General features: G+C 63.4%; 53 protein-coding genes, 2 pseudogenes and 1 riboswitch (1 of these 56 cut by a window edge). Of the genes and pseudogenes, 18 read left to right on the plus strand and 37 right to left on the minus strand.

The annotated features are described in order from the left end of the window. Positions 1-241: 241 nt before the first annotated feature. Positions 242-487, minus strand: a riboswitch (cobalamin riboswitch). A gap of 120 nt (positions 488-607) precedes the next feature. The 31 genes from ACVNHC_RS15445 to dnaK form a co-directional block, all read right to left on the minus strand. Further along, positions 608-1,228 carry a 2,3-bisphosphoglycerate-dependent phosphoglycerate mutase gene (locus ACVNHC_RS15445; RefSeq protein ID WP_457167883.1) on the minus strand — a complete coding sequence of 207 codons (621 nt, stop codon included), beginning with the start codon at positions 1,226-1,228 and terminating at the stop codon, positions 608-610. Positions 1,229-1,259: 31 nt separating this feature from the next. Then, positions 1,260-2,063: a 4-hydroxy-tetrahydrodipicolinate reductase gene (gene dapB, locus ACVNHC_RS15450; protein WP_026355534.1), complete on the minus strand. Its 804-nt coding sequence runs from the start codon at positions 2,061-2,063 to the stop codon at positions 1,260-1,262. A 272-nt stretch (positions 2,064-2,335) separates the two neighbouring features. After that, positions 2,336-4,462 carry a polyribonucleotide nucleotidyltransferase gene (gene pnp, locus ACVNHC_RS15455; protein WP_457167885.1) on the minus strand — a complete coding sequence of 709 codons (2,127 nt, stop codon included), beginning with the start codon at positions 4,460-4,462 and terminating at the stop codon, positions 2,336-2,338. Positions 4,463-4,690: 228 nt separating this feature from the next. Continuing rightward, positions 4,691-4,960, minus strand: coding sequence for a 30S ribosomal protein S15 (gene rpsO / locus ACVNHC_RS15460; protein ID WP_457167887.1), 270 nt, complete (start codon positions 4,958-4,960; stop codon positions 4,691-4,693). A 219-nt stretch (positions 4,961-5,179) separates the two neighbouring features. Next, a complete protein-coding gene (truB, locus tag ACVNHC_RS15465) occupies positions 5,180-6,115 on the minus strand; it encodes a tRNA pseudouridine(55) synthase TruB (protein ID WP_094462740.1) in 936 nt (311 codons plus the stop codon). A gap of 40 nt (positions 6,116-6,155) precedes the next feature. After that, on the minus strand, positions 6,156-6,584 hold the full coding sequence (gene rbfA, locus ACVNHC_RS15470) for a 30S ribosome-binding factor RbfA (RefSeq protein ID WP_122519018.1): 429 nt from the start codon (positions 6,582-6,584) through the stop codon (positions 6,156-6,158). A gap of 154 nt (positions 6,585-6,738) precedes the next feature. Further along, positions 6,739-9,471, minus strand: coding sequence for a translation initiation factor IF-2 (gene infB, locus ACVNHC_RS15475; protein ID WP_457167890.1), 2,733 nt, complete (start codon positions 9,469-9,471; stop codon positions 6,739-6,741). A gap of 8 nt (positions 9,472-9,479) precedes the next feature. After that, a complete protein-coding gene (locus tag ACVNHC_RS15480) occupies positions 9,480-10,142 on the minus strand; it encodes an RNA-binding protein (protein ID WP_082205984.1) in 663 nt (220 codons plus the stop codon). A gap of 140 nt (positions 10,143-10,282) precedes the next feature. Further along, positions 10,283-11,908 (minus strand): transcription termination factor NusA, encoded by a 1,626-nt coding sequence (nusA, locus tag ACVNHC_RS15485; RefSeq protein ID WP_058898246.1) that lies wholly within the window; start codon positions 11,906-11,908, stop codon positions 10,283-10,285. Between the two features lie 68 nt (positions 11,909-11,976). After that, complete coding sequence (gene rimP, locus ACVNHC_RS15490; RefSeq protein ID WP_082205983.1) at positions 11,977-12,648, minus strand: ribosome maturation factor RimP; 672 nt, start codon at positions 12,646-12,648, stop codon at positions 11,977-11,979. 230 nt (positions 12,649-12,878) lie between these two features. Next, positions 12,879-13,565, minus strand: a complete 687-nt coding sequence (gene trmB, locus ACVNHC_RS15495) for a tRNA (guanosine(46)-N7)-methyltransferase TrmB (RefSeq protein ID WP_094462741.1) — start codon at positions 13,563-13,565, stop codon at positions 12,879-12,881. Positions 13,566-13,676: 111 nt separating this feature from the next. Then, the gene (metK, locus tag ACVNHC_RS15500; protein WP_457167893.1) at positions 13,677-14,849 is read right to left on the minus strand and encodes a methionine adenosyltransferase; all 1,173 of its coding nucleotides are present in this window, start codon (positions 14,847-14,849) and stop codon (positions 13,677-13,679) included. 222 nt (positions 14,850-15,071) lie between these two features. Next, positions 15,072-15,479, minus strand: coding sequence for a helix-turn-helix domain-containing protein (locus ACVNHC_RS15505; protein ID WP_019963782.1), 408 nt, complete (start codon positions 15,477-15,479; stop codon positions 15,072-15,074). Between the two features lie 205 nt (positions 15,480-15,684). Beyond that, positions 15,685-17,301: an apolipoprotein N-acyltransferase gene (gene lnt, locus ACVNHC_RS15510; protein WP_094462742.1), complete on the minus strand. Its 1,617-nt coding sequence runs from the start codon at positions 17,299-17,301 to the stop codon at positions 15,685-15,687. A 151-nt stretch (positions 17,302-17,452) separates the two neighbouring features. After that, positions 17,453-18,571, minus strand: a complete 1,119-nt coding sequence (locus ACVNHC_RS15515) for a transporter associated domain-containing protein (RefSeq protein ID WP_374630028.1) — start codon at positions 18,569-18,571, stop codon at positions 17,453-17,455. A gap of 41 nt (positions 18,572-18,612) precedes the next feature. Then, a complete protein-coding gene (gene ybeY / locus ACVNHC_RS15520; protein ID WP_457167896.1) occupies positions 18,613-19,155 on the minus strand; it encodes an rRNA maturation RNase YbeY in 543 nt (180 codons plus the stop codon). Between the two features lie 5 nt (positions 19,156-19,160). Further along, entirely contained in the window at positions 19,161-20,189 is a 1,029-nt protein-coding gene (locus ACVNHC_RS15525) for a PhoH family protein (protein WP_050473467.1), read from the minus strand. Between the two features lie 55 nt (positions 20,190-20,244). Next, a complete protein-coding gene (gene miaB / locus ACVNHC_RS15530) occupies positions 20,245-21,645 on the minus strand; it encodes a tRNA (N6-isopentenyl adenosine(37)-C2)-methylthiotransferase MiaB (RefSeq protein WP_457168256.1) in 1,401 nt (466 codons plus the stop codon). 291 nt (positions 21,646-21,936) lie between these two features. Beyond that, the gene (olsA, locus tag ACVNHC_RS15535) at positions 21,937-22,773 is read right to left on the minus strand and encodes a lyso-ornithine lipid O-acyltransferase (RefSeq protein ID WP_058898249.1); all 837 of its coding nucleotides are present in this window, start codon (positions 22,771-22,773) and stop codon (positions 21,937-21,939) included. Continuing rightward, positions 22,760-23,212, minus strand: coding sequence for a Fur family transcriptional regulator (locus ACVNHC_RS15540; protein WP_050473465.1), 453 nt, complete (start codon positions 23,210-23,212; stop codon positions 22,760-22,762). The genes olsA and ACVNHC_RS15540 overlap by 14 nt, the downstream gene beginning before the upstream one ends. 41 nt (positions 23,213-23,253) lie before the next feature. Next, the gene (gene rimI / locus ACVNHC_RS15545) at positions 23,254-23,742 is read right to left on the minus strand and encodes a ribosomal protein S18-alanine N-acetyltransferase (RefSeq protein ID WP_050473464.1); all 489 of its coding nucleotides are present in this window, start codon (positions 23,740-23,742) and stop codon (positions 23,254-23,256) included. After that, a complete protein-coding gene (tsaB, locus tag ACVNHC_RS15550; RefSeq protein ID WP_186414894.1) occupies positions 23,739-24,419 on the minus strand; it encodes a tRNA (adenosine(37)-N6)-threonylcarbamoyltransferase complex dimerization subunit type 1 TsaB in 681 nt (226 codons plus the stop codon). The genes rimI and tsaB overlap by 4 nt, the downstream gene beginning before the upstream one ends. Positions 24,420-24,565: 146 nt before the next feature. Beyond that, entirely contained in the window at positions 24,566-25,129 is a 564-nt protein-coding gene (locus ACVNHC_RS15555; protein WP_050473461.1) for a NifU family protein, read from the minus strand. Positions 25,130-25,295: 166 nt separating this feature from the next. Then, complete coding sequence (locus tag ACVNHC_RS15560) at positions 25,296-25,790, minus strand: universal stress protein (protein WP_019963771.1); 495 nt, start codon at positions 25,788-25,790, stop codon at positions 25,296-25,298. Between the two features lie 93 nt (positions 25,791-25,883). Beyond that, positions 25,884-27,188, minus strand: a complete 1,305-nt coding sequence (gene hslU, locus ACVNHC_RS15565; protein ID WP_050473459.1) for an ATP-dependent protease ATPase subunit HslU — start codon at positions 27,186-27,188, stop codon at positions 25,884-25,886. Positions 27,189-27,212: 24 nt separating this feature from the next. Beyond that, entirely contained in the window at positions 27,213-28,304 is a 1,092-nt protein-coding gene (locus ACVNHC_RS15570; protein WP_457167901.1) for a hypothetical protein, read from the minus strand. A gap of 27 nt (positions 28,305-28,331) precedes the next feature. Then, positions 28,332-28,892: an ATP-dependent protease subunit HslV gene (hslV, locus tag ACVNHC_RS15575; protein WP_282097451.1), complete on the minus strand. Its 561-nt coding sequence runs from the start codon at positions 28,890-28,892 to the stop codon at positions 28,332-28,334. A 163-nt stretch (positions 28,893-29,055) separates the two neighbouring features. Continuing rightward, the gene (locus ACVNHC_RS15580) at positions 29,056-29,637 is read right to left on the minus strand and encodes an NADPH-dependent FMN reductase (protein WP_055454534.1); all 582 of its coding nucleotides are present in this window, start codon (positions 29,635-29,637) and stop codon (positions 29,056-29,058) included. A 152-nt stretch (positions 29,638-29,789) separates the two neighbouring features. After that, on the minus strand, positions 29,790-30,401 hold the full coding sequence (locus ACVNHC_RS15585; protein ID WP_050473454.1) for a class I SAM-dependent methyltransferase: 612 nt from the start codon (positions 30,399-30,401) through the stop codon (positions 29,790-29,792). A 104-nt stretch (positions 30,402-30,505) separates the two neighbouring features. Further along, the gene (gene dnaJ, locus ACVNHC_RS15590; protein ID WP_050473452.1) at positions 30,506-31,642 is read right to left on the minus strand and encodes a molecular chaperone DnaJ; all 1,137 of its coding nucleotides are present in this window, start codon (positions 31,640-31,642) and stop codon (positions 30,506-30,508) included. Positions 31,643-31,884: 242 nt separating this feature from the next. Beyond that, complete coding sequence (gene dnaK / locus ACVNHC_RS15595; protein ID WP_050473450.1) at positions 31,885-33,789, minus strand: molecular chaperone DnaK; 1,905 nt, start codon at positions 33,787-33,789, stop codon at positions 31,885-31,887. A 352-nt stretch (positions 33,790-34,141) separates the two neighbouring features. Here dnaK and ACVNHC_RS15600 point away from each other — a divergent pair, with 352 nt between their 5' ends. After that, positions 34,142-34,798 carry an alpha-ketoglutarate-dependent dioxygenase AlkB family protein gene (locus tag ACVNHC_RS15600; protein WP_457167905.1) on the plus strand — a complete coding sequence of 219 codons (657 nt, stop codon included), beginning with the start codon at positions 34,142-34,144 and terminating at the stop codon, positions 34,796-34,798. Between the two features lie 4 nt (positions 34,799-34,802). Here ACVNHC_RS15600 and ACVNHC_RS15605 read toward each other — a convergent pair whose 3' ends face one another. From ACVNHC_RS15605 to ACVNHC_RS15615, 3 genes are all read right to left on the minus strand, one after another. Next, on the minus strand, positions 34,803-36,767 hold the full coding sequence (locus ACVNHC_RS15605) for a MacB family efflux pump subunit (RefSeq protein ID WP_457167907.1): 1,965 nt from the start codon (positions 36,765-36,767) through the stop codon (positions 34,803-34,805). A gap of 12 nt (positions 36,768-36,779) precedes the next feature. Beyond that, complete coding sequence (locus tag ACVNHC_RS15610; RefSeq protein ID WP_457167909.1) at positions 36,780-38,003, minus strand: efflux RND transporter periplasmic adaptor subunit; 1,224 nt, start codon at positions 38,001-38,003, stop codon at positions 36,780-36,782. Positions 38,004-38,066: 63 nt separating this feature from the next. Further along, the gene (locus tag ACVNHC_RS15615; protein WP_457167911.1) at positions 38,067-39,584 is read right to left on the minus strand and encodes an efflux transporter outer membrane subunit; all 1,518 of its coding nucleotides are present in this window, start codon (positions 39,582-39,584) and stop codon (positions 38,067-38,069) included. Positions 39,585-39,850: 266 nt separating this feature from the next. Here ACVNHC_RS15615 and ACVNHC_RS15620 point away from each other — a divergent pair, with 266 nt between their 5' ends. From ACVNHC_RS15620 to ACVNHC_RS15695, 16 genes and pseudogenes are all read left to right on the plus strand, one after another. Further along, on the plus strand, positions 39,851-40,426 hold the full coding sequence (locus ACVNHC_RS15620; protein ID WP_160318748.1) for a TetR/AcrR family transcriptional regulator: 576 nt from the start codon (positions 39,851-39,853) through the stop codon (positions 40,424-40,426). Between the two features lie 328 nt (positions 40,427-40,754). Further along, on the plus strand, positions 40,755-41,333 hold the full coding sequence (locus tag ACVNHC_RS15625; protein WP_244274513.1) for an RNA polymerase sigma factor: 579 nt from the start codon (positions 40,755-40,757) through the stop codon (positions 41,331-41,333). A 136-nt stretch (positions 41,334-41,469) separates the two neighbouring features. Then, positions 41,470-41,899: pseudogene (locus tag ACVNHC_RS15630) on the plus strand (flagellin); the annotation flags it as partial. A 47-nt stretch (positions 41,900-41,946) separates the two neighbouring features. Next, positions 41,947-42,699, plus strand: coding sequence for a flagellin (locus tag ACVNHC_RS15635; RefSeq protein ID WP_457168257.1), 753 nt, complete (start codon positions 41,947-41,949; stop codon positions 42,697-42,699). A gap of 98 nt (positions 42,700-42,797) precedes the next feature. Continuing rightward, positions 42,798-44,480 (plus strand): flagellar filament capping protein FliD, encoded by a 1,683-nt coding sequence (gene fliD, locus ACVNHC_RS15640; RefSeq protein ID WP_457167914.1) that lies wholly within the window; start codon positions 42,798-42,800, stop codon positions 44,478-44,480. Positions 44,481-44,483: 3 nt separating this feature from the next. Then, positions 44,484-44,876, plus strand: a complete 393-nt coding sequence (locus ACVNHC_RS15645; RefSeq protein WP_050473437.1) for a flagellar export chaperone FliS — start codon at positions 44,484-44,486, stop codon at positions 44,874-44,876. Positions 44,877-44,994: 118 nt separating this feature from the next. Continuing rightward, complete coding sequence (locus tag ACVNHC_RS15650; RefSeq protein ID WP_186391552.1) at positions 44,995-45,339, plus strand: hypothetical protein; 345 nt, start codon at positions 44,995-44,997, stop codon at positions 45,337-45,339. A gap of 507 nt (positions 45,340-45,846) precedes the next feature. Continuing rightward, positions 45,847-46,065: pseudogene (locus ACVNHC_RS15655) on the plus strand (flagellar hook capping FlgD N-terminal domain-containing protein); the annotation flags it as partial. A 12-nt stretch (positions 46,066-46,077) separates the two neighbouring features. Next, positions 46,078-46,512: a flagellar hook assembly protein FlgD gene (locus ACVNHC_RS15660; RefSeq protein WP_244284592.1), complete on the plus strand. Its 435-nt coding sequence runs from the start codon at positions 46,078-46,080 to the stop codon at positions 46,510-46,512. Between the two features lie 15 nt (positions 46,513-46,527). After that, positions 46,528-47,778, plus strand: a complete 1,251-nt coding sequence (gene flgE / locus ACVNHC_RS15665) for a flagellar hook protein FlgE (protein ID WP_457167916.1) — start codon at positions 46,528-46,530, stop codon at positions 47,776-47,778. Beyond that, positions 47,778-48,053 (plus strand): hypothetical protein, encoded by a 276-nt coding sequence (locus ACVNHC_RS15670; protein WP_457167918.1) that lies wholly within the window; start codon positions 47,778-47,780, stop codon positions 48,051-48,053. Before flgE ends, ACVNHC_RS15670 begins: the two co-directional genes overlap by 1 nt. 16 nt (positions 48,054-48,069) lie before the next feature. Further along, on the plus strand, positions 48,070-48,525 hold the full coding sequence (locus ACVNHC_RS15675) for a hypothetical protein (protein WP_152967546.1): 456 nt from the start codon (positions 48,070-48,072) through the stop codon (positions 48,523-48,525). Between the two features lie 11 nt (positions 48,526-48,536). After that, positions 48,537-49,904, plus strand: coding sequence for a flagellar hook-associated protein FlgK (gene flgK, locus ACVNHC_RS15680; protein WP_058898265.1), 1,368 nt, complete (start codon positions 48,537-48,539; stop codon positions 49,902-49,904). Positions 49,905-50,026: 122 nt separating this feature from the next. After that, on the plus strand, positions 50,027-50,923 hold the full coding sequence (locus tag ACVNHC_RS15685; protein ID WP_050473428.1) for a flagellin: 897 nt from the start codon (positions 50,027-50,029) through the stop codon (positions 50,921-50,923). Positions 50,924-51,011: 88 nt separating this feature from the next. Further along, positions 51,012-51,410, plus strand: a complete 399-nt coding sequence (locus tag ACVNHC_RS15690) for a hypothetical protein (protein WP_457167921.1) — start codon at positions 51,012-51,014, stop codon at positions 51,408-51,410. A gap of 68 nt (positions 51,411-51,478) precedes the next feature. Next, entirely contained in the window at positions 51,479-52,180 is a 702-nt protein-coding gene (locus tag ACVNHC_RS15695; protein ID WP_457167923.1) for a helix-turn-helix domain-containing protein, read from the plus strand. A gap of 139 nt (positions 52,181-52,319) precedes the next feature. Here the strand turns inward: ACVNHC_RS15695 and ACVNHC_RS15700 are convergent, their stop codons facing one another. The 3 genes from ACVNHC_RS15700 to ACVNHC_RS15710 are packed head-to-tail and all read right to left on the minus strand — an operon-like array spanning position 52,320 to position 56,502. Continuing rightward, positions 52,320-53,885 (minus strand): acyl-CoA dehydrogenase family protein, encoded by a 1,566-nt coding sequence (locus ACVNHC_RS15700; protein ID WP_457167925.1) that lies wholly within the window; start codon positions 53,883-53,885, stop codon positions 52,320-52,322. 5 nt (positions 53,886-53,890) lie between these two features. Then, a complete protein-coding gene (locus tag ACVNHC_RS15705) occupies positions 53,891-54,652 on the minus strand; it encodes an SDR family NAD(P)-dependent oxidoreductase (RefSeq protein WP_457167927.1) in 762 nt (253 codons plus the stop codon). Next, positions 54,649-56,502 (minus strand): feruloyl-CoA synthase, encoded by a 1,854-nt coding sequence (locus ACVNHC_RS15710; protein ID WP_457167929.1) that lies wholly within the window; start codon positions 56,500-56,502, stop codon positions 54,649-54,651. Before ACVNHC_RS15710 ends, ACVNHC_RS15705 begins: the two co-directional genes overlap by 4 nt. A 136-nt stretch (positions 56,503-56,638) precedes the next feature. Here ACVNHC_RS15710 and ACVNHC_RS15715 point away from each other — a divergent pair, with 136 nt between their 5' ends. Then, positions 56,639-57,017, plus strand: the start of a protein-coding gene (locus tag ACVNHC_RS15715) for a crotonase/enoyl-CoA hydratase family protein (protein WP_094462758.1). Its footprint extends 416 nt past the window's final position; only the first 379 of its 795 coding nucleotides appear in the window; it begins with the start codon at positions 56,639-56,641; its stop codon lies off the right edge, out of view.

Consider the following 57,017-nt stretch of genomic DNA (forward strand, 5'->3'; position numbering starts at 1 on the left):
CCTTCCTTTGGGCAGATGTCATGTCAAGGCGCCGCAATGCGGGTGCATCACGCCTTGAAATGCTCAAGCTCCGCGCGGACCAGACAGCAGTCCGCTGAAGCGGCTGGAGCCAGCGCAGGACCGGGAAGGCAGGGAAGCGCATGCCCCCCGGAGGAAAGGGCAGCAAAACGTCTTGCAGGCCCGAAGGCCTGAGGCTGGAATACCGTCATTTTGATCCTCCTTGAGCATCCCCGCTCAAGCATCTGGATTTCACATGACGGCAGGTCTCCTGGCTCACAGATCTCAGGCTGGTCATTTGCCTTCCCGCACCAGTTGAGGACTGGCGCAGTGACCCGGCGCTTCCGAGGAAGCGCCGCAAGAATGACCGGCATCTGCTTACAGTTGCGGGGGCAGCCACGGATTTGGCCCCTGATTGGGTCGTCCGTACCGTGTTCCCTTTTAATCCCGGCAGCTCTCACTGCCAGAAACCGTCGCAGAAGTAGTATTTTCCGGAAGGCGAACCGTCAAGCTGCAGCTGTGCGGCGGTGCCAACAAAAAAGGCGCCCTTGCTGGGGCGCCTTTCCGGATGTGCTCTGCGGCAGGCCAGTGGCCGGCGCCGCTCTGAGGATCAGTCTGCCAGATCCTCGACGCTGACCACCTGGCCGTCTTCATCCAGACGGTAGACGACCGGTGCGCCGGTGCCGAGTTCGCGCTTGAGGATCTGTTCCGGCGTCAGCTTTTCCAGTTCCATGATCAGCGCGCGCAGGGAGTTGCCGTGGGCGGCAACGATGACGCGGGTGCCTTCCATGACGCGCGGCAGGATTTCGGCGCGGTAATAGGGCAGAACGCGCTCGGCCGTCATCTTCAGGCTCTCGCCGCCCGGAGGGGGCACGTCGAAGGAGCGGCGCCAGATGTGCACCTGCTCCTCGCCGAACTTCTCGCGGGCTTCATCCTTGTTCATGCCGGTGATGTCGCCATAGTCGCGCTCGTTCAGGGCCTGATCGCGGATCGTCTCCAGACCGTCCTGGCCGAGTTCGGCAAGGATGAGCTTCAGCGTGTGCTGCGCGCGGGTCAGGTCCGAGGTGAAGGCGACGTCGAACTTCAGCTTCATGTCGCGCAGCTTGCCGCCGGCGGCCTTGGCTTCACCGATGCCCTGTTCGGTCAGGTCCGGGTCCCTCCAGCCGGTGAAGAGGTTCTTGAGGTTCCATTCGCTCTGGCCGTGGCGGACGAGCACCAAGAGACGTTCCATGCACCGATCTCCTTGAATTTCTGAAGGTCTGTCAGTCGTTGAGGCCGAGCACGTCGGCCATGGAGTAAAGGCCCGGCTTGCGGTCGCGCGCCCACAGGGCCGCCCTGACTGCACCACGGGCAAAGATCTGGCGGTCTTCCGCCTTGTGGGTCAGTTCGACCCGCTCGCCCTCACCGGCGAGGATGACGGTGTGGTCGCCGACGACAGAACCGCCGCGCAGGGTGGCAAAGCCGATGGTACCGGCCTCACGCGGGCCGGTATGGCCGTCGCGCACCCGCACCGAATGCTCCGCCAGGCCTATGCCGCGCCCTTCGGCTGCAGCCTCGCCCAGCAGCAGCGCTGTGCCGGAGGGGGCATCCACCTTGTGGCGGTGGTGCATCTCGACGATTTCCAGATCGTAATCGGGGCCAAGGGCCGCAGCGGCCTTCTTCACCAGCGCCGCCAGCAGGTTGACACCAAGGCTCATGTTGCCGGACTTGACGAGCCGGGCATGGCGGGCGGCAGCCTCCAGCTTCGGCAGGTCTTCATCCGTCCAGCCGGTGGTGCCGATGACATGCACGATGCGCGCCTGGGCGGCGAGTTCGGCAAAATGCAGGCTGGCCTTGGGAGCGGTGAAATCCAGCACGCCTTCGGCAGCGGCAAAGGCGGTCAGCGGATCATCCGTGATCCTGACGCCGAGGGGCCCGAGACCGGCAAGCTCGCCAGCGTCCTTGCCGAGGGCCGGTGAGCCTTCCCGTTCGATGGCGGCAGCAAGCACGCTGCCTTCCATGGCGGTGATGGCGCGCACAAGGGCCTGGCCCATCCGGCCGGCAGCCCCGACGACGACAAGACGCATCTGGCTCATGTGTGTTCCTGAATTTGTTTCCGGCCCGATATATCAGGCGGGAGGGGCGCGCGAAAGGGCTTGTGGCGGTGAAGCTGTGTGCCCGGGCCACGTGTATTCGTGCCCGGGGTGCCTTGTCCGCATACGCGGGAGGGACGCGAGAGTGCCGCAGGCTGCAAGGGACGCAGCGGCAGCGCAGGTCAAACCTGCCTGGCGCCGCCGGGCAAAAGAAAAGACCCGGGCTTGCGGCCCGGGTCCCATGTCTTTCAGGATGTGAAAGCGGATTATTCCGCTTCCTTTTCCTTCTCGATTTCCTTGCCGGTTGCCTGATCGACAACCTTCATGGACAGGCGGACCTTGCCGCGCTCGTCGAAGCCCATGAGCTTGACCCACACCTTGTCGCCTTCCTTGATCACGTCGGTGACCTTGGCGACCTTCTGCGGGGCGAGCTGGGAGATGTGGACGAGGCCGTCCTTGGCGCCGAAGAAGTTCACGAAGGCGCCGAAATCGACGCACTTCACGACCGTGCCTTCGTAGATCATGCCGATTTCCGGCTCAGCGGCGATGGAGTTGATCCAGTTGATCGCAGCCTTGATCGCCTTGCCGTCAGAGGAAGCCACCTTGACGGTGCCGTCGTCCTCGATGTTGATCTTGGCGCCGGTCTTTTCCACGATCTCGCGGATGACCTTGCCGCCTGAACCGATCACTTCACGGATCTTGTCGACCGGGATCTTCAGCACTTCGATGCGCGGCGCATGTTCGCCGAGTTCCGAACGGGCTTCGGTGAGCGCGTTGGACATTTCGCCGAGGATGTGGATGCGGCCGTCACGGGCCTGGTCCAGAGCGACCTTCATGATCTCTTCGGTGATGCCGTCGATCTTGATGTCCATCTGCAGCGAGGTGACGCCGTTGGAGGTGCCGGCCACCTTGAAGTCCATGTCGCCAAGGTGGTCTTCATCGCCGAGAATGTCGGACAGAACGGCGAACTTGTCGCCTTCCTTGATGAGACCCATGGCGATACCGGCCACCGGAGCCTTCAGCGGAACGCCTGCATCCATCAGCGCCAGCGAGGTGCCGCAGACGGTTGCCATCGAGGACGAGCCGTTGGACTCGGTGATCTCGGAGACGACGCGCAGGGTGTAGGGGAACTCGTGGTGGTTCGGCAGCATCGGGTGGATGGCGCGCCATGCCAGCTTGCCATGGCCGATTTCACGGCGGCCCGGCGAGCCCATGCGGCCCGTCTCGCCCACGGAATAGGGCGGGAAGTTGTAGTGCAGCATGAAGTGCTGCTTGTAGGTGCCTTCCAGCGCGTCAACGAACTGCTCGTCTTCGCCGGTGCCGAGGGTGGCAACGACCATGGCCTGGGTTTCACCACGGGTGAACAGGGCCGAGCCGTGTGCACGCGACAGAATGCCGACTTCCGAGACGATCGGACGGACGGTCTTCAGGTCGCGGCCGTCGATGCGGTGGCCGGTCTCGATGATGGCGCCGCGAACGATCTCGGCTTCCAGCTTCTTGAACAGCTCGCCGACAACGGTGCCAGCCGGAGCTGCGTCGCCGCCGTTGGTGATGACGGCTTCCACGACCTTGGCCTTGGCCGCGTCAACGGCGTTCTTGCGCTCGGTCTTGGAGGTGATCTTGTAGGCGGCGGTCAGATCGGCGGCAGCGATGCCCTTGATCTTGCCATAGAGTTCGGAGTGATCCGGCAGGTTGAGAGCGCGCGGCTCCTTGGCTGCGGTCTCGGCCAGCTTGATGATGGCGTCGATCACGGTCTGGAAACCGCGGTGACCGAACATCACGGCGCCGAGCATGATGTCTTCGTTCAGTTCCTTGGCTTCGGATTCCACCATCAGAACGGCGTCATTGGTGCCGGCGACGACGAGGTCGAGCAGCGAATCGGCCATGGTGTCAACGGCCGGGTTCAGCACGTATTCGCCATTGATATAGCCGACGCGGGCGCCGCCGATCGGGCCCATGAACGGAACGCCCGACAGGGTCAGGGCAGCAGAGGCTGCGACCATGGCGAGGATGTCCGGGGCGTTTTCCATGTCATGCGACAGGACGGTTACGATCACCTGGGTGTCGTTCTTGTAGCCGTCGGCGAAGAGCGGGCGGATCGGGCGGTCGATCAGGCGCGAGGTCAGGGTCTCGTGCTCGGACGGACGGCCTTCACGCTTGAAGTAGCCACCCGGGATCTTGCCGGCCGCGAAGGCCTTTTCCTGGTAGTTGACGGTGAGCGGGAAGAAGTCCTGACCGGGCTTCGGCTCCTTGGCGGACACGACAGTGGCCAGCACCTTAGTCTCGCCATAGGTGGCCATCACGGCGCCGTCAGCCTGACGGGCAACCTTGCCGGTCTCGAGCACGAGCGGGCGGCCTGCCCAGTCGACTTCAACACGATGAATATTGAACATGCAATGTCCTTACATATGCGTCCGCAGCCCCTTGGCATGCGGGCGGTTTCCGGCTGGCCCCGGATGGGCCGGTTACCGGGGACAGATCATGGGCAAGACGGCAAGACGCTTCCCGTGCCCCTTGGCACTTCCGGGAGAGCATCCGGCGATCCTGCCCCATGACTGTCATGAGACTTCCTATAAGCAAACGCGGCGGGCAAATCCACCCACCGCGTTTCCTTGTTATCCTTAGCGACGGATCCCGAGGCGGCCGATCAGCGTGTTGTAACGCCCTTCGTCCTTGCGGTTCAGGTAGTCGAGCAGGGAACGGCGCAGGGCCACCATCTTCAGCAGGCCACGGCGGGAATGGTTGTCCTTGCCGTGTCCCTTGAAGTGTTCGGTCAGGTTGTTGATCCGTTCGGTCAGAACGGCGACCTGCACTTCCGGAGAACCGGTGTCACCTTCCTTGATGCCATATTCCTTGATGAGCTGCGCCTTGCGCTCTGCAGTGATCGACATCGGTATGTCCTTTCATGGGATGAAGCTGGCCGTGCCAGCTATATATTGGTGGCGCGTGGCCACCGTGTGCCGCTCCTGCCGTTCAGCCAGGGCCGGGATGTCGTCCAGCAAAGGTCGGGCAGAAGGGATCGGTGCCATCATTGGCCCGATTGCGCGGGAATATGACGGAGACGGCCTGCAAATTCCAGAAGAATCTTGAAAGGCCGCACCCCGCCGTTCCTAAAGGTGAAGAATGCGCGAAGGCTGGAACCGGCCCTTGTCAATGAAGCCGAGCGCCACCGGCGTGCCGCCATGGCTGGCGAAGGCCAGATCGCAGGACAGCGGCGCATTGCGCCCGCGCAGCAGCACCGCCATGCCCTGGCGGATGCGGGCGGCATCGTCGCTGCTGACCGGCACTTCCGGCAGGTCCTCCAGCGCCTCGCGCACGGGCAGCAGGAAGTCCATCAGGGCCTCCACATTGCCTTCCGCCTCTTCGGCAGCTTCGTTCAGCTCCTCCAGCGTCACCATGTCCGCTTCGCCAAAAGGCCCGACCAGCAGGCGGCGCAGCTCGGTGACATGGCCGCAGGTGCCAAGACGGCGGCCAAGGTCGCGCGCCAGAGCCCGCACATAGGTGCCCTTGCCGCATTCTGCCTCGAAGACGGCGCGGTCCGCGTCCGGCATGTCCACCAGCGTCAGGCGGTGGACGTCGATGGGCCGGGCTTCCAGCTCCACGTCCTCGCCGTCGCGGGCAAGATCATAGGCGCGCTCGCCGTCCACCTTGATGGCCGAGAATTTCGGCGGCACCTGCAGGATGGTGCCGGTGAATTCCGGCAGCACGGCGCCGATGGCGGCTGCATCCGGCCGCACATCCGAGGTGGCGATGACCTCGCCCTCGGTGTCGTCCGTGTTGGTTTCCGCGCCCCAGGTGACTTCAAAGCGGTAGATCTTGCGCCCGTTCATCACCATGGGCACGGTCTTGGTCGCTTCGCCAAAGGCAATCGGCAGGCAGCCGGAGGCACGCGGGTCCAGCGTGCCGGCATGGCCCACCTTTTCCGGATGCAGGATGCGCTTCAGGCGCGACAGGGCGTCATTGGAGGTCAGGCCATAGGGCTTGTCGAGCACCAGCCAGCCGTCAATGGCGTTGCGCGGGCGGCGCTGCTTCTGCGGACGGGACATGTTTGTTTCCTGAAATTCCGGATGGACCAAAGGGCGCGGTTCAATCCTCGCGCTCTTCACCGTCTTCGTCATCGCCGTCTGCAATGTCGCGCTTCACATCGGGTGTATGCAGCAGCGCGCCAATGCGGTCGTCATCGTCAAAGCGGGTGTCGAGGATGAAGCGCAGGTCCGGCATGAATTTCATGGTCATGCGGCGGGACACCTGGCCGCGGAAGTACTTGGCACTGCGGTTCAGCGCCTTCACCACCTTGTCGCCGTTCTGGCCGCCCAGCGGCATGATCAGGCAGGTGGCCAGACGCAGATCCGGCGTCATCCGCACTTCCGGGATGGTGATGATCACCCCGTCCAAGTCCGGGTCGGACAGCTGGCCGCGGGTAAGGATTTCCGACAGTTCCTTGCGCACGATTTCGCCGACGCGAAGCTGGCGCTGCGAGGGCATGCCGGCGCCCTCTCCTGATGTTCTGGCCATTGGGTCATCCACTCAAACAGGCCCACCGGGGACGGCCGGTGCCCTGCGAAAACAAACCGCCGGCGCAAAGGAAGCTCCTCGCGCCGGCGTGCAATCCTGCCAGCATTTCATCTGGCTCGATGCCCGGCGGATGCCGCCGGGCCTGGCGCTTGCCTTACAGCGTGCGGGCGATCTGCTCGACGCGGAAGCACTCGATGACATCGCCGACGCGCATGTCCTGGAAGTTGACGAAGTTCATGCCGCATTCCTGACCGGATTCGACAGACTTGACGTCATCCTTGAAGCGCTTGAGCGTGCCCAGCTTGCCTTCGTGCACCACGACGTTGTCGCGGATGAGGCGGACTTCGGCGCCGCGCTCGACGATACCTTCCGTGACAAGGCAGCCTGCCACCTTGCCCACCTTGGTGATGTCGAAGATCTCGCGGATCTCGGCATAACCGATGAAGGTTTCGCGCCGCTCGGGAGCCAGCATGCCGGACATCGCCGCCTTCACGTCATCCACGAGGTCGTAGATGATGTTGTAGTAGCGGATCTCGATGCCTTCACGCTCGGCCGCTTCACGGGCCTGCTTGTTGGCGCGCACGTTGAAGGCGATGATCGAGGCATTCGAGGCGGTCGCCAGCGTGACGTCGCTCTCGGTGATGCCGCCAACGCCGGACAGGAGGATGCGGGCGCCGACTTCGTCGTTGCCGAGCTTCTCCAGCGCATGGGCGATGGCTTCCGCCGAACCCTGCACGTCCGCCTTGACCACCAGCGGGAAGTCCTTGCGGCCGCCGCTCTGCAGACGGCTCATCATCTGCTCCAGCGAGCCGCGCGAACCGGCCTTCAGCACGGACAGCTTCTCGCGCTTCTGACGCTGGCGGTAGTCCACGATCTCGCGGGCACGGGCCTCGTTCTCGACCACGGCGACCTGGTCACCGGCGTCCGGCGTGCCCTGGAAGCCGAGGATTTCGACCGGCTTGGAGGGACCTGCCTCCTTCACCTGGTTGCCGTCCTCGTCCAGCATCGCGCGGACCTTGCCCCACTCGCCGCCGGCGACAAGAATGTCACCAACGCGCAGGGTGCCCTTCTGCACCAGAACGGTTGCCACCGGACCACGGCCCTTGTCGAGCTGGGCTTCGATGACGAGACCTTCGGCGGTGCGCTCCGGGTTGGCGCGCAGTTCCAGAACTTCCGACTGCAGCAGGATCATTTCCAGCAGGCGGTCGAGGTTCAGGCCGGTCTTGGCCGAAACTTCCACGTCGATGGTGTCACCGCCCATGGATTCCACGACGATCTCGTCATGGAGCAGTTCGGTGCGCACGCGGTTCGGGTCAGCGGCCGGCTTGTCGATCTTGTTGATGGCAACGATGATCGGAACACCGGCAGCCTTGGCATGCGAAATCGCTTCCTTGGTCTGCGGCATGACGCCGTCATCGGCAGCCACCACCAGCACGACGATATCGGTCGCCTTGGCGCCGCGGGCACGCATCTGCGTGAAGGCGGCGTGGCCCGGCGTATCGATGAAGGTGATCTTCTGACCATTCTTCTCGACCTGATAGGCGCCGATGTGCTGGGTGATGCCACCGGCTTCGCCCGTCACCACCTTGGAATTGCGGATCGCATCCAGCAGCGAGGTCTTGCCGTGGTCAACGTGACCCATGATCGTGACGACCGGCGGACGCGAGATCAGGGTGCCTTCCTCGTCGGCTGCGGAGAACAGGCCGTCCTCCACGTCCGCTTCGGAGACGCGCTTGACCGTGTGGCCCAGCTCGGAAGCGATCAGCTCAGCCGTGTCCGCGTCGATCACATCGTTGATCTTCAGCATCTGGCCCTGCTTCATCAGCAGCTTGATCACGTCCACGGAACGCTCGGCCATACGGTTGGCGAGTTCCTGGATGGTGATGACTTCCGGCAGGATGACTTCACGCGAGATCTTCTCGCGCACAGCCTGCATGCCGCCACGCTTTTCCTTTTCACGGCGGCGGCGCAGGGAGGCAAGCGAGCGCGAACGCTGCTCGTCCGACCCGCCGGTCGCGGCAGAAATGGTCAGCTTGGAACGGCGGCGGTCATCGCCGGTGCTGCGCTTGGCAACCGGAGCTGCCGGAGCCTTCGGGCGCTTGACGGTTCTGAGGCCGTTCTTGCGCTCTTCCTCGGCTTCTTCCTCGGCAGTGCGGCCGACGGCCGGGCGCGGACGCTCGGGGGCAGCCGTTGCTTCGGGCTTGCGCGCGGCAGGGGCTTCAGCACGGGCAGCGGGAGCTGCAGCCGCCGGCTTCACCGGCTCAGGCTGAACTTCCGGCTCGGCAGCGCGGCGCTCGGCCTCTTCGGCCTCGCGGCGTGCGCGCTCTTCTTCCTCGACCTTGCGGCGGGCTTCTTCCTCAACGCGGCGGACCGCCTCTTCCGCGGCCCGGCGGATGGCTTCCTCTTCGGCGCGCTTGCGCTCCTCGATCTCGCGCTGCTGCGCAAGCTTGAGGGCGGCGGCACGGGCGGCTGCCTCTTCCTGGGTCAGGGAGCGGAGCACGGCACCGCCACCGGGGCGCTGCTGCTGGCCGCGGTTCTGCTGCTGCGGCCCACGGCGCTGCTGCTGATTGCGGTCGCCGCCCTGGTTCTGATTCTGGGGTTGCTGCTGGCGCTGGGGCGCCGGGGACTGGGCCTGTGCGGGGGCAGGAGCTGCCTCACGCGGACGCTCGGCCGGCGCAGATGCTGCTGCCGGGGCCTCGCCCTCGGGGCGCCCTTCCTGGCCGGGAACCACCACCCGGCGTTTCTTCTTTTCCACGACGACAGCCTTCGACCGGCCATGGGAGAAGCTCTGGCGAACAGTTCCCTGTTCGACGCCGCCCCGCTTGAGGCCGAGGGTCTTCCGCTCGACGTTGATCGTCTTGTCGCCTGGATTCTTCGTATCGTTCATATTTGCCTTCAGTCCTGCGCTACCGCACTGTCCGCGCCACAGCGTTCATACGTGACGGAACCTGCCCGGAAAGCCTCCAGTTGACGCACACGTTCAAGGAAGCCTTCGCTCGCCCGGCCAGCGAGCAGTGCAGCATGTATCACATTAGTGCGACCCAATGCCAAATCCAATTGAGTCGAATCGAACAAACGGACGACCGGACGGCCGCTTGCCAGCTCTGTCTGGCTCGCAGCGGCTGCCGCGAGCTTTCGAATCCCGTCCCCGGATGCATCCGAGGCATGAATGAGGGCGATCACCGGATCGCGCCGCAACGCGGCCTCGACCTTGGAAAACCCGGTCACCAGTTCCCCGGCCTTGCGGCACAGGGACAGTGCGGACAGCGCGCCCTTGACGAGCAGCGTATCGATAAGATCCGCCAGTCCGGGCTCCGCCTTCACCTCTGCCTTGAAGGCCTTGGCAAAGACACGCTTTTTCACGGCCGTCTCGACGGCCTCACGCTTTGCCGTGACCCAGACCCCGCGCCCTGGCAGCTGGCGCTTGAGGTCCGGCACGACCTGACCTTCCGGGTCCAGAACGAAGCGCATCAGCTCCGAAACCGGCAAGACCGCCCGCGAGAGCGCACATTGCCGTTCCAGCGGCTCGTTCTTCCTCGGCACCCGGTGGGCCTCCATTCCTTCCGCCCGCCTGCGCCTCACACAAGGCCGCAGGCAGGTTCTGGTTCCCGTTCATCCCGCAAGGCGGGCGCCGGCGCTGTGCCCCTGCCCGTCCTGCGGATGCGCTTCCCGGCGAAACCGCCCCGGAAGCCTTTTCGTCAGGCGGTCTCGCCGGCGTCTTCTTCTTCGCCGTCTTCCGCCTCTTCCTCGAAGGTGCCCATGTGGGCCGCAAGCTCTTCCTCGGTGATCCAGCCTGCCGCAAGGCGTGCAGCCATGACCATGCCCTCAGCATCGGTGCGCGACACCGCGAAGGACGACAGGGCGCCGTCGAAACGCTTGGTCTCGCCGTCCTTGCGCTCGGTCCAGCCCACCAGATCATCGGCGGCGCAACCCGCCAGATCCTCGATCGTCTTGATGCCTTCCTTGCCCAGGGCAACCAGCATCGCGGTGGTCAGGCCATCGATCTGGCGCAGCTCGTCGGCAACACCCAGAGCGCGGCGCTCCTCGTCCTGCTTGGCTTCCAGCTCGGCGAGGTAATCACGGGCACGGGCCTGGATTTCCTCGGCGGTGTCATCATCGAAGCCTTCGATCATCGAGATTTCCTCGAGATCGACATAGGCCACTTCCTCAACCGACGTGAAGCCTTCGGTCGCCAGCAGCTGGCCAACCATCTCGTCCACGTTGAGGCATTCCATGAACAGGGTGGAGCGCTCCTGGAATTCCTTCTGGCGCCGCTCGCTTTCCTCCTGCTCGGTCATGATGTCGATGGCCCAGCCGGTCAGCTGCGAAGCCAGGCGCACGTTCTGGCCGCGGCGGCCAATGGCCAGCGACAGCTGCTCGTCCGGCACCACGACCTCGATGCGCTCGGCATCCTCGTCCACCACGACCTTGGCGACTTCCGCCGGCTGCAGGGCGTTGACGATGAAGGTCGCCTCATCCGGGTTCCACGGAATGATGTCGATCTTCTCGCCCTGAAGCTCGCCCACAACGGCCTGAACACGCGAACCGCGCATGCCGACGCAGGCGCCGACCGGGTCGATGGAGCTGTCCTTGGAAATGACGGCGATCTTGGCACGCGAACCCGGGTCACGGGCCACGGCCTTGATCTCGATGACGCCATCATAGATCTCCGGGACCTCCTGCGCAAAGAGTTTCGCCATGAATTGCGGATGGGTGCGCGACAGAAAGATCTGCGGGCCGCGCTGTTCGCGGCGCACGTCGTAGATATAGGCACGGATGCGGTCACCGGTGCGGAACAGTTCGCGCGGGATCAGCTCGTCACGGCGGACGATGCCTTCACCGCGGCCAAGGTCGACGATGACGTTGCCATATTCGGCGCGCTTGACCGTGCCGTTGACCACTTCGCCGATACGGTCCTTGAACTCGTCGAACTGACGGTCACGCTCGGCCTCGCGCACTTTCTGCACGATCACCTGCTTGGCGGACTGGGCGGCAATGCGGCCGAAGTCGAGCGGCGGCAGCGGCTCGGCGATATAGTCGCCGATCGTGGCTTCCGGGTTGCGCTGCTTGGCATCCTCGAGCGCGATCTCGGTGGAGAAATTCTCCACCGTCTCGACCACCTGGAGCAGGCGCTGCAGACGGATCTCACCGGTCTTCGGATTGATCTCTGCGCGCACTTCCGTCTCGGTGCCGTAACGGGAACGGGCCGCCTTCTGGATGGCGTCCTCCATGGCAGCGATCACGATGCCCCGGTCAATCGTCTTTTCCCGGGCAACCGCATCGGCGATCTGGAGCAGTTCCAGCCGGTTCGCGCTGATAGCCATTCTCGTTCACTCCTCTTGCGCGCCTGTTCTCCGCGCGCTTGTCTCAAAGCGTTGAAAAGGGGCAGGCCTCAGTTGGCCCGGTCTCCGGAGGAGCCGGAGCCGTCCCCGTCATCATCTTCGTCGTCGTCGTTATCGTGCTCGTATTCGAATTCCGTGTCCTCGTCGTCAAGGTCATCGGCATCGATGCCGCGGGCGGCAAGGGCAGCCTTTTCGGCCTTGAGCGCGGCGCGGATCAGGTCGTCGGTCAGCACCAGCCGGGCTTCGCCGATTTCGCCAAGCGGCAGCAGAACCGGGTTCGGCGTGCCTTCCGGCGCGTCGGAAAGACGCAGCACGGCAGCCCCGCCTTCAACGCCGGTGATGACGCCGCGGAAACGCTTGCGGCCATCCTGCGGCACCGACATTTCGACCTTGGCCTCGTGGCCTGACCAGCGGACGAAATCGCTCTCGCGCACCAGCGGGCGGTCGATGCCAGGCGAGGAGACTTCCAGATGATAGGCGCGGTTGATCGGATCGTCCACGTCGAGGGCGGGCGAAACGGCGCGGCTGATCTCCTCGCAGTCATCCACGGTCATCGTGCCGTCGGGCCGCTCGGCCATGATCTGCAGGGTGCAGCCGTTTGCGGCGCTGATCTTCACGCGCACCAGCCGGTAGCCAAGGTCGGCGATCACCGGCTCGACAATGGCCGCAACGCGGGCATCAAGGCCGTCTTCGATGACGATACGGGGCTCTTGCAAACTCAATGCGTGTCTCCTGTCCGGGGGCGGTCCGGCGCCGGGATCTCCCGGCCGTCCATTCCGCCAGCATCACGACCGGCCTAAACAAAAAAGAGCGGGTCCTTCGCGGGGCCCACTCTCATACTGCTCCGATCGAGCCGCTAGAGAAGATGAATGTCGCCTTTATACGCAAGTCTGCCGGAAAAGCAAGGGCAAAGCCCGGATGCCGCCTTCCGGCAGATGCTCCTTCTGCGGGCTCAGCGCCGCAGGAAGGTGAGATAGCGCGGCACGCGGCCTTCCCTGAGGGCCTTGGCCTCATAGCGGGTGCCCGGCCAGCCGGCCCAGGGCTGGCGCCAGTCATCAGCCGTTTCGGCCGTCCATTCAAAGGCTTCGTGGTCACGGATGTGGCGCAGGGTCCAGTCCACATAGGTGTCGATGTCGCTGGCAAAACGGAACTGCGATCCCGGACGCAATGCGCGGGCGTAGCGGTCGAGGTTCTTCGGGCTGATGAACCGGCGCTTCCAGTGGCGCTTCTTGTGCCAGGGGTCCGGATAGAGCTGATAGGCAAGGGACAGGCTTGCCTCCGGCAGCCAGTCAAGGATCTGCACCGCATCGTCGTCATAAAGGCGGACATTCTTCAGCCCGCCATCCACCACCTCGACCAGCGCCTTGCCCATGGAAGTGCTGAAAGGTTCGATACCGATGATGCCGACATCCGGATTCTCGCGGGCCCGGTGCAGCAGATGCTCGCCGCCGCCGAAGCCCACTTCCAGCCAGACTTCGCGCACGGGCGCTTCAAACAGGCTGGCAAGATCCGCAGGCGCGGGAACGGACGGATCCAGCCGCAGGCGCGGCATGTCCGTTTCCATCAGCGTGCTCTGGCGCGGCGTCAGCGGCTTGCCCTTGCGCCGTCCATAGAAGGAACCGTCGTAGAAATCAGTCATGGGTCCATGCGGTCAAACGAATGGCTGGGCGCTTCAGGAAACGCGCCCCCGGATAGGAAACGCCGGCCGCCATCGGGCAGCCGGCGCTCCGGTTCATGAAGACGGGCTGCCTCAGCCGGCAAAGCCCTTGAGCGCGCCCACCAGATCGGTGGCTTCCCAGGAGAAGCCGCCATCGGCTTCCGGCGCACGGCCGAAGTGGCCGTAAGCGGCGGTGCGCTCATAGATCGGGGCATTGAGCTTCAGGTGCTGGCGGATGCCGCGCGGGGTGAGGCTCATGATGTCGCGCAGGCCCTTTTCGAGCCTGGCTTCATCGCAGCGGCCGGTGCCATGCAGGTCGACATAGACCGACAGCGGCTCGGACACGCCGATGGCGTAGGACAGCTGGATGGTGCAGCGGTCGGCAAGGTCGGCGGCCACGACGTTCTTGGCGAGGTAGCGCGCGGCATAGGCGGCCGAACGGTCCACCTTGGTCGGGTCCTTGCCGGAGAAGGCGCCGCCGCCATGGGGCGCTGCACCGCCGTAGGTGTCGACGATGATCTTGCGGCCGGTCAGGCCGCAGTCGCCGTCCGGACCGCCGATGACGAAGGCGCCGGTCGGGTTCACGTGCCATGCGGTCTGCTCGTCGATCCAGCCATCCGGCAGGGCGCTGCGGATGTAGGGCTCGACGATGGCGCGCACATCGCGCGAGGTGAGCGTGGCATCGAGATGCTGGGTCGACAGCACGATGGAGCTGACGCCAACCGGAACGCCGCCCTTGTAGCGGACGGTCACCTGGCTCTTGGCATCAGGCCCCAGCACCGGCTCACGGCCCGACTTGCGGGCTTCGGCGAGCAGGCGGAGAATCTTGTGGGAGTAGTAGATCGGCGCGGGCATCAGCTCCGGCGTCTCGCGGCAGGCATAGCCGAACATGATGCCCTGGTCGCCTGCGCCTTCGTCCTTGTTGTCGCCGGCGTCAACGCCCTGGGCGATATGGGCGGACTGGGCGTGCAGGTACACGGAGATGTCGCAGTTTTCCCAGTGGAAGCCTTCCTGGGCGTAGCCGATATCCTTGACGGCCAGGCGCGCCAGATGGGCCACGTAATCCTTGGTGATGGTCGCAGGACCACGGGTTTCACCGGCAATCACGATGCGGTTCGTGGTTGCAAGGGTCTCGCAGGCAACGCGTGCCTCGGGCATTTCACGCAGGTAAGCGTCAACGACGGCATCGGAAATGCGGTCGCACACCTTGTCGGGATGACCTTCCGAGACGGACTCGGAGGTGAAGAGATAGTCCTGACGGGCCATAGCCGAACGTCCTTCTGGGAAAAATATGAACATGGCGGCGGAATTTCTCCGCCGCCAAGTCAAGTGATGAAGCAGATTGGCCAGCGAGCGTCAAGTTCCCTCGCCGTTGAAGATCATCTGACGCTGCATCCCGGTGAGCCTATATCACCGGAGCGTAATCAAACCCTTATGCTGTCTCAGCATTTTCGAGCTAAGATGTAGCAGCATCTTCAAAGCCTTGTGTCAGGCCTCGTCGCCGGCAAGCGCGCGGACCAGATCGACGATCTTGCGGCGCACCTTGGGGTCCTCGATCCGCACAAAGGCCTTGTTCAGGGACAGGCCTTCGGAGGAGGAGAGGAAGTCGACCACATAGGAGGTCGGCTGCGACTCGCCAAAGCCTTCGAAGTCGTCCGGCGAACCGGGGGCGTCCTCGAAGAAGAAGGCAACCGGCACCTTGAGCACGGTCGAGATGTGCTGCAGGCGCGAGGCACCGATGCGGTTGGTGCCTTTTTCGTATTTCTGGATCTGCTGGAACGTGATGCCGAGGCTCTCACCGAGCTTCTCCTGGCTCATGCCAAGCATCATGCGGCGCAGACGGACGCGGCTGCCGACATGCACGTCGATCGGGTTAGGTGCTTTCTTGCTGGGCATTGCCCTCATCTTTCGGTTCAGCGTGTCCTCCGGCCAGAGGGTGCACGCGGGTTTTCAAGAACACGAAACACACGTTGAGCAGCCATCCTGGCGCTTCGGGTGCGGACCGGACCACCCACTGCCGGTCCTCTGTTTCGCGGTTTCCACTGCTCCTCCGGAAGCTGCGGTTGTACTACACTATGCTGACGGACTCTCTCATTCAATATCAATTATGACGCGAAGGCAGGTTGAGGCTCGCTAAAGTAAAAAATGTAGTAAAAATGATCAGGAGTCCGGCCAGTCCCGCATCGCCATACCGGGCATAAAGCGTTGCCGGCAACGGTGCGGTGAGGTGTGCGTCAATCACGCCGGACCGGTTGAGGGCAAGTGACCCTGTTACCCGGCCATATGGATCGACAAAAGCTGATATACCTGTATTGGCAGATCTGACAAGGGGTAATCCCTGCTCAATGGCCCGGAACCGGGCTTGCGCCAGATGCTGATAGGGTCCTGCCGTATCGCCGAACCAGGCATCATTGGTGACATTGAGCAGCCACTCCGGCCGGTTTCCGGCCTCTGACGCCATTTGCGGAAAGATCGCCTCGTAGCAGATCAGGGGCAGAAAGGGGGGCAGTCCGCCCGTCGCCATGACGCGGGGTGCGTAGCCGGCGGTGAAGGCGCCAGGGGCATTGACCAGCTTGCGGATACCCAGCCGTTCGAGCAGGTCCGACAGGGGGAGATACTCTCCGAAGGGCACGAGCCGGACCTTGTCATAGGCGTCCAGAATCTCGCTGCCGTCGCCAATGACGTAGATGCTGTTGTAATATTTGGTTTCGTCAGGTCCTCTTTCGGCGCGGATTGCGCCTGTAACAAGTGTCTGATGCGGCTCCAGAAGAGAATCTATCTCGGATAAAGCTTCAGGAGAACTTGTCAGAAGAAAAGGAAATGCAGATTCGGGCCAGACAAAGACCGTGCGCGTGGTGCTGGCCATTTCATCATTTCTGGCAGATCGGCTCAACCCAAGATAGCTTCTGAAAATCGAAACTTTATTCTCGGGAAGCCATTTCTCTTTTTGCGCGATATTGGGTTGTATTATGCGGATGACGGCCGGAGGCTGCGCCAGCGCGGCTGGTTCTGCAAGCCTTGCCGTGCCCCAGCCCCACAGCCCGGCGAGCAGGGCCAGGCTCAGGCCCAGCGGCAGCCAGTTGCGGCGTCCGGTATCGGCAAGGGCCGCCGGTGCGGTTGCACAGGCGATGACAAGGGCGCTCAGCCCGTAGATGCCGATGAGGCTGGCGCTCTGGGACAGGGCAAGGCTGCCGGACACACTGTAGCCAAAGCTGTTCCAGGGAAATCCGGTCAGGATATGGCCGCGGAGCCAGTCCGAAATGGCCAGAAGCCCCGCAAGCAGCAGCATGCGGCCCGCATGTTCGGGCCAGAAGCGGGTGGCCAGTGCAATGGCCGCTGCATGAAACAGCGCCAGCCCGGCCGGAAGACCCGCAATGGCAAAGGGCAGCATCCAGGCATATTGCTCGGCTTCCACCAGAAAGGCGCTGCCGATCCACCACAGGCCGGCAAGGAAATAGCCAAAGCCGAAGCACCAGCCAATGGCAAAGCCGGCCCGCATCCGCCGTCCGGGGGGAACGCTGTCCTTTGCGCCCGCCGCACCGTCGATCAGCCACACGAGAGCCGGCAGGGTAACAAAGAGCACGGGGAGAATGTTGAACGGCGGCAGGGCCAGAACCGACGCTGCGCCTGCGGCAAAGGCCAGAAGCCACCGTCTCTTGCCGTGCGCCAGAAGGAAGGGGCTGGCGGCGCGCCGTATCAGGTCTGGCAGGAAGGGCATTGTCATATTTCTCCGCCGCTTACGGCCTGCAGCATGTGGGAGGCGTCAGAGCGCAGGTCAAGCCTCCGGGAGCAGCCTTTGAGCTGGCAAGCCCGCGCGGCGGCCGGGCAACCTGAAGGCATCATGAGCCAGCGTTTCAAAGCCTTGGCATTTACGTGGCTGGAGGCTCCGTGCCTGCTGTCTTATCGTCGCGCTTGGGCCGCCGCCGCTGGTCGCCCGTGCGGACTTCCACCCGGCGCTTGCGCACTCTGAGGCGCTTGATCCGGCGCGGGTCCGCATCCAGCACCTCGAATTCGTAGCCGGTGACTTCCTTGGGCGCGATCAGCTCGCCGCGCACCGGCACCCGGCCAAGCAGGGTGAACAGCAGGCCGCCCAGCGTGTCCACTTCCTCGGCCATTTCCCCGGCGTTGAAGTCGGTGCCCAGCTGTTCGGACAGTTCTTCCAGCGGAATGCGGGGATCTGCAATCCAGACGCCGTCCCCGGCCGGCTGAAGCATTGCCTCTTCGTCCTCGTCGTGCTCGTCCTCGATATCGCCGACGACTGTCTCGACGATATCCTCCAGCGAGACGAGGCCATCCGTCCCGCCATATTCATCGATGACCAGCGCCATCTGCACGCGGCTCGCCTGCATCTTGGCCATCAGGTCGGTTGCCGGCATGGAGGGAGGCACAAACAGAAGCGGCCGCAGCAGCCCGGTTTCGGCGAGCGTCAGCGTCAGATCGACCGAGGTCAGATCGAGGGCGGAATTCTTCGCTGGCAAATCGGTGTCTTTTGCGGCCCCGGCCTCGGACGACGGCGTGGCAAGACGGGCGATGAAGGCCATGAGGTCCTTGATGTGAACCATGCCGCGCGGGTCATCAAGGCTCTCATGATAGATTGGCATGCGGGAGTGGCCATTCTCGCGGAACACCTCCATGAGGCGGCCCAGCGTCACGCTGTCATCCACCGCCTCGATATCCGCGCGGGGGACCATCACGTCATCGACGCGCAGCTCGCGCAGGCGAAGGATGTTGCCGAGCAGCAGCCGCTCTTCCGGCGAAAACGCCGTATCCCCGCCTTCAACCAGTTCGCGGGCCAGTTCATCCTGGAGATTTTCCCGCAGGCTCGACGCGCTGCTGCGCCGCAGCCGTGCCAGGCGCCCGGCAATCCGGGCCAGAGGCCCCGGTTTTCGGGGCCCGGATAGTCGTGGGTCGGCGCCGTCTTCCTGAACCGGCACGGAAGCCGGACTGGCCGCAGGCGTTGCGATACTGCCACTGTCAGAAACTGTCATCTGTCCATTCGTTCGTTGTCCCTGCTGTCACCCTTGCGGGGTCAGGGCTCCTGCGGATCGTCCGCCACAAGCGGCGCATCCGCATAAGGGTCGGCAATGCCCATGCTGGCAAGGATCCGCCGCTCCAGATCTTCCATCTCTTCGGCTTCGGCCTCCATCTGGTGATCATACCCGAAAAGGTGAAGGAGTCCGTGCACTACAAGATGCAAAAAATGATCCTGAAACGAAATAGCCTGCTCTTCAGCCTCCTTCGAGACTGTTTCCAGCGCGAATACGATATCACCAAGCAGAGGGCCGTAAAGCCCGTTCATCTCTTCCCCGCCCGGGAAGGAGAGAACATTCGTGGCCTTGTCCTTGTTCCGCCACTCGGCGTTGAGCTCGCGGATGCGCGCATCATCGACGAAAAGGAGCGACAGTTCGGAGCCGGGCATGGCCTTGAGCTCGCCAATGCGGAAGGCGGATTCCGCAGCGCGCAGGCTCAGGGCCTCCAGTTCGTCTTCTTCCGGCCAGCCATCACATTCGATGCTGAGGTCCAGCAGGAAATCTTCCGGCAGGCCGCTGGCGGCCGCAGAGGCAGGGGCCACAGGGCTTACTCCTGCTGCTGCGCGGCGGCAGCGCGCAGGGCATGCCGGCGCTCCCGCTCCTGCAGCTCTTCGCGGCTGGCGTCGTCATAGGCACGCACGATGCGGGCCACCAGCTCGTGGCGCACCACGTCCACATCGGTGAACTGCACGTGGGCGACGCCCTCGATGTCCGGCAGCAGTTCCAGCGCCTCGCGCAGGCCCGACTTCTGGCCCATGGGCAAGTCGATCTGGCTGGGGTCGCCGGTGACGATCATCTTGGAGTTCTCGCCCAGACGGGTGAGGAACATCTTCATCTGCATCGTCGTGGTGTTCTGCGCCTCATCCAGCAGCACGACGGCATTGGAGAGCGTGCGCCCGCGCATGAAGGCGAGCGGCGCCACTTCGATCATGCCGGACTGCAGGCCGCGATCGACCTTTTCCGGCGGCATCATCTCGTAGAGCGCGTCATAAAGCGGGCGCAGATAGGGATCGACCTTCTCCTTCATGTCACCCGGCAGGAAGCCGAGGCGCTCGCCCGCTTCCACGGCCGGGCGGGAGAGGATCAGCCGCGAGGCATCACCGCGCTCGATCAGGGCAGCGGCATAGGCCACCGCAAGGAAGGTCTTGCCCGTACCGGCAGGGCCGGTGCCGAAAATCAGATCGGCGCGGTCCATGGAGCGGATATAGGCATCCTGTGCTGCCGTGCGGGCGACAACGGTCTTCTTGCGGGTCGAGATCTGCGCGAAGGAGAGGCGCGAGCGCGGCTCCAGCGTCGGCAGTGGCAGCTGGGCATCGGCGGCCACCGCCATGCGCAGCGCGCCTTCCACGTCGGCCGGGTGGATTTCGTGGCCCTGCTGCAGGCGCTGGTAAAGTGATTCGAGGGCGTGGCGTGCCTGCACGCACTGGCGGTGCTTGCCCTTCAGCGTCACCTGATTGCCGCGGGCGATGGCATCGACGCCAAGGCGCTGCTCGATCAGGGCGAGGTTCTGGTCAAACTGGCCGAAAAGGTCACCAATCAGCCTGTTGTCTTCGAACGCAAGGACAATGTGGGTCATGTCAGAGGCGGGGACTGCTCCCCGGTCAGAGGGCTTACGAAGCGTTGTCTGGCTGTCACGCGTCAATGGCCGCCTCCTTGGCAGGGCTCGTGGAACTGAGCTGAGCATCAGTGTGCCCTGCAATCAGCCGTCCGAACAGCGAATTGGAGCCTGTGTCGTAAATTTCCACGGTTTGGATAGTGCCGATCAGATCCTGCGGCCCGTCCACCTGCACCGGCTGCAGCCAGGGGGACTTGCCGGTGATCTGGCCGGGCATGCGCCCAACCTTCTCGAACAGCACGTCCATCCGCATGCCGACGCGGGACCGGTTGAAGGCGCGCTGCTGATCGGCGAGCAGCCCCTGCAGCTCGAGCAGCCGGGTGGTCTTCACGTTCTCCGGCACCTGATCTGCCATGGTTGCCCCCGGCGTGCCGGGGCGCTGGCTGTATTTGAAGGAGAAGCAGGCGGCATATTCCACGCGCCGCACCAGATCCAGCGTGTCCGCAAAGTCCTGATCCGTCTCGCCGGGGAAGCCGACGATGAAATCACCCGAAAGCGCCAGACCCGGCGCCGCCTCGCGGATGCTGTCGATGAGGCGGAAATAGTCGTCGCGCGTGTGCCGGCGGTTCATCGCCGCCAGTATCCGGTCGGAGCCCGACTGCACCGGCAGATGCAGATAGGGCATCAGTTCCTTGAGGTCCCGGTGCGCGGCGATCAGTTCGTCATCCATGTCGCGCGGGTGGCTGGTGGTGTAGCGCAGCCGGTCGAGCCCCGGAATCTCGGAAAGGCGCCGCAGCAGATAGCCAAGGCCGAGGGGCTTTCCGTCCGGGCCATCGCCATGCCAGGCGTTGACGTTCTGGCCCAGCAGCGTCACCTCGCGCACGCCCTGTGCGGCCATCTGTTCCGCTTCGCGCAGGATCTGGGCCAGCGGGCGCGACACTTCCGAGCCGCGCGTATAGGGCACGACGCAGAAGGTGCAGAACTTGTCGCAGCCTTCCTGCACGGTCAGGAAGGCAGAAGGCGCCCGCTTCAGGCCCGGCTTTGCCGCTTCCTTCGACAGGTGCTCGAACTTGTCCTCGATCTCGAATTCGGTCTCGACCACGCTTTCCCCGCGTGAGGCGCGGGCGATCAGATCCGGCAGGCGGTGATAGCTCTGCGGGCCGAAGACCATGTCCACGACGGGCGCGCGGCGGGCGATTTCCTGCCCCTCCGCCTGCGCCACGCAGCCGGCAACGCCCACCATCAGCGGCTTGCCGCCGGGGCCGCGCTCGTCCTTCAGCTTGCGGATGCGGCCAAGCTCGGAATAGACCTTCTCGGCAGCCTTCTCGCGGATGTGGCAGGTGTTGAGGATCACCAGATCCGCGTCATCCATGCTGTCCGTGGTGCGGTAGCCCTGCGGGCCCAGCACATCGGCCATGCGGTCGCTGTCATAGACATTCATCTGGCAGCCATAGGTGCGCACGAAGACCTTCTTCATGCCGTCCTGATCACTGCCTTCCGCCCGCCGGCTGACCACAGCGTCGTCAGAGCCTTCGCCGCCCGCCGTCTGGCTGCCATTGGTGTGGGAATGGGCCGGGCTGGCCGGATGCAGTTCACTGGAACGCTGGGTCATGAGCTCCTCACGGCGCCCGGACGGTCAATGCCATCACGCGGGCTCGCGCAGATCAGATATACAGGGGCCATGTGACGGTTTGCCGTCACAGGAGAGGCCGCCCTCGATTTCCGCCAGCTTTAGCCGCTTTTACCGCCGTTGAGAATAGGCGAGGCGTCATTGTGTTGCTTCGCTGGCCGGAACTTCAGCCTCACCGGCCTCCGGATCCAGCGGCTCGCGGCCCGTCAGCCCGGTAATGGTCATGCGCTCCACATCGGCGTGAAGGCGCGCGGTCAGGGCCTTGCGGTCGGTTCCGGGGCTCACTTCAACCGGCTCGCCCCAGGTCAGCTCCACATCGATGGCGCCATTGCAGAACACGCCCCACAGGTGGCCGCCCAGCTCCATGTCGCCATACCAGGCAATGCGCGCACGGGTGCGCCGGTCCAGCGGAATGCCGTGCTGGCGGGCATAGACGATGGACAGCGGCTGCACCTCAACCGGCGCGCCATTTTCCAGCGCCTTTGTGGCTGCGCCCAGAAGGGCCGAGCGGAAAGGCAGAACCCGGTTGCCGTCGTTGGATGTGCCTTCGGCAAACAGCACCATGGCATCGCCGCTGGCCATGCGTCCGGCAATCTGGCTGGCGACAGCCCCCGTCTCGGTCCGGCGGGTGCGGTTGACGAAAACCGTGCGCTGAAGCTTGGCGAAAAGCCCGAGGATGGGCCAGCCCTCGACCTCCGACTTGGCAATGAAGGACAGCGGCATCACGGCGCCCAGAACGGTGATGTCCACCCAGGACGCATGATTGGCGACGATCAGCAGCGGCCGGTGGGTGGCGGGCTTGCCCTTCTGCGTGATGCGGATGCCGACAAGCCTTGTGGCAATGCGGTGCCACAGATACGGCAGCTGCCGCTGCACCGGATGACCGGCTTTCATCGCCAGCCACTGCAGCGGAATGAGGATCAGGGAGACGATTGTCAGCAGAAAGATGACGCAGACCGCCTTACTCTGCTGCATCGCCGCCCTCCGGAGCCTTGGGCGCCAGCGGCACGCAGTAAAGCTCCAGCCGGTGGTCCACCAGCCGGTAGCCGAGCCGCTTGGCAATCAACTCCTGCAGCGCTTCGATCTCTTCGCTGCGGAACTCGATCACCGTGCCGTTGCGCAGGTCGATCAGATGATCGTGATGCTCGTCCGGCACGGTCTCATAGCGTGAGCGCCCGTCGCGGAAATCGTGCCGTTCGATGATGCCGGCATCCTCGAACAGCTTCACGGTACGGTAGACGGTGGAGATGGAAATGCGGGCATCGAGCGCGGAAGCACGGCGGTAGAGTTCCTCCACATCCGGATGGTCCGTCGCCTCCTCGATGACGGAGGCGATGATGCGGCGCTGCTCCGTCATGCGCATGCCTTTGGCGATGCACTGATCGGCAAGCGAGTTTTGCCGGTCACCGGACATGCCTGACCCCTTCCTTCCGCGTTGAACCCTGTCTTGAGCGATTAGCCAAGATCGGCGCGCATGACAAGCGCAGTCCCGTCTTTCTCGCTCTGCCGGTAATAGCCCTTGCGCTCGCCCACCTGCTGGAACCGGAGGCTCCGGTAAAGATGCAGCGCGGCTTCATTGGCGGCGTCCACCTCCAGAAAGACGCTGGCGCAGCGCTCGCCATAAAGGCGGAACATCGCTTCCTGCATCAGCCTGCGGGCAACGCCGCGCCCGCGCTGGCGCGGATCGACGGCCAGCGTCAGCACCTCCGCTTCATCGGCCACCTGGCGCATGATGACGAAACCGACGGGCGCACGCGTGCCATAGGGGCTGGCGCGGCGGGCAAGCAGCATCAGAACACCGTCCTGCGAACGCAGGCGCGCCAGTTCGTCTTCATCCCAGCCATGGGCAAAGGATTTGGCGTGGATATCCGCAAGGCGCGGCAGATCCTCGTCTTCGACGGGCTCAATCACGGGCGGGGCAGACCAGAACCACCAGAAACTCATATCCGCTCGATCCTCCCTTTGAGCTGCGGCTTGGCATCCGGCGGGCGCAGGTAAAGCGGCACCGGCGGCAGGCCGCTGGCCTGTGCCGCCGCCCCGAGCCGCGCCACCGTAGCGATGTCCGGCACGCTGGCCGCGCCATGCACCTTCACCCCGGCAAGGCCGCAGGCATCCGCCAAAGCAGGTGCTGCCGAACCGGTCAGCACCATGTCCGGCGTGATGCGGCCCGCCAGATCGTGCCGCAAGGCCACCTCCGGCTCGCCTGCCGGATGGCCCGTTTCATCGTAAAAGGCTGCGTAGATTTCGTCTTCGCGGGCTTCCAGCACGGCCAGAACGGGCCGGCCTTCCGCCTCTGCCCGGGCCTCGGCGGCAAGGCCGTCGAGGACGGAAATGCCGATGGCCGGGATCTGCCGCACCAGCGCAAAGCCGCGGGCAACGGACAGGCCGACCCGCAGCCCGGTAAAGCTGCCGGGACCGCAGGTGACGGCGATCCGGTCAATATCCGCAAAGGTGACGCCCGCTTCGCCCATCACCGCCTCGATCATCGGCATCAAGGCTTCCGCATGGCCCCGGCCGATGGCCTCGCTGCGGGACACCAGCGTTTCGCCGCCGTCTGTCAGCGTCAGCACGGCAACCGCGCAATTGGCCTGGGCCGTATCGATGGCAAGCAGTCGGGTCATCGCCTGTCCCGGCCTCCGCAAGGCTTACTGGAGCGGCACCGGACTGGGGTGCGGCTTAAAGAAAATCCGGATGCAGCGGCTGCTGCATCCGGATTGCTGTAGTGGCCCGAACCCCGCTTGTCGAGAGCAGCTTTCGGTGAACCGGCTTACAGAGCGCGGACTTCCTCGACCTCGGGCACGAAATGCCGCAGCAGGTTCTGGATGCCGTGCTTCAGTGTCGCGGTGGAGGAGGGGCAGCCGGCACAGGCGCCGCGCATGGACAGGTAGACGATCCCTTCCTTGAAGCCCTTGAAGGTGATGTCGCCGCCGTCCTGTGCCACAGCCGGGCGCACGCGGGTCTCGATCAGGTCCTTGATCACGGTGACGGTCTCTTCGTCGGCGGCGTCGAAGAACTCCTCGCCGTCCACGCCGTCATCCGTATTGCCGCCCATCTGCATCACGGGCTGGCCGGACATGAACTGCTCCATGATCGCGCCCAGGATGGCCGGCTTCATGTGCTGCCAGTCGGTGTCGTCCTTGGTCACGGTGATGAAGTCATGGCCGAAGAACACGGCCGATACGCCCGGCACGTCGAACAGGCGCTGCGCCAGCGGCGAGGCGGCAGCGTCATGGGCCGAGCGGAAATCATGCGTGCCTTCCGGCAGCACGACGCGGCCGGGCAGGAACTTCAGGGTCGAGGGATTCGGGGTTGCCTCGGTCTGGATGAACATGGGTCTGATCCTCAGTCGATCGTCGGGGCAAGGTCTCTTCGACTGGCGGTAACGGCTTGCCGGACGCGCCCCAGATTGGAATCTTTATAAACTACTTAGGTGCGTTTGACCACAGGTCAAGCACATCCGCGCGCGTCCGGCAGAAGAATTGGCGCTTCGTCCGCCCTCATGCAAGGGCGGCGATCTCGTCATCACCCAGATTGCCCGGCACGATGGTGACGGGGATCGGGAAATTGCCGGCTGCCTTGCCGGCAATGGAGGTGACCAGCGGTCCGGGGCCTTCCGAACTCATGCCGGCCGCCAGCACCAGAATGGCGATGTCGTCATCGGATTCGATCAGCTTGACGATCTCGTCGGACTTGTTCCCCTCGCGGATGACCAGTTCCGGCTCGGTGCGGGCCACAGCCCGGGCCCGGCCAGCGGCCCTGGCGAGGGTTTTCTCCGCCTCTTCCTGCGCTTCGGCGCGCATGATGTCCTCGACGCCCAGCCAGTGCTGGAAATCGCCGGGGGCAATGACGAAGAGCAGGGTGACCACGCCGCCCGTGCGGGCGGCGCGTTTTGCGGCGTAAATGATGGCACGGTCGCATTCCGGTGTGTCGTCCACGACCACCAGAAATTTGCGCCTGTGCCCTTCTTCAAAGCTTTTGCGGATCGCTACCATGGCCGCATGCTGCCATCTGGCCCGTCCGCCTGCAAGCGCGGCAAATGGCCGTGCCTGTGCATGACGCAAAAGTTGTGATGCATCGCTGCGGCCTCAGAGGATGAAGCGGGACAGATCGACATTCTTCGCCAGCTCGCCGATGTTGCTGCGCACGAAGTCCGCCGTGATCTCCACCTTGCTGCCGGACTGGTCCGGTGCGGTGTAGGACACCTCGTCCAGAATGCGCTCCATCACGGTCTGCAGGCGCCGGGCGCCGATGTTTTCGACGCTGGAATTGAGATCGACGGCGATGGTGGCGATCTCGTCAATCGCGTCATCGGCGAAGCTCAATTCCACCCCTTCGGTGCCCAGAAGCGCCACATATTGCTTGATGAGGCTGGCTTCCGGCTCGGTCAGAATGGCGCGGAAGTCCTCCTGCGTCAGCGCCTTCAGCTCGACGCGGATCGGCAGGCGGCCCTGCAGCTCCGGCAGAAGATCGGAAGGCTTGGCCACGTGGAAGGCACCGGAGGCGATGAAGAGGATGTGGTCGGTCTTTACCGGGCCGTGCTTGGTGGACACGACCGTGCCCTCGATCAGCGGCAGCAGGTCGCGCTGCACGCCCTCGCGCGACACATCCCCGCCGGTGCGGCCATCGCGGGCACAGATCTTGTCGATCTCGTCGAGGAAGACGATGCCGGAATTCTCCACGAGGCTGATGGCCTCGCGCACGACCTTTTCCTCGTCCAGCAGCTTGTCGGACTCCTCGGTGATGAGGATGTCGTGCGATTCCTTCACCGTCACGCGGCGCGGCTTGGTCTGGCCGCCAAGCGCCTTGCCGAGAATATCGGAGATGTTCATCACGCCGACGCTGGCGCCGGGCATGCCGGGCAGCTCGAAGCTGGGCATCTGCGGCTGGGCGCGGACCTGGATCTCGATTTCCTTGTCATCAAGATCGCCCTCGCGCAGCTTCTTGCGGAAGCTGTCACGGGTGGCCGGGCTGGCACTGCTGCCGACGAGCGCATCCAGCACCCGCTCTTCCGCCAGCACATGGGCCTTGGCCTTCACTTCCTCGCGGCGCAGCTCGCGTACCAGCGTGATGCCGGCCTCCACGAGGTCACGGACGATCTGCTCCACATCGCGGCCGACATAGCCGACCTCGGTGAACTTGGTCGCTTCCACCTTGACGAAGGGCGCATTGGCGAGGCGGGCGAGACGGCGGGCAATCTCGGTCTTGCCGACGCCCGTGGGCCCGATCATGAGAATGTTCTTCGGCAGAACCTCCTCGCGCATCGGGCTTTCCAGCTGCTGGCGGCGCCAGCGGTTGCGCAGGGCGATGGCCACGGCGCGCTTGGCATCCTTCTGCCCGACGATATAGCGGTCGAGCTCGGAGACGATTTCCCGGGGTGAAAAATTGGTCATCGTGTCAGCTTTCAGTCATCAGGATCATTGGGCGGCAGGCACGTAACGCATCAGGCGCGTGCCGGTGAAAGGCGCAACCAGCCGCCGCCGCACGGGCACCCAGGCGGAGCCCAGCAGCAGGATGAAGCTGCCCAGCACCAGCAGCGTGATGGACGTGCCGGCCATGTTGGAAACTTCCGCGCTCCACAGCAGCATGCTGACGGCCACACCAAAGTAGCCGAGGCCCGAGACGAGGATCGCCCGCCGGTCGACCAGCACGGCGACAAAGGCCAGCATCAGCACCAGCGACAGCATCACCACCGCCTGCAGGATGTCGCCTGCGCCCGAACTGTCCAGGCCGGACAGCAGGAGGAGCTGTGTCGAATGCACCAGCAGGGGAGCTGCCAGAAAATGCAGCCAGAAGGCCTTGTCGCTGTTGGCCGTGCGCCGTGTCAGGTCACGGCTGTCAAAGCGCATGGCGGCAGTGAAGGCGGCAAGACCGGCGCCGAGGCTGATCCACGGCAGATAGTTGCCGACGAAGGTCTCATCAATGGCATGTACCGTTGCCAGCAGGCTGCAGATCACCCCTGCACAGATGACCGACACGCCCACCGGGACGCGGAAGCGCCAGTAATGCAGCGCGGCGATGGCCGTTGCAGCCACTGTCAGCAGCACGAGCGCGGAACCGGGGAGTGCATCCAGCGCGGTCTGGAACTTCTGTGATGCATCCGAAGATGATCCTCCCGCAAACTGCGCCGCAACGAAAATCACCGCCAGCAGGGTTGCAGGCAGGAACAGGATCGACAGGATGAAGGAGGGCAGAGCAAGGCGCATGCGCCGGGCGAAAACCTCTGACAGCCCCCAGATGGCCAGTGCCTGAACGGAGAAGTTCAGGCCCCAGTTGCGGGAGAAGGTCAAAAAGAAAAACAGGCCGAACAGCAGGGTCAGCAGGCCGATGGAGATGAAGATGTCATGGAAGCCGCGCACGAAGCGCAGTTCCTCTGCATCCACACTTGAGATGGAGGGCTGGCGCAATCCCTCCAGATAGGTGGAGAGCGCTTCGAGCTGCGGCGGCGAGAGGATGCCGGCGCGCACCGCGCCCTGCAGATCCTCCCGTGTGAAGGCCTCGTTGGTCATCTGTGGGTATCCGGTGAAGGGGAGGGATCAGCTGGTGCTGCCGAGGCTTTCGATCGTCAGATTGCCGTTGGTGTAGACGCAGATGTCTGCCGCGATGGCCATGGCCTTGCGGGCGATGGTCTCTGCATCAAAGTCCGTTTCCACCAGCGCACGGGCGGCGGCGAGTGCGTAGTTGCCGCCCGATCCGATGCCCATGACGCCGCCTTCCGGCTCCAGCACGTCGCCCGTGCCGGTCAGCACCAGCGACACATCCTTGTCGGCCACCAGCATCATGGCTTCGAGGCGGCGCAGATAGCGGTCGGTGCGCCAGTCCTTGGCCAGTTCCACGCAGGCGCGCATCAGCTGGCCTGGATACTGTTCCAGCTTGGCTTCCAGCCGCTCGAACAGGGTGAAGGCGTCCGCCGTCGCCCCGGCAAAACCGCCGATGACGGTGCCCTTGGCCAGAGGGCGCACCTTGCGCGCGGTGTTCTTGATGACGGTCTGGCCCAGCGAGACCTGCCCGTCACCGGCAATCACCACCTTGCCGCCCTTGCGCACCATGAGAATGGTGGTGCCGTGCCAGGTGCCCATGCCGTGTTCTGAACTCATGCCTTGTCCGATCCTGCAGATGATTGGCTTGCATCGCCAAAAGAAAGGCGGCCGCAGGGCCGCCAGCGTTGTCTTCTATTTAGGAGGGAAAACCCCATCCGCCAAGCGGCAGGCTTTCACGGACCTGACCGGCCGGTGAAAAGCGCGTGGCGGCGAAGCCGGGTCAGACGAGGGCGCGGGTTTCGCGGATCAGCCGCTGCACGGCGGCATCCAGGGCGCGCGATGCCTTTTCGTTGACGAGATTGCCTTGCGGATCAAAGGCAGAGCCTGCATCCGGCACCATGGCCATCTCGGGCAGAACCAGCGCACCAAGGCCCACTTCCAGAACGGTGCGCGTGCCCATGAGCCCGCGAATGCCGCCCAGTGCGCTGGGCGAGGCGGCGCCGAGGCAAAACACCCTGTTCTTGAAGGCAGCGCCCGGCACGTCTCCCGGATCGCCCACACGGCTGATCCAGTCCAGTGTGTTCTTCAGAAGCGGCGTGATCCCGGCATTATATTCCGGGCAGGCGATGAAGATGCCGTGCTGCTCCTGCATCAGGCGCTTGAGCTTGCGGGCGGCTTCCGGCGGGCCTTTTTCCTGTTCCAGATCGCCGTCATAAAGCGGCATCTGGTAGTCGGCGAGCGAGATGCGCGTCACTTCCGCATCGGCCAGGGCCAGCCGTTTGGCGGCAAGGCCTGCAAGGCGCGTGTTGAGCGAGCCGCCCCTGATGGAGCCTGAAAAAACCAGAATCTTCGGATGGCGCATACTGTCTCCTCATGGTGCCGCACCGCAGCCGGACACCCCCGGGAAGAAGGGGCATGATCAGTCGGCGACAGAAATTTCGCGCAGCCTGCCATCGCAGGGACCCGCAGCGCAAGCACAAAGGCAGGCTGTTCACCAGCTGCCGGCGAGCCTGATTACGGCTTGCGGTAGACCCAGACGCGGGCCGGCGGCAGGTTGGCAAAAATCCAGCCGGTCTTGTCGAGGTTGAGAACGCCCGGCTCCGGCTTCACCGGCGGTACCATGGCGTAAGAAAACTGGATATAGGGCGCGCCCGGCTCGCACAGATCGAGCGCATCCAGGATCAGCGCCTTTCTCTTTTCCACCGGCTGGGTGAACAGCGGCAGGCCGGAGACAATGCCGGCGAACATGCCATTCTGTACAGGCATAGCCGTTTCCAGCGTCTCGCGCAGCGCATAGGCATCGCCCTGAATGGTCGTCATGCGGGGAAACCGGTCGCGCAGCATGCGGCAGAATTCGCTGGTGTATTCCAGCGCGGTCAGCTGCGGCTGGGTTATGCCGCGGTCAAAGATGGCCTGTGTCACCACGCCGGTTCCGGGGCCAAGCTCCAGATAGCGCCCATCGGGCCGGACCGGCACGAGGGAGGCGATCCGGCGGGCCAGTTCGGGACCGGACGGAGAGATGGCACCAAGCGTCAGAGGGCTGTCGAGCCAGTTCCGGAAGAAGCGGAATTCGTCCTTGAGCTTTTTCTTCAAGGGCTTAGCGTCGAGCGTCCTGAATGCCGCCATAATGTCCTCCGGTCAGATTGGTAAAAACATCTAGCCGGGCAACAGTGGCCATTTCAAGGCCCCTGGCGGCAGTCAGCCTCCGGGGCCCTGACTGAAAGCGGCGGTCAATTGCCCAGGTTGTCGAGGAAATCCTTGACGCGGGCAAAGAAACCGGTGCTCTCCGGATTGTTCTCACCAGAGCTTTCTTTTTCGAATTCGGCCAGCAATTCGCGCTGGCGTTTGGTCAGGTTCGTCGGCGTTTCCACCGTGACCTGAATATACATGTCACCATGCTGCGTGGTGCGCATCACCGGCATGCCCTTGCCCTTGAGGCGGAACTGGCGGCCGTTCTGCGTCCCCTCCGGCACCTTGACCCGTGTCGTGCCACCCTCGACGGTGGGCACGTCGAACTGGCCGCCAAGGGCAGCCGTCGTCATGGAAATGGGCACGCGGCAATAAAGATCCGCCCCGTCGCGCTGGAAGAACTCATGCGGCCTCAGCGACAGGAAGATATAGAGATCGCCCGACGGCCCACCGCGCAGGCCCGCTTCGCCCTCGCCGGCAAGACGGATGCGCGTGCCATCCTCGATGCCGGCCGGGATGTTGACCGAGAGGGTGCGCTCCTGCGTCACCCGGCCAACGCCGGAGCAATGCGGGCAGGGATCGGAGATGACCTGGCCGCGCCCCTGACAGCTCGGGCAGGTGCGCTCCAGCGTGAAGAAGCCCTGTGCCGCCCGCACGCGCCCCGAACCGCCGCAAGTGCGGCAGGTGGTGGGGCTGGAGCCGGGCTTGGCGCCGGAGCCGCTGCAGGGCTGGCACGTGACGGAGGTCGGCACCTCGATCTCCACGGTCTTGCCCGTGAAGGCCTCTTCCAGCGTGATTTCCAGATTGTAGCGCAGGTCCGCGCCGCGTTCGCGCCCGCCGGACGAGCGGCGCCCGCCGCCCATGCCGAAGAATTCCTCAAAGATGTCGGACATGGTGGAGGCGAAGTCGCCGCCGCCGCCAAATCCGGCACCGCCGCCGCCAAATCCGCCATTCTCAAAGGCGGCATGGCCATAACGGTCATAGGCAGCCCGCTTCTGGCCGTCCTTCAGGATGTCGTAAGCTTCGTTGACTTCCTTGAAGCTGGCCTCGGCCGAGGCATCGCCCGGATTGCGGTCCGGATGAAACTGCATCGCAAGCTTCCGGTAGGCACTTTTCAGCACCTTCTCGTCCGCATCGCGCGCAACACCGAGGATTTCATAAAAGTCGCGCTTCGCCATGAATTGCTGCCCGCTGGGTATCTGCCTGAGGGGGCCTGCCATCCGCCTCTGTCCGGCCATCCGTCAGGCCTCAGACAGGTTCTCCGCCACGCGTCATGCGCATCATCGGGGAAAAACGGTGCAGGCATCACGCCCTGCATCGCAACCGCCAGCGGCCTGCCGGACAGGTCCGGTCGCCGCCAGCTGCCGCTGGAAAGCCGGCACGGCGCGGATCCATAAGGAAACTGCGCCGTGCCAGTGACTTACTTCTTGTCGTCCTTGACTTCCTCGAAGTCGGCGTCGACCACGTCGTCGTCCTGCGCGGAGGAAGCACCGGCGTCTTCGCCGCCTTCGGCTTCCGCCTGCGAGGCCTTGTACATGGCTTCACCCAGCTTCATGGAAACCTCGGCCAAAGCCTGGGTCTTGGACTGAATGTCCGCCACGTCTTCCGTGGTCAGAGCCGTCTTCAGGGCGGCAATCGCGCTTTCGATCGAAGCCTTGTCGTCCGCAGAGACCTTGTCGCCGTAGTCCTTGAGGGACTTCTCGGTGGAATGCATCAGGGATTCACCCTGGTTGCGGGCTTCCACCAGCTCGCGGCGCTTCTTGTCTTCGTCCGCATGGGCTTCGGCGTCCTTGACCATCTTCTCGATGTCGGCGTCGCTGAGGCCGCCGGAGGCCTGGATGCGGATCTGCTGCTCCTTGCCGGTGCCCTTGTCCTTGGCCGACACGTTGACGATGCCGTTGGCGTCGATGTCGAAGGCAACCTCGATCTGCGGCACGCCGCGCGGGGCGGGCGGCAGGCCGACGAGATCGAACTGGCCGAGCATCTTGTTGTCGGCCGCCATCTCGCGCTCGCCCTGGAACACCCGGATCGTCACTGCGGTCTGGTTGTCCTCGGCGGTGGAGAAGGTCTGGCTCTTCTTCGTCGGGATCGTGGTGTTGCGGTCGATCAGACGGGTGAACACGCCGCCGAGCGTCTCGATGCCGAGCGACAGCGGGGTCACGTCGAGCAGCAGCACGTCCTTGACGTCGCCCTGCAGCACGCCGGCCTGGATGGCAGCGCCCATGGCCACCACTTCGTCCGGATTCACGCCCTTGTGCGGCTCCTTGCCGAAGAAGGTCTTCACGACTTCCTGGATCTTCGGCATGCGGGTCATGCCGCCGACGAGAACCACTTCATCGATCTGACCGGCAACGAGGCCGGCATCCTTCAGGGCTGCCTTGCACGGCTCGATCGTGCGCTGGACCAGATCCTCGACGAGGCTCTCGAACTTGGCGCGCGTCAGCTTCATGGTCAGGTGCTTGGGACCGGACGCATCTGCCGTGATGAAGGGCAGGTTGATTTCGGTCTGCGACGAGGACGACAGCTCGATCTTGGCCTTTTCCGCAGCTTCCTTGAGGCGCTGCAGGGCCAGCTTGTCGTTCTTCAGGTCGATGCCCTGATCCTTCTTGAACTCGGCCGCGAGGTAATCGACCAGACGCATGTCGAAGTCTTCACCGCCGAGGAACGTGTCACCGTTCGTCGACTTCACTTCGAAGACGCCGTCGCCGATTTCCAGAACCGACACGTCGAAGGTGCCGCCGCCAAGGTCATAGACAGCGATGGTCTTGCCATCGTTCTTGTCGAGGCCATAGGCGAGCGCGGCCGCGGTCGGCTCGTTGATGATGCGCAGGACTTCGAGACCGGCGATCTTGCCCGCATCCTTGGTGGCCTGACGCTGGGCGTCGTTGAAATAGGCCGGAACGGTGATGACTGCCTGGGTCACGGTCTCGCCGAGATAGCTCTCGGCGGTTTCCTTCATCTTCTGCAGGATGAAGGCGGAAATCTGGGAGGGCGAGTATTTCTGCCCGTTGGCCGAAACCCACGCATCGCCATTGTCCGCCTTGACGATGTCATAGGGCACGAGGCCCTTGTCCTTCGCCACGGTCGGATCATCGAAGCGGCGGCCGATGAGGCGCTTCACTGCGAAGAGCGTGTTGGTGGGGTTGGTGACGGCCTGGCGCTTGGCCGGCTGGCCGACGAGGCGCTCATTGTCGTCCGAGAAGGCGACCATGGAGGGCGTGGTACGTGCGCCTTCCGAGTTCTCGATCACCTTTGCATCCTTGCCGTCCATGACGGCGACGCACGAATTCGTCGTGCCGAGGTCGATACCGATGACCTTTGCCATTTCTTCCTCTCTTTCTAGCAAACCGGAAAAACCCGTATCGGCGTCAATCCGGCTCCCTTTCACAATCAGTGATGCCGGCGCGCTTAAGGCCTGATGCTCCGCCATGGGAGCACTGGCCCAAGCCCCTTTTGATCCCTGAGGCCCTGATCACGAGTTTTGACCCTTGGCCTTGTCCGGGGCTGTCAGCAGGTTGTTCCGCCTGTCAGCACTGAGCTTGACCGCTATATAGGCGGGAGACAGGCTTGCTGCAAGGCGTCTGCCTGCCTGATCTTGCTGTGCAAAAGCCCTTATCAGCGCAAGGATCGCTACATGCCTTGCGGACTTGCGTTCTTTGGCTGCCGGAGACTGTGGAATGACTTTGGACAACGCTGCACCGGAAAGTGCCCGCAAGCGGCAAAGCCCGCTGCCGGAGGGGGTGCGTTTCCTGCCCGGCCATCTGGATCTATCCGCACAGGCAGATCTGGCGGAGCAACTGCGGGCCATCGTCGCCGAGGCGCCGCTGTTCGGTCCGGTGATGCCGAAAACCGGCAAGCCCTTTTCCGTGCGCATGAGCAATTGCGGCCCTTTGGGCTGGGTGTCGGACATTCGCGGCTACCGCTACCAGCCGCTGCATCCGGTGACGGGAAAGCCCTGGCCGCCCCTGCCGGATGTGCTGAAGGAGCTCTGGCATACGCTGGCCCCGGATGCCCCGGAGCCTGAAGCCTGCCTGATCAATTTCTATGACGAAACGGCCCGGATGGGCCTGCATCAGGACCGGGACGAGGAAACCTTCGAGGCGCCGGTTCTGTCCGTCTCGCTGGGCGATTCGGCCCTCTTCCGCATCGGCGGCCCCACCCGCAAGGACCCGACCCGCTCCTTCCGGCTGAATTCGGGCGATGTGCTGCTGCTGGAGGGCCCGTCCCGGCTTGCCTTTCACGGCATCGACCGGCTCTATCCGGGCACCTCCACCCTTCTGAAAAACGGCGGCCGCATCAACCTGACGCTCCGCCGTGTTACGAAGCCGGCTTGATCGCTCACAGCCTGCTCAGCGCCGCCACGGGGTCGAGGCGGGAGGCGTTGCGGGCGGGGAGGAAGCCGAAGACGATGCCGATCAGGGTTGAGATTCCGAAGGCATAGGCAATCGAGGCATTGGAGAAGATCAGCGAAAAGTCGCTGGTGAACAGCGGGAAGAGCGCGCCGAAACTCAGGGCCGTAGCGATGCCCGCCAGCCCGCCGATGATGCAGACGGTGACGGCCTCGATGAGGAACTGCTGCAGGATATCGGACCGCCGCGCCCCGACAGCCATGCGCACGCCGATTTCCGACACGCGCTCGGAGACGGTCACCAGCATGATGTTCATCACCCCGATGCCGCCGACAATCAGCGAGATCACCGCAATGGCGGCGATCAGCAGCGTCAGCGTCGCCGTGGTGCTGGTGATCGACTGGCGGATGTCATCGGTGTTGAGGATGAAAAAGTCCTTCATGCCATGGCGCTGGGTCAGGAAGGCGGTGACCATCTGCTCGGCCAGCTTCATGTCCACGTCGTCTTCTACCCGCACGGTGATGCTGCGCAGGGTGCTGGAGCCGGTCAGGCGCGCCTGCACGGTGGTATAGGGCAGATAGACCGACAGGTTCTGGCTGCCGCCGAAGCCGCCCTGCTGCGCCTGAGCCACGCCGACGATGCGGGCGGGCACGTTGTTGATCAGCAGAACCTTGCCGACAGCTCCGTCCGGTTCATTGGCAAACAGGGTCTTGCGGGTGTTCTCGTCGATGACGGCCACGGCATCGAGACTGTGCTCGCTGCGTGCATCGAAAAACTGGCCCGTGGCAATCTTGGTGCCCTTGGCATCGAAATAGGCGGAATTGACCCCGTTGACGAGGGCGGAGGCCTCCTTCGAGCCATAGCGCAGGGTGACGCTGGTCGAGACGGTCGGGGTCACGGCGCGCAGGTAGGGCTGCCTGGCGAGTTCCTTGGCGTCGGAAATCACCAGCGTCGTCACCTTGCCGGAGCGCGCATCGCCGAAGTCCTTGCCGGGGAAGATTTCCAGCGTGCTGGTGCCGAGGCTGGCGATGTTGGCCAGCACCTTCTCCCGTGTCCCGGCGCCAAGCGCCACGACACTCACCACGGAGGCAATGCCGATGATGATGCCGAGCATGGTCAGGAAGGTGCGCAGCTTGTGGGCCTTCATGGACAGCAGGGCCATCTGGAACGCCTCCCGGAAGCGGTCCGCCCAGGCTGTCAGTCCCCGGACCGAACGGTGCGGCGCCTCCTGCGGGCCGGCGGAAACGGCTGCCGCACCGGCCTGCTTGTCCTGCCTGTAATCGGCAACGATCTCGCCATCGCGGATCTCGATGGTGCGCTCGGCCAGTGCCGCCACATTGGCGTCATGGGTGACGATGATGACCGTCTTCCCCTCGGCATGCAGCTCACGCAGGATGTCCAGGACGTCCTGTCCGCTGCGGGAGTCCAGCGCTCCCGTCGGCTCGTCGGCGAGGATGATGTCGCCGCCGTTCATCAGGGCACGGGCGATGGAGACGCGCTGCTGCTGCCCGCCCGAAAGCTGCGGCGGGCGGTGCTCCATCCGGTCGCCAAGGCCCAGCCGCTCCAGAATATCCGCCGCCCGCTGCCGCCGGTCTGCCGGGGTCAGCCCGGCATAAACGGCAGGCACCTCCACATTGCCAAGCGCCGTCAGCTCGGCCAGCAGATTGTAGCGCTGGAAGATGAAGCCGAATTTTTCACGCCTCAGAGCCGCCAGATCATCGGGCTGAAGATCGGCTGTTTCACGCCCGTCAATGCGATAGCTGCCGCCGCTGGGGGTATCGAGGCAGCCGAGAATGTTCATCAAGGTCGACTTGCCCGAACCGGACTGGCCGATGATGGAGACGAACTCTCCCTTGCGGATCTCAAGGTCGATCCCCTTGAGAACTGCGACCACGCCGTCCCCGGCAGGAAAGGTGCGGGTGAGGCCCTTGAGGCTGATCAGAGGTTCCGGCATGATCTTCTGGCCTCACATTCCCATTGGCGGGCCGCCTGGGGTGAAGGTTGAGACGGCGCTGGCATCCAGCGTGCCCGTCACCACGCGTTCCCCTTCGGCAAGGCCGGATATGATCTCGACAGTGATCTTGTCATTGAGGCCCGTTTTCACCTGCCGCGTCTCAATGGTGCCGGTGCCGCCCATGACCTGAACGCTGTAGCTGCCATCCGCGTTGCGGGCACCCAGCGCGGTTGCCGGGATCACGGGCACGTTTTCCGCCTTGCCCAGCACGATGGTCACTTCTGCCGTCATGTAGGTGCGCAGCAGACCGTCTGGATTGGGTACGTTGAATATGCCGTTGTAATAGATGGCTTCCGTGCTGGTGGAACTGGACGAGGACGATGTGGATGAGCCGCTGACGGAACTGTCGCTGGTGATCGATTCCGGCGCGGGCTCGATGGACTCAAGATGCGCCTGATATTTCGTGTCCGGCGCGCCCAGAACGTTGAAATAGACTTCTGCCCCCGGCTTCACCTTCACCACGTCTGCTTCGGATATCTCGGCCCTGACCGTCATCACGTCCAATTGGCCCATGATGATGATCGTCGGGGCCGACTGCGTGGCATTCACGGTCTGGCCCTGCTGGTTGACGATGGCCAGAACCGTGCCGTCCATCGGCGCGGTGATGCGGGTGTAGCCAAGGTTTGCCTTGGCGGTTTCAACGGCCACCTGCGCCTCGATGATCTGCGCATCCAGCGCCTTGATCTGCGCCTCGATGGTTTTCACCTCCGAATCGGCCGTATCGAAATCCGCCCTGGAGGTGGCATTCTGTGCGAGGAGTTTCTGCTGGCGCTCCAGCGAGATGTTGGCAAGCCTGAGTGATGCCTCCTTCTCCACCCGCTGCGCTTCCACATTGGCCAGAGCTGCCTCCGAGGTGCGCAGGTTGTTGGTCTGGGTCGTGGCGTCGATCTCGGCAACGAGGTCACCGGCCTTCAATTCCTGTCCAAGGGACACCTTCAGCGAGGTGATGCGGCCAGAAGCCTGTGCGCCGACGGCCACAAGCTTCGCCGGCTTCAGAATGCCGGTCGCCAGCACGGTTTCCTCAATGGTGCCCTTGCGTACGGGGGCGGTCATGACCGTGGGCCCGGTATCTGCCTGCATGGAGGTACGGGCGTAGTAGATGCCGCCCGCAGCAGCGGCCAGCACGGCGGCCGTGAGGAGCCAGCGCGCCTTCTTCCTCGGTTTGGTTGCGTTCATCGTGAACACTGCTTTCATCACAGGGCAGGGCTGGAGCGCACATGGTTTGCGCCCGGCGCTGCATCAGTTGTCTTTTGCCAGCTTGCGCAGGTGCGGGCCCGTCCGGACGTCCACGACGGCTGGCGTTGCTGTGTCAACTGCACCGTCCCATCCCCCGCCAAGACTGCGGTTGAGACTGATATAGGCGGTCACGATCGCAAGCTGGCTCGTGATCAGGGTATCTTCGGCGCTGTAGAGCGAACGCTCCGCGTCGAGCACATCCAGGAAGCTGCTGGAACCGCCCTGGTACTGAGACCGGGCAATATCTGCGGCCTGCCGGTAGGCATTGGCCGCCGTGACAAGCTTGCCCGTGCGCTGGCGCTGCCGACTGAGGCTGACCAGTGCGTTTTCGACTTCCTCCAGCGCCTCCAGAACGCCCTTGCGGTAGGCCAGGAAGTTTGCATCGCGCTGGGCTCTGGCGACATCCACGGCGGCGGCCAGCGAACCGCCATTGAACAGGGGCACACTGAGGGTGGGGCCGAAGGACCAGCTGATGGAGGAATTCTTCGCCAGATCTCCGGTCTTGGCTGCTGAGGTGCTGATGTTGCCCGTCAGGCTGATGGCCGGATAGCGCGCAGCTTCCGCAGCGCCAATGGAGGCGGTGGCTTGCGCCAGCTTGCGCTCCAGCACCTTCAGGTCAGGCCGGGAGTTGAGAAGATCTGCGGGTACGCCCACGGGAAGCGGCAGCTTCGGCCGGGGAATAGGGCGGCTCTTGGTCATCACGCTGGCTAGAGAGGCAGGCTCCCCGCCCGTCAGCACACCCAGCCGGTGCAGGGATTCGGCATAGGATATCTGCAGGCTCGGGATATTCGCCTCGGTCGTCGAAGCCTGTCCGGTGGCGTTGGCAACATCCGCTGCCGATACGGCGCCGGCGTCGAACCTGGACTGTGTCAGCCGGACGGTTTCGGTCTGGGAGCTTGCGGTGCGCCGCGCCAGGGCAATGCGGGCCTGGTAGGCGCGGGCCTGCGCGTAATAGGTGGTGATGTCGCCTATGAGCGTAACCATCGTGGCACGCAGATCTTCCTCTGCAGCGTCCAGGCCATAACGCGAGGCTTCTGCAGTCCGGGCATTGGCGCCAAACAGGTCCACCTCCCAGCTGGCATCGACGCCGGCCTGGAAGAGATTGCTCATCTTCGGCGCGTCACCGGAGGAGCGGGAGCGGCTGGCGCTGCCGGAGCCATTGGCAGAGGGCAGAAGCCCGCCCGCATCCTTGGCATATGACGCCCGCGCTTCCCGCACCTTTGCCTTGGCCGTGGCGACATCAAGGTTCTGCCGGATCGCGGTTTCGACCAGCTCGTTCAGAACCGGATCGCCCAGGCGCTCCCACCAGCGCGCCAGTTCGGCCCGCTGGTTCTGATCCTTTCCGGCGGAATTGCTGTAGGCCCCGGACAAGGTCATCTGGGGGCTGGCGTAGTCCGGACCAACGGCACATCCCGCAAGGAGTGCAGAAACACTCAGAAGCAATGGGAGTGATATTTTGCGCCTTTTGTTTCTGTCTGGAAACAAAGAGGAAGATAATTTTAACGAAATCACGGAACGCATGGACAGGACCGCCGTGGTCGAATTAAGAAACGCAATGGTACCTAAATTTTCGACGATGCTTCGTCAATGGGACCAAGTGTCATTATTTGTAACATGGACGGAAAATGGTAAGGATGGGGAATGCTGCGCACCCTGATCTGCTATGCAATGGCAGCGTGACGGGGGAGCTTCCGGAACCTGCATCGCAACACTTGCCTGACGGGCTCCCGCCAGCCGTCCGCAAGCGTGGCCGCCCGCCAGGGGCACCCCGGAATGTGCAGGTGCAGATGATCGTGCGGGCCGCGGTGCCGCTGTTTTCTGCTCAAGGCTACGGCGGCACGACGATGGAGCAGGTCGCCAAGGCTTGCCGCATATCCAAGCGCACCGTCTATGAGCTGTTTCCCTCCAAGGCCAGCCTTTTTGCGGCCGTCGTCACCTCGCACCGTTTCTCGCTGCTTGCCCTGCCCGGCGACTACAGCCATCTGGCGCTGGAACAGGCGCTGGCCGCCATCGTCCGGCTGGACCTCGACGCAGAGAGCGATCTCGACCGGTTCAACTTCATGCACATGATGATGCATGAATTGCCGCGCAATCCGGACCTGAATCCCTTGATGCGCGAGCATGGCGGCCGTGCGGCCCAGGTGCTGCTGGCCAGTTGGCTGGAAGAGCGGGCCGCCGCCGGAGAACTGGCGGTTGAGGATCCGATGCTGACCGCCAAGATCTTCCTCGACATGGTTCTGGGCATCCTCAAGCCGCACGGCGGACAGGCGGAGCCTTTCCGCGACCACGCACTGCGAAAACAGCATCTGGCGCTCTGCATCCGGATTTTTTTGCAAGGTATAGGCCGGAAGGAAACCGCATGAGGGGCAATTCCTGCAGCCCGGCAGGCTTCCGCAAGTCCTTGGCGGGTCACCCATTTTTTGTTCTCGCCGGCATACCCGGCAAAAACTGCCGGGCAAATAGGCAAAAAATTCTCACTAAGTATTTGAAAAAATTGAGCTTTTGTATTTTTTCTGCGCCTGATCGGAAAGCCTGCCCCGTTATAGGCTGGAGCGCAGCATTCCTTGTTCGCGCATGACTGGTGCAGCCGAGGGTATGGGCATGGGCTTCGCAACACTTTCCCGGGCTGGGGTAGGGCCCGGAGATGCTGGACAGACGGCAGTGGCAACAGGCGCGCATGACAGGGATCCTTTGACGCGCCTGCAGGATGCGTCGGATGATGCACTGCTCCATGCCATCGGTCTCGGGAGCGATGAAGCTTTCCGCATTCTTGTGGAACGTCATGTCGACAAGGCTTACGCAGTCGCCATTCGCATCCTGCGCAATCCCACGGATGCCGAAGATGTGGTTCAGGATGCTTTCATGCAGGTCTGGACAAGGCGGGGGGAATGGCAGCCCGGCAAGGCGCGGTTCTCCACCTGGCTGTTCCGCGTTGTCACCAACCGCTGCATCGACCAGCTTCGCCGCCCGCGCACCGAGGCCATGGAAGCTGCGCCCGAGATTGCCGACCGTGCCACGGATCAGGTCCAGGCGATGATGCAGGAGGAAGCCGCATTCCTGTTGAGCGCGGCGATGGGGCAACTGCCCGATCCTCAGCGGATTGCCCTTGTCTTCTCCTATCACGAGAACCTGTCCAACGCCGAGATTGCGGAAATCATGGAAACGTCCGTCTTCGCCGTGGAGTCTCTTCTGAAGCGGGGACGTCAGAAATTGCGCCATCTTTTGCGTAATCGTGCCGGGGAGATCCTTGCCTCGTTTACAAATGATTAACGAAAAACTCTGAAGGCAGGCTCTTTCCTGCGCCTGAAATTGGCAGCTTCATTCGTTGAAATGGGCAGACGCAAGGACATGCGTCCGTACCGCGCCCGAATACTTGGCGTGGATTCAAGGATATCAGGAGTAGTCCATGCCCGTTATCACGACAAACACCGCTGCGAACACCGCTGTTCGCTATCTGAACTCCAACTCGGCCAGCCAGTCTGACTCTCTGGCCAAGCTGGCCAGCGGCTCGCGGATCACCAAGGCCTCCGATGACGCAGCGGGCCTGGCGATCTCCACCAAGATCAAGTCGGACGTTGCCGCTCTCGAGCAGGCCTCGACCAACGCCTCGCACGGCATCTCGATCCTGCAGACGGCTGATGGTGCCGCATCGAACGTCAGCGACATCCTGCAACGTATGAAGGTGCTGGCCTCGCAGTCCGCCTCCGGTACCGTGACCGATACCGAACGCGCCTACATCCAGGCCGAATTCGCCGAACTGCAGGACGAAATCGACGGCATCGCCTCGAGCACCCGTTACAACGGCCAGAGCCTGCTTGACGGCACCAGTGACTTCACCAAGGACATCGCAACGGCAGCAACCGCGGCGACTGCCACCACCACATTGACGGCCAGCATTGCCGGTGATGATGGCGATACGCTGAGTTTTGATCTCAAGGGCACGTCCATCGAGCTGACTGTTGGCGCCACCACCGCCGGCGAAATCACCATCGACGACCTGATCACCGCGATCAATGCTCAGACCAGCAAGACCGGCGTGACAGCTTCGGCGGATGCCGACACCGGCGCTCTGGTCCTGACGGACAAGACGAAGGGTGCAACCAGCACGATCTCCGTCTCGAACGTCACCGCCGGCGGCACAAACACCGGACTGACGGCGGCTGACCTGACGACCCTCGGCCTGACGGATGATGGTTCCGGCACATTTACGGCAACCGGCACCGCCGCAGTCGAAGCAGATACCAGCGGTTCCAAGATCATCGTCGGCTCGGATTCGTCGGACACCATCACGCTGAAGCTCAGCATCCTGACCAGTTCTGCCCTTGAGGTCGACACGCTCGACATCTCGACGCAGACCGGTGCGGAAGCGGCTCTGGACGCGCTGGATGCCGCCATCAACACGGTGTCGAATGCCCGCGCTGAAATGGGTGCGATCATGTCGCGCTTCGAGTTCCGCAGCTCGCAGATTGCCACCAGCATCGAGAACCTGGACGCAGCCCAGTCGGCCATCGCCGATGTGGACATCGCTTCCGAGCAGTCCAAGCTGTCGGCCACCTCCGTGATGGTGCAGGCCGCCGTTGCTGCCGCGTCCCAGGCCAACCAGATGCCGGAAAACCTGCTGAAGCTGCTGCAGTAACCGGCTTCACCTCAGGATGACAGGCAGCCCGCCCTGGAGGCGGGCTGCCTCAGACCCCGGCTTGCCCGCCAGGGGCAGCGCAGCAGAAGGCGGCAGTCATGGCAACGGTCTCAAGCACCACTTCGACCACAACAACCGCGTCGTCCTATACCTATTCGTCATCGACGGATATTGACTGGAGTGCGCTGGTCGAGGTTGCGGTTGCCGCAAAGACGGCTCCGGCTGACGCGATTGACGTGAAGATCGCTGCAAATGAAGTGAAGATTGCGGCCTATGAGGAGATGCAGAGCCTTCTGCAGGCCATCACCTCCGCGGCAGATGCGATGCGCGGCACGACCAATTCGATCGTCACGAAAGATGATGTCTTTTCCCTGCGTGAAGCCTATCTGACGTCGTCGAGCAGCAGTGTCACAGCCTCTTCTGCCGTTGTCGTTACTGCCGAGAATGGGGCGCAGACCGGCACCTATGATCTGCAGATCCTGCAGCTGGCGACCACGCAGAAAGTTGCCAGCAGCGACTTTTCAAGCCGCAGCAGCGATCTGGAGCTTTCAGGCACTTTCTCCATTGGCCTTGAAGGCATGGAAAGCGTCGAGATCACCGTCACCGAGGATATGTCGCTTTCCGAGATTGCGAGTGCAATCAATGCTGAGAGCGCGACGACCGGTGTCCAGGCCTCTGTCGTCAAGGTGACGGAAAGCACATACCGGCTGGTTCTATCCGGAACGGAGACGGGCAAGGAAATCTCGCTGGAAAGCATTTCGGGAGATGATATCGGCCAGGCTCTCGGGCTTACAGACAGTGACGGCGCCTTCGCCAGCGAGATTCAGGCCGCCAAGCAGGCGATTATCTCGCTCGACGGGATCGAGATCACCCGTTCGACAAACACGATTGACGATGTGCTGGATGGCATTTCCTTCACGATCTACCAGACGACGGGGTCTGATGCCACCATCTCGGTGGAGATCGCCAACGATCTGACCTCCATCAAGGACGCGATTGTCGCCCTGGTGGACGCCTACAATGCGTATCGCGAGTGGGCGCTGACCCAGCAGGCTGTGTCCTCCTCAGGCGGCGCCGCAGCCGATGCGACCCTGTTTGGCGACAGCACCCTGCGCAGTGCCAACAATGCCGTTGCCTCCGCACTGTCCACGATGATCGACAGTTCATCCATGGCGCTGCTCGGCCTCAGCTATGACACCTCGAATTATCTCGTCCTCAACGAGACGACGCTCAACTCGGTGCTGCTCAACGATCTGGAAGCTTTGGAAAACATTCTGATGTTCCAGTTCGAGTCGTCTTCGGAAGATCTCGTGCTGCTCAGCCGCAACAGCAGCATGCCCTCCGAACTGACACTGGATATCCAGGTCGACAGCGACGGCAACCTGACCGGCGTCAGCGTCAATGGTGACAGCAGCCTCTTCACGATCTCTGACACGCGTATCAAGGGGGCAGAAGGGACGATCTATGAAGGCATGACGCTGGTTTTTACCGGTTCCACCAGCCAGACCGTCACCATCCAGACTTCGTCTGGCATCGTCGAGAAGCTCTATAATTCAGTCGATCTCTATTCCAATTCATCCAGCGGTCTCGTGTCCGGGCTGATCGATAACCTGACAGAGAAGAACGAGGATTACAGCACCCGGGCGGCTGATATCCGGAGCCGGGCTGAAACCTACAGGACCAATCTGACCAATCGCTACGCCTCCTATCAGGCCGCGATTGAAAAGGCGAATTCCACACTTTTGTATCTTGAGGCCCTCCTCAACTCGGGAGACAACTAAAAAATGTCCTACGCCATGTCGCGCGCCATCTCCGCCTACCGCCAGGCAGCAACTGCGGTTTCTCCCATCGTTGCCGTCGTGATGCTTTACGATGAAGCCCTCAATGCCATCGTTCAGGCGCAGCATTTCCTCGAGCTCAAGGAATATGAAATGGGCCGTGCGCGCGTACAGCGCACTGTCGATATTCTGCGTGGCCTGCGCCAGAACCTTGATCTTGAGCAGGGGGGCACCGTGGGGCAGCAGCTCTGCGACACATATACGCGCAATATCTTCGCGTTGAACGCCACTCTTGGCAAACCCGACGCTGTCGAGCGGCTGCAGAAATTGTTCAACGGCCTTGTCGAACTTCGCAATGCCTTTGCTTCAATTCCCGGAATGCAGCCTCGAGGCTCGTAATTTTTATCTAGATAGAAACACTTCTGCGCAATCCGGCAAAATGCTGCTGCGGCAGCTTTGCTGGACAGTTTCCGCAAACCGCGTTAACGTATCTTCAGTTTTCCCAGAAGGCTGGATCATGACCTCGCCAAGCCAGAAGATGACCGAAGATGCTTTCCGCGATTGCCTTGACCGGTATGGCGAGGACATCCGTGACTGGCCATATCCGGAGGCGGCTGCCGGTCTTCTGGTGGAAAGCGCAGAGGCTCGCGGACGGCTTGAGGAAATGAAGCGCTTGCGGTCGCTGTTTGCGCTCGGTTCCCCCAGCGGAATCAAGGCCCCTGCCGGACTTGCGGCCCGGATCGCGGCAGCTGCAGCGCAGACCTGTTCTGACCGTCCCTCCGTGACGGCCGGGCATGGCAGCGAGAAGGGCAAGACATCCGGACCGGACAGGGTCTCTCCCCGCCAGGTCCGTTTCGCCTGACACAAGCGGTTTGCGTGCCGGCCGGACAGAGGACTGTCCGGGGTAACTTGTCGCTTTCTTTTCCAGATATTTCCAGATGCGTTTGCTGCGCCTTGTGCCAGATCCCGATGCGCTTGTCTCATCGGGATTTGGGCAAGCCCATGCAGTGTGGCCGGAAGAAACCGGAGCGGATGACCGGGCCGGCCGGCGCGCAACGGGCCGGCAGCTGACTTCCCTCCAAGCGGCTTGCAGGTTCTGGCGATTACCTGACGCGCGCCCGGCTGCGATCTTGTGCTGCGGCGTCAGTGCCGCGGCGTATCCGGGATGGCTTGAAACATACTCTTCGAGAGTTTGTATTACCCGGTAAATCTTGCCTATATCAAATATAGGCAAAATATTCCTAGTATTTATTTTCAAATACAGCGCCTGATTTCGATCTCACCTCCGTTTGAGAAGTGATCGGGGACGTTCTATGCATGTTTTCATGCAGGCACCGGTCGATGACGAGAAAAACATCGCGGGGCTGCCATGAGCATCTCAACTCTGAACAGTTATAGCTCTGCCAGTTCGACCACAACGTCGAGCAGCAGCTCCAGTAATTCTCTCGGACTTACGAGTGCCGATTTTCTTAGTCTGATGCTTCAGCAGCTTCAGAACCAGAATCCGCTCGATCCGACGGATACGGACACCTACCTGGACCGGATGGTGTCCTACGCCAGCTTCGACACGCAGACGGCAATCAGCGAGCAGCTGACTTCGTTGTCCGCAAACGTCGCCTCAGTGATTTCAAGCTCCGGTCTCGGCTACCTGGGTCAGACGGTCGAGGCCTATGGCAACACGAACACCCTGACCGACGGGTCGGCGACCTGGGGCTACACACTCGACGAGAGTGCGGAGAGCGTCACGATCTCGATCTACGACGAGAGCGGCACGAAGGTCTGGAGCGGCGAAGGCGGGACCGAAGCGGGTTCGCACAGCTTCACCTGGGACGGCACGACCACGAGCGGCACACAGCTCGAGGATGGCGGTGTCTACACGATCTCCATCACGGCCAAGGACTCCAGCGGCAGCGAGATCGACGGCACGACCACGGTCAAGGGCACGGTTACCGGTGTCGATACGAGCGGCACAAGCTCCGTCCTGAAGATCGGCGGAGCATCCGTTCTCGTCAGCAATGTCATCAGTATTGGTTGAGAGTGAGGTGACGTCATGAGCCTGATGGGTTCCCTGAATTCGGCAATCTCCGCGCTTGCGGCACAGAGCCAGGCGCTATCCAACATCTCCTCGAACCTGGCGAACTCCTCGACCACGGCCTACAAGGCGAGTTCGACGAGTTTCTCGAACCTGATCGCGGGCTCCAGCACCTCGACGAGCGGCGGCGTAACGGCCTCGACACGTGCGTCCGTTTCTGATCAGGGCCTGCTGACAGCGACAGGCAACAGCACGAACCTCGCCATCGACGGGAGCGGCTTCTTCGTCGTCTCCTCGTCGGTCACGGGCGGGCAGACCTACTACACCCGTAACGGTGAGTTCGAAGTCGACCAGAACGGCTATCTGGTCAACAACGGCTATTATCTGATGGGCTGGCAGACGGATGCTGATGGCAACATCATCGGCGGAACCAGTGAAGCCTCGCTCGTTCCGATCGATATCGACGCCATTCAGAGTTCGGTTGGAGCAACCACTGCGGTCGGCATTCAGGCGAACCTGCCTGCGGATGCAGTCACGGGAGACACCTTCTCCACCACGGTCGAAATCTATGACAGCCTGGGCTCCACGCACAACATGAGCGTGACCTGGACAAAGACCGGAGAAAACACCTGGGAGATGGCGTTCGACGATCCGACGCTGAACGGCACCACCAGCGGCACCGTGTCGACGGACGCAATCGAGATTACCTTCAACAGTGATGGCACGCTCGCCTCTACGAACCCGTCCCCGGCCACGCTTTCCGTGACCGGTTGGACGACGGGGGCCGCCGACACCGAGGTCACTCTGGATCTCGGGACCTCCGGTCTCGCCAATGGCCTGACGCAATATGCCTCCGGTTCCAGCGATCCCTACCTCAAGCTCGACAAGATCACGAATGACGGGCTGCCCTATGGTTCGCTGACAGGCGTTTCGATCACCTCGGACGGATCCGTGATTGCGTCCTATGACAATGGTGACGAGCGCACGATCTACAAGATCCCGGTCGCGACCTTCACCAACTCGAACGGGCTGACGCTCAACAGCGACGGCATGTATTCCCGGTCACCGACATCGGGCAACAGCACGTTGCAGATTGCGGGGACGAGTGGAGCGGGGTCCATCAACGGCGGCTATCTTGAAGCGAGCACGACGGATACCAGCACCGAGTTCAGCCGCATGCTGACCGCGCAGCAGGCCTATTCTGCGGCCTCCCAGATCATCTCGACCTCCAACAGCATGTTCGACTCGCTGCTGCAGGCCGTCCGCTGATGACTGACACGCCCGGACAGGATGACGGTCAGCGCCTGTTCGGCCAGCTCCGCCGCCTTCAGGCCGAAGCGGAAGCAGCCGCCGCCGCTCTGGAAGCGGGAGACAGCCACGCAAGGCTGAATGCCCTCGTGCTGCAGGACGAGCTGAAACGTCTGCTCGAGCAGCTCAAAGCGGGCCAGGACGCCGCCGCCAGCGAGTTGTCCCGGCTCACCCAGGCCAGTTCATCGGCATCGGCCTACATGCGCTGCGGCGCGGCCATGGCCAGATCAAGATAATTCTCAGGAGGTTCAGGTGTCAGCTATGAAAGAAGGAATTGCCCCCGAGGCGGCTGTCCGGCGGATGCTGGACCTGACGGAGGAACTGATCAGCCGGACCTCAGCAGAAAATGCAGGGCTTGCCGGGGGACTTCCTGTTTCTCTGGAAGACACCGGTATCAGCAAGCAGGAGCTTGCAGTCGAGTTCGAGCGCTGGTTCCGTGCCGTCAGCACGCAGCAGGTCATCCTGCACGGCGCGTCCGCCGAACTCTCGGCACGGCTCATGCAGCGCATCAGTGATCTGGAGCCTCTCCTGGAGGAAAACACCCGGCTGTTGCAGCGGGCTCTTGCGGTCAGCCGCCGCCGGGTGGATGCGATCATGCGCGCCATCTGCGAAGAGCAGCTGCAGCCCATCGCCTATGGCAGCCGCGGCCGGTATCAGCAGCGCCGTGGAAACATGCCGCTTTCGATCCACCAGCCACGGGAAATCTGACGGAGGCCGCAATGACGACGCTATCCGCAGCAGGCAAGATCGCATCCAGCGCACTGGCCGCAGCCCAGGTGCAGATAGCCGTCACCTCCAGCAACATTGCCAATGCTGACACGGATGGCTACACCCGCAAGACCGTCTCGACCAGCACCACATCAAGTGGCGGGGTCACGGTTTCCGCGGCCAGTTCGGCGGTTGACCGTTTTCTGTTGGCAGACCTGTCCGCAGCAACCTCAGCCGCGGGCGGGGCGTCCGTGACGGCCGACTATATGGACCGTCTGCAATCGGCACTGGGCAACACGTCATCCAGTTCGGATACGGGCACGTCGCTCTCCAATCAGATCTCAAACCTTGAGAGCGCGCTGTCCTCGTTGACGGATACTCCCGAGAGTTCGACGCTGTCTGCGGCTGTGGTGTCATCGCTGGACGAACTGGCCAGCCAGATCCGCAGCCTCAGTTCCAGCGTTCAGGAACTGCGAACATCCGCGGACCAGCAGATCGCGGCGTCCGTCTCCGCCGCAAATGATGCCATAACCACAATCAACGAGCTCAACAAAGCGATTGCCACGGCGAAATCCCAGGGAGCGTCGACTTCCGATCTGGAAGACAAGCGCAATCAGGCGCTGATCGAGCTCTCGCAATATCTGGAGGTGACCAGTTTCACGTCCAGCGACGGGACGCTGAAGGTCTATACCAAGCAGGGCCAGGTCCTTGTGGATGGTTCTGCGCATCTGCTGGAGTTCACGGCCTCCTCGTCCGTGGGGGCAAGTGTTTCCTATGACGGATCGGGCTCCGGTCTGTCGGGGATTTCGGTCGATGGCAAGGACATCACCAGTCAGCTCTCGGAAGGGGCACTTGGCGCGCTGATCACCTTGCGCGACGAGACCCTGACTGATGCCCAGGACATGCTTGACGAACTGGCCGGAGCGCTGATTTCCTCGCTCAACAGCGCCTATCCGGACCTTTTGTCAGGAACGGATGGTTCCACCATTTCGGTCAACGCAAGCCTTCTGGCAGATCCGGGGTCACTGGCGGACAAATCCGGGTCAAGCGAGACGGCGGAAGCCCTGCTGGATGCCCTGACCGGAGGGGGCAGTTTTGGTGCGACCAGCCGCATCGGTGCGGGCGACTATGACTTCACCAGCTATGCCAACCGCATTCTGTCTGTCGTGGTTTCAGATGCGACGACGGCCCAGACGCGCCTGTCGGCAGCGACCGCCACCCTGACGCAAATTTCGGACACGATGTCTTCGCTCTACGGCGTGAACATTGATGAAGAAACGGCACGGGCCTCGGAACTGGAGCAGCTGTATTCCGCGGCCGCCCAGATCCTGACGGTGCTCAAGCAGATGTATGAAGACCTTCTGGCTGCAGTGAAGTGATCACGGTCAGACCGAGGCAATTTTGTCTTATCGAGAGCCGGCCGTGTCAGGGCGAAGTGCAGTAGTTTCGAGGCGTGATGTGTCAGTCTATCAGCGTCTTGGTGTAACAAGGGAGTTTGGTAATGGTCGGACGCGTTGCGACATTCGCACATTCGAGCAAGCTTCTCTCCCTTGCCATGCAGACCCAGTCCCGGCTGGCTGAAAAGCAGGTCCAGGAAGCGTCGGGGCTGATCTCCTCCACCTATGGCGGGCTTGGAGCCGATGCCGGGTCAGTGGTCAATCTTGAGGTTTCCCTGACCCGTGCGCAGAGCTATCTGTCTTCTGCCCAGACGGCCCTGTCCCGCGTGGAAATGATGTATTCAGCCGTTGGCGGCATCAGCGACATTCTGACAAGCATCAGAAGCTCGGTGAACGGCGTCATCACGGAAGATCAGCTCAGCGATCTCCAGGCCCTCGCCGCAAGTTATCTCGAAGATATATCCAGCCTGCTGAACACCCGGTATGAAGGCCGCTATCTCTTTGGCGGAGGCATGACATCGTCGGCTCCCGTCGATACAGGCTCCTATGTGGTGACGGACCTGGACACTGCGGATACCAGCTACTACAGCGGTGACAGCGTCATCCAGAGCGTTCGCATCTCGGCAGACCGTGAGCTTTCCTATGGTGTGACGGGGGACAATGCCGCTTTCGAGGAAACTCTGCGCGTGCTGTCCTATCTGGCCAATGCGGCAGACCTCACTGTTGCCGGTCTGCCCGAGATTTCCGAGGCCCTTGTCTCCGCCCAGGACAAGGTCATCGCTGTCCAGAGCACGCTCTCCATCAAGGCGGCTTCGCTGGAGACGGCCATCGCCCGGGAAGAGGACTACATCACGGCAATCAGCGAGACGATCAACAGCAAGAAATCGGTCGATGTGGTTGCCCTTGCCGCCGAGATTTCCACCATGGAGACCCAGCTGCAGGCGAGCTATTCGATCATTGGCAAGCTTTCGAACTTCTCGCTGCTGGATTACCTGCGCTGATGCGCCGCTGGCCATTGCTGGCCGTCAGCGCGGGGCATGATTGAACGGGTGCCGCTTTGGCATTAGATATGGGGTCTGGAGATCCCTGATGCACCAAGGACGGCAACACACGGCGAACCTGCTGCGCATTCTTTGCGCCATGGGTTTTCTGTTGCTTGGCTTTGCCCATCAGCCGCCTGCCTTTGCCCTTTCCGCCAGCCAGCTGGAGGAACTGGAAGCGTTCCGCCTGCCGGATGGCAGCCTGCCGGTGCTGTGTCTCACCCCCACCGGAAGAGATGGCACGCCGCATCATTCCGGCTCCGAAGGGTGCGAGGCCTGCCGTCTCTCGGCCTCCGTGGTTCTGCCCGCGCCTGCGCTGGGCACCGGCGAGGCCCTGTCCTTCGCACAACAGGGCAGCTGGGTTCTCTATCTGCCGCAGGTGCCTGCCGCTGGCGTGCCGCCGGGCAGCCGCGGCTCCAGGGCACCCCCTGCAAACATCCTGATCTAAACCGGCCGGGCCTTTCCGGCCTGTCCCTGTTCCGCCAGCCCCGCTGGCGCCAGACCGGATGTCTTCAGATGGAAATGCTCTCCCCGCGCCGCGGCACGCAAACTGCCGTTCCGATTGATTTTCTCATTGATCCGCTGATGAGCGAGAATGGCCGGAAGATCGCCACGGTTGCCGCCCGTGCCAGCATCTTCCTGCCCGGCGTTAATCGCAGCGAAACCTTCCGCATCCTTGAGGGCTGCATCGCGCTTTATCAGCGCCTGCCCGATGGGCGGCGGCAGATCCTCGATGTGCTGGGGCCGGGCAAAATGTTCGGGCGCGGCCTCTCGGATGTGCAGCAATGCGGCGCCGAAGCCATGGCGCCAACCAGGCTGGAACTGGTGGCCGCAGGCCAGCGGCGCATGGAGGGCGAGTTGAACGCCGCCATCCGCCTGCTGCTGCGCCGGGCGCAGGCCCATGCCATGCTGCTGGGGCGCAAGACGGCAACGGAAAAGGTCGCCTCGGCGCTGGTGGACCTGTGCCGCCAGTTCGCCAAGGTGGGAGAGGAAGCCGCCGTGCTGCGCTTTCCCATGTACCTGACGCGGCAGGATCTGGCCGACTGGCTGGGGCTGACGCTGGAAACCGTCAGCCGCTGCATCAGCCGCCTGCGCCGCGATGGCTATATTTCGCTGAATGTGCAGGGCGATGTGGCCGTGCATGACCTGCCCGCGCTGAGGGCGCTGGCCATGGGCACTGTTCCGCCGCAAGCCGCGTTCAGCGTTGCGGCGGAGTAATACCAATGCTCGATAAGCTTGACTTGTCGAGCATTGGTCAAGCCCGTGCGGCGCTTGAGCCTTTTCAAGGCGTGATGCGTCAGCATCGAAAGCCTTGGCATAAACGAACTGGAACCCGGCGCCATGCTTCCGGCTGGTATCAGTCCAGCCGGAGCGCCATCCATGTGGTGACGGCTGCCCAGGCGCAGCGCATGTAGTCCTCGGCCCGGTAAAGCGCCGCCTCCGGCTCACCCTGCAGAGCGTTCAGCTCCGCCGCCATGGCGAGGAAGGCAGCAAGGGCAGCTTCAGCCGCTGATGCCTCCGCCGGACGGTCTGCCGAAGCGGCGGCAATGCCTTCGCGCATCAGCCGCTCGAATACGGCAAGGCCCCGGCCCTGATCGCGCCACAGGCGGCGGGTCAGGAAATCGATGGCCTGAATGCCGGTGGTGCCCTCGTAGATGGTCATCACCCGGCTGTCGCGCAGGTGCTGCTCGACCGGCCATTCCTTGGTATAGCCCGCAGCCCCCATCACCTGAATGGCCCGGTTGGACACGTCAAAGCCCGCTTGCGCGCCGAAAGTCTTGATCATCGGCAGCATGAAGGCGCTGAAATCGCGCATGTCTGCCCGCAGCTTTTCATCCGGCGACAGACGGGCAAGGTCCATCCGGGCCGCGCTTTCCAGAATGGCAGCTCGGGTGACCTCCGTCTGACGGCGCAGAAGCGAAAGCTGTCGGCGGACATCGGGATGCTGCGCGATCGGCACGGGCGGCCGGTCTGCCGGTCCACCCTGCTTGCGGTCCTGCGCGTAGGTCTCGGCAATATCGGCGGAGGCGGAGGCAAGGCCGAGGCCCTGGCAGCCGGTCTGCAGGCGCATCAGTTCGATCATGTGGAACAGGGCATGGAGCCCGCGTCCCTCCTCGCCCAGCAGCCAGCCGCGCGCGCCATCAAAGCCTAGGATACAGGTGGGCGAGCCGTGCAGGCCCATCTTCTCCTCGATCCGCTGCACGGTGATGCCGTTGGCCTTGCCGTCCATCCGGTCGGGCACGAGGAAGAGGCTGAGCCCGGCAGTGCCCGCCGTCTTGCCGGTGCGGGCAAGCAGGCAATGGCCGATGCGCGCGGCAAGGTCGTGATCGCCGAAGGAAATCCAGCTCTTGACGCCGTTGACCTGCCACAGGCTATCACTGCCTTGAGCCGCCGTAGTGCGGATGCGGCCCACGTCGGACCCGGCATCAGGCTCGGAAATGCAGATCGTGGCGGTCCATTCACCGGCCAGAAGCTGGGAAATCCATTCCTCCGCCAGCGCCGGTTCGGCAACAGCGGCGAGCAGATGGCAGGCGGCACGGGAGGAGCCGGCCGCCATCATCATGGAGACGCAGCCGCGCTCGAACAGGGGCAGGCAGGCGGCCTGAAGCGTCAGCGGCAGGCCCTGTCCACCATGGGCTTCCGGTAGGTCCATGCCGAGCCATCCGGCCTCCGCATAGCGGCGGTAGGCCTGCGCAAAGCCGGCTGGTGTCTTCACCCGGCCCTCGACGATGCGGCAGCCATGCCGGTCGGAAACCGCGTTCAGCGGGGCAAGTTCGGTGGCAGCGAAGGCGGCAGCCTCCCGCAGGACCGCCTCCACCGTTTCGCTGTCATAATCGGGCAGGAGCGCCTGAACGGCCTGCCAGCCGGGGGTTGCCTGCAACAGTCTGGCGGTGCGGTCCGCCTGCGCGCGAAAGCCTTCCATGGCGGTCAGCGCGGCTGCATGCGCAGGGCACCATCCAGCCGGATGACCTCGCCATTGACGTAAGGATTGGCCACGAGATAGCGCACCGTATCGGCAAACTCCTCCGGCGTGCCCAGACGCGCAGGGCCGGGGATGGCGGCGGCGAGGCTGTCCTGTGCCTCCTGCGGCAGGCCCGCGAGCAAGGGCGTGCGGAACAGGCCCGGCGCGATGGTGTTGACGCGGATGCCGAAACGGGCCAGCTCGCGCGCCGCAGGCAGGGCCATGGAGACGATCCCGCCCTTGGAGGCCGAATACGCGATCTGGCCAATCTGGCCCTCGAAAGCGGCCACCGAGGCGGTGTTGACGATCACGCCCCGGCCCAGCCCCTCAAGCTCCGCCGTTTCGGCGATGCGGGCTGCGGCAAGGCGCATCATGTTGAAGGTGCCGACCAGATTGACGCGGATCACCCGCTCGAAGGCATCGAGCGGCATCGGCCCGTCGCGGCCCAGAAGCCGGGCGGCGGTGCCGATCCCGGCGCAATTGACGAGAATGCGCAGGCCAGTTCCGGCAGTGGCTGCCGTATCGAGCGCGGCGCTGGCGTCGGTTTCGCTGGTCACGTCCCCGGCGACGGCAACGCCGCCAATCTCTGCGGCCACGCGCTCAGCACCCGCTGCGTCCCGGTCGAACACATGCACGATGGCCCCTTCTGCGGCCAGCAGCCGGGCTGTTGCCTCGCCCAGCCCCGAGCCGCCACCGGTGACGAGTGCGCTGGAACCTGAAATCTTCATGCTGCTGCCTCTTCCCTTGCCAGAATGACGTCCGCGCCGCCTGCATAAAGCGCTGCGATCTGCTCGTGCCGGTGACTGCGCAGGGCGCGCTGGTTGAGCGAGCCCTTTTCGGTGATCTCGCCCTTGTCGAGGCGCGGCGGGTCCATCAGCACCGCAAGGCGCATGACGCGGCTGGCCGAGCCCGTCGCCTGCTTCTGGTGCCGGTAGAGCCGGGCAGCGAGCGCTGCCTGCACCGCCGGGTGCGTCTGAACGGCGGCTTCATCAAGGGCGTCGCCGCCGTCGATCAGCTTGCGTGCCGCAGGCAGGGAGAGCAGCACCAGGGCGCCGAGTTCTGCCTCGTTCTCGCCGGTGATCACCGCATCGCGGATCAAGCCGGCGAACTGATCGACCAGTTGCGCCCGCAAGGGGCCGACAGCCACCCAGGTGCCGGTCTGCAGCTTGAAGTTCTCGGCAATGCGCCCGTCGAAGAAGAAGCCACGGGTGGGATCGCCTTCCTCGGCGAACTTCAGCGCGTCACCGATGCGATAGAAACCTTCCTCGTCAAAGGCCGCTGCCGTCAGCTCGGGGTTGCGCCAGTAGCCGGGGGTGACGTTCGGGCCCTTCAGCCGCAACTCGTATTTGTCCTCCACCGGGATCAGCTTCATGGTGATGCCCTGCGCCGGGATGCCGACATTGCCGGCCTTTTCCTCCTGCGTGGTGCAGAAGAGCGAGAAGGGGCTTGTTTCCGTGGCGCCAAGGCCGGTGCTCAGCAGCACGCTATGGCCGAGAATGCCTTGCGAGATTTCGCGCAAGGAATCCCATGTGTGCTGCGCCATTCCGGCGCCCGCATACATCATCAGCTTCAGGTTCTTGAAGAAGTTCCGCGCCAGCTCCGGATCGGCCTCGAAGGCATGCACCAGCATCTCGTAACCGGCGGGCACATTGAAATACCAGGTCGGGGAGACGTCCTTGAGATTGCGCAGCGTCTCGCCGATGTGCTGGGGCGAGGGGCGGCCGTTGTCGATGTAGAAGGTGCCGCCGTTGTAGAGCGCCATATTGAAGATCTTGCTGCCCGCCGCCACGTGGTTCCACGGCGCCCAGTCAACGATGACCGGCGGCTCGTCCTTCAGGAACTGGTAGCAGTCGCGGATCATCTCCTGATTGGAGCACAGCATCCGCTGGGTCTGGATCACCGCCTTGGGCGAGCCTGTCGTGCCGGAGGTGAAGAGGAACTTCGCCACCGTATCCGGCCCCACCGCATCGAATGCGGCATCAACCGCTGCCGTGGCTTCTGTCTTCAGCAGGTCTTCGAAAAGGAAGCTGTTGGGCCGGTCTGCGGGCAGATTGCGGGCGGCGACCAGCACGCATTCGGTGCCGAAAGCCGCATCGACCGCTGCCCGGAAGCGCATGCCGTCTTCCACGAAGGCAAGGCCCGGCGTGATCTGCTGCGCGATTTCGGTCAGCTTGCCGAAGTCGGTGGCCAGCGTCACGTAATTGGGGGAGATGGCTGCCGAAGGTATGCCCACATGCTGGGCGCTGAGCGCCATCAACGCATGTTCGAGCGAGTTTTCGGCGAGGATCGCAACAGGCCGGTCAACGGAAAGCCCGTGGTCGAGAAAGGCCTGCGCAAGGCTGCGCACCTGGGTGAGGGCCTGTGCGTAGGAAATGCGCTTCCAGCCGTCGCCTTCGCGGGCCGCCATCCAGGTGCGGTCCGGGGCTGCTTGCGCCCAGTGAACAAGCCGTTCGTTGATCTTGCTGGCATAGGCCCCCAGCGCGTCCTCGCGCCAGATGACGATCGAGCCGTCGGCCCGGGTTTCCCATGCAAGTTCCGGCGTCCAGAATTCCTTCCGGACCATAGCTCCTGCGGTCATGACTCCTCCCAGACGTCAATCACGTGAACAAACTTTTTAGGCCGGATGGCCCCTCCTGAAATTTGTTTACAAGGAAACAATCCATCTGTAAACAATCAAAATCATGCACACGAAGATGGGCAGCGGGAGTAACGCCATGGACAGCACCGTCACCGGGGACATCGTCACCTATGAACTGAAGGGCAATGTCGCCCATGTCGGCCTCAACCGGGCCGAAAAGCGCAATGCCATCAGTGACCGGGTGGTCGAGGCCCTGGCCCTGGCCATTGCCCGCGCCGAGCGCGAGGCCAAGGCCGCCGTGCTCTTCGGCTATGGCAGCCACTTCTGCGCCGGGCTGGATCTGGCCGAACATGTGGAGCGTTCGCCGATCGAGGGCGTGCGCAATTCCCGCCGCTGGCATGCGGTGTTCGGCGGCATCGAGCATGGCACCATTCCCTGGATTTCGGCCCTGCATGGCGCCGTTGTCGGCGGCGGCCTCGAGCTTGCGGCCTCCACCCATATCCGTGTTGCCGATG

The sequence above is a fragment of the Pannonibacter sp. Q-1 genome (assembly GCF_054073275.1).

Excerpts from the sequence above, each read along its gene's own strand:
- ACVNHC_RS15685 (WP_050473428.1), top strand. The coding sequence starts at position 50,027 with ATGGTCGGACGCGTTGCGACATTCGCACATTCGAGCAAGCTTCTCTCC.
- flgK (WP_058898265.1), top strand. The coding sequence starts at position 48,537 with ATGACGACGCTATCCGCAGCAGGCAAGATCGCATCCAGCGCACTGGCC.
- ACVNHC_RS15505 (WP_019963782.1), bottom strand. The coding sequence starts at position 15,479 with ATGCCCAGCAAGAAAGCACCTAACCCGATCGACGTGCATGTCGGCAGC.
- nusA (WP_058898246.1), bottom strand. The coding sequence starts at position 11,908 with ATGGCTATCAGCGCGAACCGGCTGGAACTGCTCCAGATCGCCGATGCG.
- ACVNHC_RS15650 (WP_186391552.1), top strand. The coding sequence starts at position 44,995 with ATGACCTCGCCAAGCCAGAAGATGACCGAAGATGCTTTCCGCGATTGC.
- trmB (WP_094462741.1), bottom strand. The coding sequence starts at position 13,565 with ATGACTGATTTCTACGACGGTTCCTTCTATGGACGGCGCAAGGGCAAG.
- miaB (WP_457168256.1), bottom strand. The coding sequence starts at position 21,645 with ATGAAGAAGGTCTTCGTGCGCACCTATGGCTGCCAGATGAATGTCTAT.
- ACVNHC_RS15705 (WP_457167927.1), bottom strand. The coding sequence starts at position 54,652 with ATGAAGATTTCAGGTTCCAGCGCACTCGTCACCGGTGGCGGCTCGGGG.
- ACVNHC_RS15610 (WP_457167909.1), bottom strand. The coding sequence starts at position 38,003 with ATGAACGCAACCAAACCGAGGAAGAAGGCGCGCTGGCTCCTCACGGCC.
- rpsO (WP_457167887.1), bottom strand. The coding sequence starts at position 4,960 with ATGTCGATCACTGCAGAGCGCAAGGCGCAGCTCATCAAGGAATATGGC.
- ACVNHC_RS15555 (WP_050473461.1), bottom strand. The coding sequence starts at position 25,129 with ATGTTCATCCAGACCGAGGCAACCCCGAATCCCTCGACCCTGAAGTTC.
- ACVNHC_RS15710 (WP_457167929.1), bottom strand. The coding sequence starts at position 56,502 with ATGACCGCAGGAGCTATGGTCCGGAAGGAATTCTGGACGCCGGAACTT.
- ACVNHC_RS15585 (WP_050473454.1), bottom strand. The coding sequence starts at position 30,401 with ATGGCGGCATTCAGGACGCTCGACGCTAAGCCCTTGAAGAAAAAGCTC.
- ACVNHC_RS15645 (WP_050473437.1), top strand. The coding sequence starts at position 44,484 with ATGTCCTACGCCATGTCGCGCGCCATCTCCGCCTACCGCCAGGCAGCA.
- tsaB (WP_186414894.1), bottom strand. The coding sequence starts at position 24,419 with ATGACCCGACTGCTTGCCATCGATACGGCCCAGGCCAATTGCGCGGTT.
- fliD (WP_457167914.1), top strand. The coding sequence starts at position 42,798 with ATGGCAACGGTCTCAAGCACCACTTCGACCACAACAACCGCGTCGTCC.
- hslV (WP_282097451.1), bottom strand. The coding sequence starts at position 28,892 with ATGAGTTCAGAACACGGCATGGGCACCTGGCACGGCACCACCATTCTC.
- ACVNHC_RS15695 (WP_457167923.1), top strand. The coding sequence starts at position 51,479 with ATGGAAATGCTCTCCCCGCGCCGCGGCACGCAAACTGCCGTTCCGATT.
- metK (WP_457167893.1), bottom strand. The coding sequence starts at position 14,849 with ATGGCCCGTCAGGACTATCTCTTCACCTCCGAGTCCGTCTCGGAAGGT.
- olsA (WP_058898249.1), bottom strand. The coding sequence starts at position 22,773 with ATGCAGCAGAGTAAGGCGGTCTGCGTCATCTTTCTGCTGACAATCGTC.
- ACVNHC_RS15600 (WP_457167905.1), top strand. The coding sequence starts at position 34,142 with ATGACTTTGGACAACGCTGCACCGGAAAGTGCCCGCAAGCGGCAAAGC.
- ACVNHC_RS15620 (WP_160318748.1), top strand. The coding sequence starts at position 39,851 with ATGATCGTGCGGGCCGCGGTGCCGCTGTTTTCTGCTCAAGGCTACGGC.
- lnt (WP_094462742.1), bottom strand. The coding sequence starts at position 17,301 with ATGCCCTTCCTGCCAGACCTGATACGGCGCGCCGCCAGCCCCTTCCTT.
- truB (WP_094462740.1), bottom strand. The coding sequence starts at position 6,115 with ATGTCCCGTCCGCAGAAGCAGCGCCGCCCGCGCAACGCCATTGACGGC.
- dnaJ (WP_050473452.1), bottom strand. The coding sequence starts at position 31,642 with ATGGCGAAGCGCGACTTTTATGAAATCCTCGGTGTTGCGCGCGATGCG.
- ACVNHC_RS15570 (WP_457167901.1), bottom strand. The coding sequence starts at position 28,304 with ATGACCAACGAGGCCTTCACACGGGAGGATCTGCAGGGCGCGGTGCGC.
- rbfA (WP_122519018.1), bottom strand. The coding sequence starts at position 6,584 with ATGGCCAGAACATCAGGAGAGGGCGCCGGCATGCCCTCGCAGCGCCAG.
- dnaK (WP_050473450.1), bottom strand. The coding sequence starts at position 33,789 with ATGGCAAAGGTCATCGGTATCGACCTCGGCACGACGAATTCGTGCGTC.
- infB (WP_457167890.1), bottom strand. The coding sequence starts at position 9,471 with ATGAACGATACGAAGAATCCAGGCGACAAGACGATCAACGTCGAGCGG.
- ACVNHC_RS15605 (WP_457167907.1), bottom strand. The coding sequence starts at position 36,767 with ATGCCGGAACCTCTGATCAGCCTCAAGGGCCTCACCCGCACCTTTCCT.
- ACVNHC_RS15670 (WP_457167918.1), top strand. The coding sequence starts at position 47,778 with ATGACTGACACGCCCGGACAGGATGACGGTCAGCGCCTGTTCGGCCAG.
- ACVNHC_RS15540 (WP_050473465.1), bottom strand. The coding sequence starts at position 23,212 with ATGTCCGGTGACCGGCAAAACTCGCTTGCCGATCAGTGCATCGCCAAA.
- rimI (WP_050473464.1), bottom strand. The coding sequence starts at position 23,742 with ATGAGTTTCTGGTGGTTCTGGTCTGCCCCGCCCGTGATTGAGCCCGTC.
- pnp (WP_457167885.1), bottom strand. The coding sequence starts at position 4,462 with ATGTTCAATATTCATCGTGTTGAAGTCGACTGGGCAGGCCGCCCGCTC.
- ACVNHC_RS15700 (WP_457167925.1), bottom strand. The coding sequence starts at position 53,885 with ATGGAAGGCTTTCGCGCGCAGGCGGACCGCACCGCCAGACTGTTGCAG.
- ACVNHC_RS15525 (WP_050473467.1), bottom strand. The coding sequence starts at position 20,189 with ATGACCCACATTGTCCTTGCGTTCGAAGACAACAGGCTGATTGGTGAC.
- flgE (WP_457167916.1), top strand. The coding sequence starts at position 46,528 with ATGAGCCTGATGGGTTCCCTGAATTCGGCAATCTCCGCGCTTGCGGCA.
- ACVNHC_RS15690 (WP_457167921.1), top strand. The coding sequence starts at position 51,012 with ATGCACCAAGGACGGCAACACACGGCGAACCTGCTGCGCATTCTTTGC.
- ACVNHC_RS15480 (WP_082205984.1), bottom strand. The coding sequence starts at position 10,142 with ATGGAGGCCCACCGGGTGCCGAGGAAGAACGAGCCGCTGGAACGGCAA.
- hslU (WP_050473459.1), bottom strand. The coding sequence starts at position 27,188 with ATGACCAATTTTTCACCCCGGGAAATCGTCTCCGAGCTCGACCGCTAT.
- ACVNHC_RS15580 (WP_055454534.1), bottom strand. The coding sequence starts at position 29,637 with ATGCGCCATCCGAAGATTCTGGTTTTTTCAGGCTCCATCAGGGGCGGC.
- ACVNHC_RS15615 (WP_457167911.1), bottom strand. The coding sequence starts at position 39,584 with ATGCGTTCCGTGATTTCGTTAAAATTATCTTCCTCTTTGTTTCCAGAC.
- dapB (WP_026355534.1), bottom strand. The coding sequence starts at position 2,063 with ATGCGTCTTGTCGTCGTCGGGGCTGCCGGCCGGATGGGCCAGGCCCTT.
- ACVNHC_RS15445 (WP_457167883.1), bottom strand. The coding sequence starts at position 1,228 with ATGGAACGTCTCTTGGTGCTCGTCCGCCACGGCCAGAGCGAATGGAAC.
- ACVNHC_RS15560 (WP_019963771.1), bottom strand. The coding sequence starts at position 25,790 with ATGGTAGCGATCCGCAAAAGCTTTGAAGAAGGGCACAGGCGCAAATTT.
- ACVNHC_RS15515 (WP_374630028.1), bottom strand. The coding sequence starts at position 18,571 with ATGACAGTTTCTGACAGTGGCAGTATCGCAACGCCTGCGGCCAGTCCG.